The sequence below is a fragment of the Burkholderia sp. IMCC1007 genome (assembly GCF_027257875.1).
Lineage (GTDB): Bacteria > Pseudomonadota > Gammaproteobacteria > Burkholderiales > Burkholderiaceae > Burkholderia.
This window is the reverse complement of sequence record NZ_JAPVQY010000001.1, coordinates 1-56,590: the sequence shown is the minus strand read 5'-3', so window position 1 is coordinate 56,590 and position 56,590 is coordinate 1. Positions and strand designations below refer to the sequence as shown.

The 56,590-nt window shown below is 68.6% G+C and carries 52 protein-coding genes (1 of these 52 cut by a window edge); 23 read left to right on the top strand and 29 right to left on the bottom strand.

Annotated features, from left to right (window positions below; all coding sequences use genetic code 11):
- Together nirB and O1Q03_RS00255 are read right to left on the bottom strand one after the other, a co-directional pair.
- On the bottom strand, nt 1–1,801 hold the 5' portion of the coding sequence (gene nirB, locus O1Q03_RS00260; protein WP_269500995.1) for a nitrite reductase large subunit NirB. 797 nt of this gene lie to the left of the window's left edge; the window shows 1,801 of its 2,598 coding nt (coding positions 1–1,801); its start codon is at nt 1,799–1,801; the stop codon falls past the left edge of the window.
- Between the two features lie 21 nt (nt 1,802–1,822).
- Complete coding sequence (locus O1Q03_RS00255) at nt 1,823–3,148, bottom strand: MFS transporter (protein WP_269500993.1); 1,326 nt, start codon at nt 3,146–3,148, stop codon at nt 1,823–1,825.
- Nucleotides 3,149–3,831: 683 nt separating this feature from the next.
- Here O1Q03_RS00255 and cobA point away from each other — a divergent pair.
- From cobA to O1Q03_RS00225, 6 genes are all read left to right on the top strand, one after another.
- Nucleotides 3,832–4,608: a uroporphyrinogen-III C-methyltransferase gene (cobA, locus tag O1Q03_RS00250; RefSeq protein ID WP_269500992.1), complete on the top strand. Its 777-nt coding sequence runs from the start codon at nt 3,832–3,834 to the stop codon at nt 4,606–4,608.
- A 169-nt stretch (nt 4,609–4,777) separates the two neighbouring features.
- Nucleotides 4,778–5,371: an ANTAR domain-containing response regulator gene (locus O1Q03_RS00245; protein WP_269500991.1), complete on the top strand. Its 594-nt coding sequence runs from the start codon at nt 4,778–4,780 to the stop codon at nt 5,369–5,371.
- A 5-nt stretch (nt 5,372–5,376) separates the two neighbouring features.
- Nucleotides 5,377–6,420, top strand: a complete 1,044-nt coding sequence (locus tag O1Q03_RS00240) for a CmpA/NrtA family ABC transporter substrate-binding protein (protein ID WP_269500990.1) — start codon at nt 5,377–5,379, stop codon at nt 6,418–6,420.
- 279 nt (nt 6,421–6,699) lie between these two features.
- Complete coding sequence (locus O1Q03_RS00235) at nt 6,700–7,299, top strand: uracil-DNA glycosylase family protein (protein WP_269500989.1); 600 nt, start codon at nt 6,700–6,702, stop codon at nt 7,297–7,299.
- A 229-nt stretch (nt 7,300–7,528) separates the two neighbouring features.
- Nucleotides 7,529–8,470 (top strand): helix-turn-helix transcriptional regulator, encoded by a 942-nt coding sequence (locus O1Q03_RS00230; RefSeq protein WP_269500986.1) that lies wholly within the window; start codon nt 7,529–7,531, stop codon nt 8,468–8,470.
- A gap of 129 nt (nt 8,471–8,599) precedes the next feature.
- Complete coding sequence (locus tag O1Q03_RS00225) at nt 8,600–9,298, top strand: fumarylacetoacetate hydrolase family protein (RefSeq protein WP_269500985.1); 699 nt, start codon at nt 8,600–8,602, stop codon at nt 9,296–9,298.
- Between the two features lie 332 nt (nt 9,299–9,630).
- Here O1Q03_RS00225 and O1Q03_RS00220 read toward each other — a convergent pair whose 3' ends face one another.
- Together O1Q03_RS00220 and O1Q03_RS00215 are read right to left on the bottom strand one after the other, a co-directional pair.
- Nucleotides 9,631–11,346, bottom strand: coding sequence for a trypsin-like peptidase domain-containing protein (locus O1Q03_RS00220; protein ID WP_269500984.1), 1,716 nt, complete (start codon nt 11,344–11,346; stop codon nt 9,631–9,633).
- Between the two features lie 297 nt (nt 11,347–11,643).
- Nucleotides 11,644–12,519, bottom strand: a complete 876-nt coding sequence (locus tag O1Q03_RS00215; protein ID WP_269500983.1) for a LysR family transcriptional regulator — start codon at nt 12,517–12,519, stop codon at nt 11,644–11,646.
- A 139-nt stretch (nt 12,520–12,658) separates the two neighbouring features.
- Here O1Q03_RS00215 and O1Q03_RS00210 point away from each other — a divergent pair, with 139 nt between their 5' ends.
- The gene (locus tag O1Q03_RS00210; protein ID WP_269500982.1) at nt 12,659–13,912 is read left to right on the top strand and encodes an MFS transporter; all 1,254 of its coding nucleotides are present in this window, start codon (nt 12,659–12,661) and stop codon (nt 13,910–13,912) included.
- 60 nt (nt 13,913–13,972) lie between these two features.
- Here the strand turns inward: O1Q03_RS00210 and O1Q03_RS00205 are convergent, their stop codons facing one another.
- From O1Q03_RS00205 to O1Q03_RS00180, 6 genes are all read right to left on the bottom strand, one after another.
- Nucleotides 13,973–14,257, bottom strand: coding sequence for a hypothetical protein (locus O1Q03_RS00205; RefSeq protein ID WP_269500981.1), 285 nt, complete (start codon nt 14,255–14,257; stop codon nt 13,973–13,975).
- 104 nt (nt 14,258–14,361) lie between these two features.
- Nucleotides 14,362–15,168, bottom strand: coding sequence for an alpha/beta fold hydrolase (locus O1Q03_RS00200; protein WP_269500980.1), 807 nt, complete (start codon nt 15,166–15,168; stop codon nt 14,362–14,364).
- An 88-nt stretch (nt 15,169–15,256) separates the two neighbouring features.
- Nucleotides 15,257–16,474: a pyridoxal phosphate-dependent aminotransferase gene (locus tag O1Q03_RS00195; RefSeq protein WP_269500979.1), complete on the bottom strand. Its 1,218-nt coding sequence runs from the start codon at nt 16,472–16,474 to the stop codon at nt 15,257–15,259.
- The gene (locus tag O1Q03_RS00190; RefSeq protein ID WP_269500978.1) at nt 16,471–17,115 is read right to left on the bottom strand and encodes an RraA family protein; all 645 of its coding nucleotides are present in this window, start codon (nt 17,113–17,115) and stop codon (nt 16,471–16,473) included. Before O1Q03_RS00190 ends, O1Q03_RS00195 begins: the two co-directional genes overlap by 4 nt.
- A gap of 3 nt (nt 17,116–17,118) precedes the next feature.
- Nucleotides 17,119–17,799: an RraA family protein gene (locus O1Q03_RS00185; RefSeq protein WP_269500977.1), complete on the bottom strand. Its 681-nt coding sequence runs from the start codon at nt 17,797–17,799 to the stop codon at nt 17,119–17,121.
- 29 nt (nt 17,800–17,828) lie between these two features.
- On the bottom strand, nt 17,829–18,488 hold the full coding sequence (locus O1Q03_RS00180; RefSeq protein ID WP_269500976.1) for an RraA family protein: 660 nt from the start codon (nt 18,486–18,488) through the stop codon (nt 17,829–17,831).
- Nucleotides 18,489–18,684: 196 nt separating this feature from the next.
- Between O1Q03_RS00180 and O1Q03_RS00175 the strand changes: the two genes are divergently transcribed.
- Entirely contained in the window at nt 18,685–19,581 is an 897-nt protein-coding gene (locus O1Q03_RS00175; protein WP_269500975.1) for a LysR substrate-binding domain-containing protein, read from the top strand.
- Between the two features lie 33 nt (nt 19,582–19,614).
- Here O1Q03_RS00175 and pdxR read toward each other — a convergent pair whose 3' ends face one another.
- A complete protein-coding gene (gene pdxR / locus O1Q03_RS00170; RefSeq protein WP_269500974.1) occupies nt 19,615–21,087 on the bottom strand; it encodes a MocR-like pyridoxine biosynthesis transcription factor PdxR in 1,473 nt (490 codons plus the stop codon).
- 183 nt (nt 21,088–21,270) lie between these two features.
- Here pdxR and O1Q03_RS00165 point away from each other — a divergent pair, with 183 nt between their 5' ends.
- Nucleotides 21,271–22,470 (top strand): GNAT family N-acetyltransferase, encoded by a 1,200-nt coding sequence (locus O1Q03_RS00165; protein WP_269500972.1) that lies wholly within the window; start codon nt 21,271–21,273, stop codon nt 22,468–22,470.
- A gap of 76 nt (nt 22,471–22,546) precedes the next feature.
- Here the strand turns inward: O1Q03_RS00165 and O1Q03_RS00160 are convergent, their stop codons facing one another.
- Nucleotides 22,547–23,050, bottom strand: a complete 504-nt coding sequence (locus O1Q03_RS00160; protein ID WP_269500971.1) for a DUF3331 domain-containing protein — start codon at nt 23,048–23,050, stop codon at nt 22,547–22,549.
- 663 nt (nt 23,051–23,713) lie between these two features.
- Between O1Q03_RS00160 and O1Q03_RS00155 the strand changes: the two genes are divergently transcribed.
- The 3 genes from O1Q03_RS00155 to O1Q03_RS00145 all read left to right on the top strand — a co-directional run bounded on the left by O1Q03_RS00155 (nt 23,714) and on the right by O1Q03_RS00145 (nt 26,604).
- Nucleotides 23,714–24,778: a 2,3-butanediol dehydrogenase gene (locus O1Q03_RS00155; RefSeq protein ID WP_269501518.1), complete on the top strand. Its 1,065-nt coding sequence runs from the start codon at nt 23,714–23,716 to the stop codon at nt 24,776–24,778.
- A gap of 201 nt (nt 24,779–24,979) precedes the next feature.
- The gene (locus tag O1Q03_RS00150; protein ID WP_269500970.1) at nt 24,980–25,636 is read left to right on the top strand and encodes a VC0807 family protein; all 657 of its coding nucleotides are present in this window, start codon (nt 24,980–24,982) and stop codon (nt 25,634–25,636) included.
- Nucleotides 25,637–25,737: 101 nt separating this feature from the next.
- Entirely contained in the window at nt 25,738–26,604 is an 867-nt protein-coding gene (locus O1Q03_RS00145) for a CPBP family intramembrane glutamic endopeptidase (protein WP_269500969.1), read from the top strand.
- A gap of 33 nt (nt 26,605–26,637) precedes the next feature.
- Here O1Q03_RS00145 and O1Q03_RS00140 read toward each other — a convergent pair whose 3' ends face one another.
- The 5 genes from O1Q03_RS00140 to O1Q03_RS00120 all read right to left on the bottom strand — a co-directional run bounded on the left by O1Q03_RS00140 (nt 26,638) and on the right by O1Q03_RS00120 (nt 32,628).
- Nucleotides 26,638–27,618: an aldo/keto reductase gene (locus O1Q03_RS00140; protein ID WP_269500968.1), complete on the bottom strand. Its 981-nt coding sequence runs from the start codon at nt 27,616–27,618 to the stop codon at nt 26,638–26,640.
- Between the two features lie 391 nt (nt 27,619–28,009).
- Nucleotides 28,010–28,684: a MarC family protein gene (locus O1Q03_RS00135; protein WP_269500967.1), complete on the bottom strand. Its 675-nt coding sequence runs from the start codon at nt 28,682–28,684 to the stop codon at nt 28,010–28,012.
- 164 nt (nt 28,685–28,848) lie between these two features.
- Nucleotides 28,849–29,649 carry an enoyl-CoA hydratase-related protein gene (locus O1Q03_RS00130; protein ID WP_269500966.1) on the bottom strand — a complete coding sequence of 267 codons (801 nt, stop codon included), beginning with the start codon at nt 29,647–29,649 and terminating at the stop codon, nt 28,849–28,851.
- 40 nt (nt 29,650–29,689) lie between these two features.
- Entirely contained in the window at nt 29,690–31,012 is a 1,323-nt protein-coding gene (gene paaK, locus O1Q03_RS00125; RefSeq protein ID WP_269500965.1) for a phenylacetate--CoA ligase PaaK, read from the bottom strand.
- A gap of 59 nt (nt 31,013–31,071) precedes the next feature.
- Nucleotides 31,072–32,628 carry a 3-hydroxyacyl-CoA dehydrogenase gene (locus O1Q03_RS00120; protein WP_269500963.1) on the bottom strand — a complete coding sequence of 519 codons (1,557 nt, stop codon included), beginning with the start codon at nt 32,626–32,628 and terminating at the stop codon, nt 31,072–31,074.
- Between the two features lie 536 nt (nt 32,629–33,164).
- Here O1Q03_RS00120 and O1Q03_RS00115 point away from each other — a divergent pair.
- Nucleotides 33,165–34,253, top strand: a complete 1,089-nt coding sequence (locus O1Q03_RS00115; protein ID WP_269500962.1) for a calcium:proton antiporter — start codon at nt 33,165–33,167, stop codon at nt 34,251–34,253.
- A gap of 352 nt (nt 34,254–34,605) precedes the next feature.
- On the opposite strand, the gene O1Q03_RS00110 is transcribed toward O1Q03_RS00115, so the two are convergent.
- The 7 genes from O1Q03_RS00110 to O1Q03_RS00080 form a co-directional block, all read right to left on the bottom strand.
- Nucleotides 34,606–35,460: an amidohydrolase family protein gene (locus tag O1Q03_RS00110; protein WP_269501517.1), complete on the bottom strand. Its 855-nt coding sequence runs from the start codon at nt 35,458–35,460 to the stop codon at nt 34,606–34,608.
- Nucleotides 35,460–36,482 carry an NAD(P)-dependent oxidoreductase gene (locus tag O1Q03_RS00105; RefSeq protein WP_269500961.1) on the bottom strand — a complete coding sequence of 341 codons (1,023 nt, stop codon included), beginning with the start codon at nt 36,480–36,482 and terminating at the stop codon, nt 35,460–35,462. Before O1Q03_RS00105 ends, O1Q03_RS00110 begins: the two co-directional genes overlap by 1 nt.
- A complete protein-coding gene (locus tag O1Q03_RS00100) occupies nt 36,479–37,561 on the bottom strand; it encodes a LacI family DNA-binding transcriptional regulator (protein WP_269500960.1) in 1,083 nt (360 codons plus the stop codon). The genes O1Q03_RS00105 and O1Q03_RS00100 overlap by 4 nt, the downstream gene beginning before the upstream one ends.
- Before the next feature lie 8 nt (nt 37,562–37,569).
- Nucleotides 37,570–39,456 carry a TRAP transporter large permease gene (locus tag O1Q03_RS00095; protein WP_269500959.1) on the bottom strand — a complete coding sequence of 629 codons (1,887 nt, stop codon included), beginning with the start codon at nt 39,454–39,456 and terminating at the stop codon, nt 37,570–37,572.
- 3 nt (nt 39,457–39,459) lie between these two features.
- Nucleotides 39,460–40,491, bottom strand: coding sequence for a TRAP transporter substrate-binding protein (locus O1Q03_RS00090; protein WP_269500958.1), 1,032 nt, complete (start codon nt 40,489–40,491; stop codon nt 39,460–39,462).
- A 258-nt stretch (nt 40,492–40,749) separates the two neighbouring features.
- Entirely contained in the window at nt 40,750–41,658 is a 909-nt protein-coding gene (locus O1Q03_RS00085; RefSeq protein WP_269500957.1) for a LysR substrate-binding domain-containing protein, read from the bottom strand.
- On the bottom strand, nt 41,651–41,773 hold the full coding sequence (locus O1Q03_RS00080; protein WP_269500956.1) for a hypothetical protein: 123 nt from the start codon (nt 41,771–41,773) through the stop codon (nt 41,651–41,653). The genes O1Q03_RS00085 and O1Q03_RS00080 overlap by 8 nt, the downstream gene beginning before the upstream one ends.
- Here O1Q03_RS00080 and O1Q03_RS00075 point away from each other — a divergent pair.
- Both O1Q03_RS00075 and O1Q03_RS00070 read left to right on the top strand, forming a co-directional pair.
- Nucleotides 41,772–42,710, top strand: coding sequence for a 2-hydroxyacid dehydrogenase (locus O1Q03_RS00075; RefSeq protein WP_269500955.1), 939 nt, complete (start codon nt 41,772–41,774; stop codon nt 42,708–42,710). The two genes, O1Q03_RS00080 and O1Q03_RS00075, sit on opposite strands and share 2 nt — an antisense overlap.
- 75 nt (nt 42,711–42,785) lie before the next feature.
- Nucleotides 42,786–44,162 (top strand): MFS transporter, encoded by a 1,377-nt coding sequence (locus O1Q03_RS00070; protein WP_269500954.1) that lies wholly within the window; start codon nt 42,786–42,788, stop codon nt 44,160–44,162.
- 60 nt (nt 44,163–44,222) lie between these two features.
- Here the strand turns inward: O1Q03_RS00070 and O1Q03_RS00065 are convergent, their stop codons facing one another.
- On the bottom strand, nt 44,223–45,191 hold the full coding sequence (locus O1Q03_RS00065) for a LysR family transcriptional regulator (protein WP_269500953.1): 969 nt from the start codon (nt 45,189–45,191) through the stop codon (nt 44,223–44,225).
- A gap of 366 nt (nt 45,192–45,557) precedes the next feature.
- On the opposite strand from O1Q03_RS00065, the gene O1Q03_RS00060 reads away from it, so the two are divergent.
- From O1Q03_RS00060 to O1Q03_RS00050, 3 genes are all read left to right on the top strand, one after another.
- Nucleotides 45,558–46,733 (top strand): HPP family protein, encoded by a 1,176-nt coding sequence (locus O1Q03_RS00060; protein WP_269500952.1) that lies wholly within the window; start codon nt 45,558–45,560, stop codon nt 46,731–46,733.
- Between the two features lie 104 nt (nt 46,734–46,837).
- Nucleotides 46,838–47,251 carry a MarR family winged helix-turn-helix transcriptional regulator gene (locus tag O1Q03_RS00055; RefSeq protein WP_269500951.1) on the top strand — a complete coding sequence of 138 codons (414 nt, stop codon included), beginning with the start codon at nt 46,838–46,840 and terminating at the stop codon, nt 47,249–47,251.
- A 29-nt stretch (nt 47,252–47,280) separates the two neighbouring features.
- Nucleotides 47,281–49,068: a chloride channel protein gene (locus O1Q03_RS00050; protein WP_269500950.1), complete on the top strand. Its 1,788-nt coding sequence runs from the start codon at nt 47,281–47,283 to the stop codon at nt 49,066–49,068.
- A 195-nt stretch (nt 49,069–49,263) separates the two neighbouring features.
- Here the strand turns inward: O1Q03_RS00050 and O1Q03_RS00045 are convergent, their stop codons facing one another.
- Entirely contained in the window at nt 49,264–49,470 is a 207-nt protein-coding gene (locus tag O1Q03_RS00045) for a hypothetical protein (RefSeq protein WP_269500949.1), read from the bottom strand.
- 105 nt (nt 49,471–49,575) lie between these two features.
- Between O1Q03_RS00045 and O1Q03_RS00040 the strand changes: the two genes are divergently transcribed.
- Nucleotides 49,576–49,908, top strand: a complete 333-nt coding sequence (locus tag O1Q03_RS00040) for a hypothetical protein (RefSeq protein ID WP_269500948.1) — start codon at nt 49,576–49,578, stop codon at nt 49,906–49,908.
- A 132-nt stretch (nt 49,909–50,040) separates the two neighbouring features.
- On the opposite strand, the gene ppnP is transcribed toward O1Q03_RS00040, so the two are convergent.
- Together ppnP and O1Q03_RS00030 are read right to left on the bottom strand one after the other, a co-directional pair.
- Nucleotides 50,041–50,361: a pyrimidine/purine nucleoside phosphorylase gene (ppnP, locus tag O1Q03_RS00035; RefSeq protein ID WP_012366195.1), complete on the bottom strand. Its 321-nt coding sequence runs from the start codon at nt 50,359–50,361 to the stop codon at nt 50,041–50,043.
- A gap of 193 nt (nt 50,362–50,554) precedes the next feature.
- Complete coding sequence (locus O1Q03_RS00030; RefSeq protein WP_269500945.1) at nt 50,555–51,457, bottom strand: LysR substrate-binding domain-containing protein; 903 nt, start codon at nt 51,455–51,457, stop codon at nt 50,555–50,557.
- Between the two features lie 181 nt (nt 51,458–51,638).
- Here O1Q03_RS00030 and O1Q03_RS00025 point away from each other — a divergent pair, with 181 nt between their 5' ends.
- From O1Q03_RS00025 to O1Q03_RS00010, 4 genes are all read left to right on the top strand, one after another.
- On the top strand, nt 51,639–52,823 hold the full coding sequence (locus tag O1Q03_RS00025) for a M20 aminoacylase family protein (protein WP_269500944.1): 1,185 nt from the start codon (nt 51,639–51,641) through the stop codon (nt 52,821–52,823).
- Between the two features lie 55 nt (nt 52,824–52,878).
- Entirely contained in the window at nt 52,879–54,198 is a 1,320-nt protein-coding gene (locus O1Q03_RS00020; protein ID WP_269500943.1) for an MFS transporter, read from the top strand.
- Nucleotides 54,199–54,431: 233 nt separating this feature from the next.
- A complete protein-coding gene (locus O1Q03_RS00015) occupies nt 54,432–54,974 on the top strand; it encodes a cysteine hydrolase family protein (protein WP_269500942.1) in 543 nt (180 codons plus the stop codon).
- A gap of 305 nt (nt 54,975–55,279) precedes the next feature.
- On the top strand, nt 55,280–56,170 hold the full coding sequence (locus tag O1Q03_RS00010; protein ID WP_269500941.1) for a type VI secretion system baseplate subunit TssF: 891 nt from the start codon (nt 55,280–55,282) through the stop codon (nt 56,168–56,170).
- On the opposite strand, the gene O1Q03_RS00005 is transcribed toward O1Q03_RS00010, so the two are convergent.
- A partial coding sequence (locus O1Q03_RS00005; protein ID WP_269500940.1) for an IS30 family transposase occupies nt 56,164–56,590 on the bottom strand: 427 nt, incomplete at its 5' end. The two genes, O1Q03_RS00010 and O1Q03_RS00005, sit on opposite strands and share 7 nt — an antisense overlap.

Here is a 56,590-nt window from a genome sequence, read left to right as displayed (position 1 = left end):
TGATCTTCGTGTACAGGCCGTATTTTTTCGCGACCTGCCCGACCGCGATCAGCCCTTCCGGCGTCACCTCGCCGCCCGCCATGCGCGGCACGACCGAGTACGTGCCGTCGCGCTGGATGTTCGCGAGGTAGTAGTCGTTCGAATCCTGCAGCCCCGCGTGCTCCTTCTTCAGCACGAACTCGTTGAAGCACGATGCAAGGATGCCCGCGACGGCCGGCTTGCACACGTCGCAGCCGAGACCGTGGCCGTGCTTCGCCAGCAGTTCGTCGAACGTCGTGATGCGCTCCACGCGGATCAGGTGGAACAGCTCCTGCCGCGAATAGGCAAAGTGCTCGCACAGATGGTTGTTGACCGCGAGGCCCTGCTTCTTCATCTCGGCCTTCATGATCTGCGTGACGAGCGGCACGCAGCCGCCGCACGACGTGCCGGCGCCCGTGCATGACTTCAGCGCGCCGAGGCTCGTCGCACCGCCGGCCACCGCCGAGCAGATCTGCGACTTCGACACGTTGTTGCACGAGCAGATCTGTGCACCTTCCGGCAATGCGTCGACGCCGATCGCGGGCTTCGCCGCGCCGTCCGACGACGGCAGGATCAGGAATTCAGGCTGCTCGGGCAGCTCGATGCGGTTCAGCATCATCTGCAGCAGCGTGCCGTATTCGGCCGCGTCGCCGATCATCACCGCGCCGTGCAGGAACTTGCCGCAGTCCGACACCACCAGCTTCTTGTAGATCTGGCGGCGCTCGTCCGCGTACTGATACGTGCGGCTGCCGGCCGTCGCGCCGTGCGCGTCGCCGATGCTCGCGACGTCGACGCCCATCAGCTTCAGCTTCGTGCTCATGTCGGCGCCGGCGAATGTCGCGGTCGCTGCTTCGTCGGCGTCGCCCGCTAGCTGCTTCGCAACCACGCGCGCCATGTCGTAGCCCGGTGCGACGAGGCCGTACACCATCCCGTTCCACGCCGCGCATTCGCCGATCGCGTAGATGTCGGCGTCGCTCGTGCGGCACGCGTCGTCGATCGCGACGCCGCCGCGCGCGCCGATGTCGAGCCCGCACGCGCGGGCCAGTTCGTCGCGCGCGCGGATGCCGGCCGAGAACACGATCATGTCGGTGTCGAGATGCGAGCCGTCGGCGAACGCCATCCGGTGCACGCCTTCTTCACCGTCGACGATCTCGAGCGTGTTCTTGCCCGTATGCACGGTCACGCCGAGCGCCTCGATCTTCGCGCGCAGCATCCGGCCGCCGCCGTCGTCGACCTGCACGGCCATCAGGCGCGGCGCGAATTCGACGACATGCGTGTCGAGCCCCATGTCGCGCAGCGCCTTCGCGCATTCGAGGCCGAGCAGCCCGCCGCCGACCACCACGCCGCGCTTCGCGCGTGCGCCCGCCGCCTGCATCGCTTCGAGATCCTCGATCGTGCGGTACACGAAGCAGCCATCGCGATCGTGGCCGGGCACCGGCGGCACGAACGGGCGCGAACCCGTCGCGAGCACCAGCTTGTCGTACGCGAGCGTTTCGCCGGAGGCAAGCGTGACCGTGTGCGCGTCGCGATCGATCGACGCGACTTGCGCGTTCAGGCGCAGGTCGAACTGCGGATGACGGTCGAAGAAACCGGGCTCGACGAGCGACAGGTCGTCCGCCGACTTGCCCGCGAAGAATTCCGACAGGTGCACGCGGTCGTAAGCCGGGCGCGGCTCCTCGCCGAGCACTGTGACCTGCAGCGCGGCCGCCGTACCCGCGTTCGCAGCGATGCATTCGAGCAGCTTGTGGCCGACCATCCCGTGGCCGATGACGATGAGTTTCATGATCAGGATTCCTTCGGTCGATCAGTTCGCGACGCTGGCGGCGGCCAGCGCGCGATCGCGCAGCTCGGCCTCGCGTGCCTTGTGCTCTTCGCTGAAGCGCACGGCCATTGCGCACAGCGCGGTCGCCGTGACGGCGAGGCCGAGCATGCTGAGCGTCTGCTGCACGTCGCCGACGCCCTTCAGCAGGAACGCCGCGGCCACCGCGCCGACGTTGCCGCCCGCGCCGACGATCCCCGCGACGCCGCCGAGCGCCTTGCGGTCGATGAACGGCACGAGCGCATAGGTCGCGCCGCACGCCATGTGCGTGAAGAGGCCGAAGGTCAGCATCGCGACGACCGCCATGCCGATGCCTTGCGCATGCGAGAACCAGATCAGCCCGAGCCCTTCGCCGATGATCAGCGCGCACAGCAGCGCCGCGCGCACGTCGAGGCTGCGGCGCGCAGCGATCTTGTCGGACAGCCAGCCGCCGAGCGCGCGGGCGAACAGCGCGAGCAGCCCGAACATCCCGACCGCGAAACCGGCGTCCTTCAGCGACAGCTTGAAGTGATCGACGTAGTACAGCGCGGCGATGTTGTGGATGAACACCTCGACGCCGAAACACGCGCCGTACGTGACGAACAGCATCCATACGCGATAGTTGCCGCATGCCGCGAAGAAGCTCGCCCAGCCGCCCTTCTTGCCGCTGTCGACGATCACGCCCTGCTTGCGCAGCGCGACGAAGTCGCCTTGCGGGCAGTCCTGCGTGAAGCGCCAGTACGCCCACGCCATCGCGAGCATCGCGACGCCCGGCACGATGAGCGCGACGCGCCACGACGTGTGGTCGCCGAAGCCGAGCATCAGGCCGGCCGCGACGAGCAGCGGCATCATCGCCTGCGTCGCGCCCGCGCCGGCGTTGCCCCAGCCGGCCGTCGTCGCGTTCGCGGTGCCGACCACGTTCGGCGCGAACATCACCGACGTGTGGTACTGCGTGATCACGAAGCCCGCGCCGATCGCGCCGATGCCGAGCCGGCAGATCAGGAACGACAGGTAGTCGTGCGTGAACGAAACGGCAAACACCGGGATCGCGCCGAGCACCAGCAGGCCCACGTACACGCGGCGCGGGCCGAAGCGATCGCACAGCGGGCCGACCAGCAGCCGCACGGCGATCGTCGCGGCCACCGCGGCGATGTTGATGTTCGCGACCTGCGCCGCGGTGAAATGGAATTCGCGCGCGATCAGCGGCATCAGCGGCGCGCACGCGAACCACGCGAAGAAGCACACGAAGAACGCCATCCACGTGAGATGGAACGCGCGCATCGGCGCGGTGCGGAGGCTGAAGAGATCGATACGGGTAGCTTTGTCGGTCATGTCGTCCGCCCAAACGAAAAACGGCGTCCTGCGCACCGGTCTCGTCGAGAGACCCGATGCGTAGGACGCCGTTGCCCATGAAGCCCGTTGCCGGGCGCGTCAGTAATCGGTACTGCGGACGAATCGCCATTGATTCGCCCGAACCAGCTAACGCAAACGCCGTGCCATGTTGGCGAGAATCGCGCGCAACGCCCCGCCGCACAAGGCGCGCACGCTGTCGGACGCGTCACTGCGGTGTGCCGCGCGCGATGCATCGGCATGCACGGAGGCACAGATCTGGTGCGCTGCAGCACTGTCGCCGTGCGACATCGCGGTGCGCGCGGGCGCGGCGCGATGCACATCGATGCGGCATCGCGCGCGCTATAGCCGCGCGGCTGCATGCTTGTTCGCGGCCGATGCGGCGCGGCGCGCGCCGCAGGTCGTCACGCCAGCCGTCACGTGGCCCGCTGTGCACGCCGCCGGGTTCGCGCAAGTTGGCCCGGATATTGCTGAACCCTTACACACACCGGCAACGGCGCCGGTGGGCAGTCCCCGCAAGCAGGCCCGCCGTCGCAGGCGGGCGCAGCAGACCAGGACAACGACGTCCCCCGTGCACGGCACGGCCGGATGCCGTGGTCGCTTCGACCGCCCGCCGCCGCCGCGCAACACGCAATCGACCGCCGCACGCGGCATTGGAATACGACATGACGACAGGCAAAGTCACGCTGCTGGGCGCCGGCCCCGGCGATCCCGATCTCCTCACGCTGAAGGCCGCGAAGGCGCTGGCGGCTGCCGACGTGCTGCTGCTCGACGACCTCGTCGCGCCCGGCATCGTCGAACTCGCACCGAACGCGCGGGTGATCCGCGTCGGCAAGCGCGGCGGCTGCCGCTCCACGCCGCAGGCGTTCATCGAGCGGCTGATGCGCCGCTACGCGCTGCGCGGCGCGCACGTCGTGCGCGTCAAGGGCGGCGATGCGCTGCTGTTCGGCCGCGCCGGCGAAGAACTCGCGACGCTGCGCGCCGCCGCGATTCCGGTCGACATCGTCAACGGCATCTCGTCGGGCTTCGCGGCCGCCGCGAGCCTCGGCATCTCGCTCACGCACCGCGAGCACTGTCAGGGTGTCACGCTCGTCACCGCGCATCGGCAGGACCATGGCGAACCCGACTGGCGCGCGCTCGCCGCGACCGGCACCACGCTCGCGATCTATATGGGGATGAGCCGCGTCGACCGCATCGCGGCCGGCCTGCTCGACGCGTTGCCCGCGTCGACGCCGGCCGCCGCCGTCCAATGGGCCGGCACGCCGCACGAACGCCGCTGGACCGGCACGCTGGGCAGCCTCGCGCACGGCGTGGCCGCCGCCGGGCTCGGCAGCCCGGCCGTGATCCTCGTCGGCGCGGCGATCGGCGAAGCGTTCGTGCAGGGCACGGACGCCGCGGGTGCCGCCGCCACCGACGACGCGTCGTTGCCCCGGGCCGCGTAATGCGTCGCATCGCGCGGCGCTGTCCGCACGCCCTTTCCCTTTACCGCAGCCGCGTTCGCGCCGGCTGCCGGGGACGCGAACGCGAGGTCACGAATCCGTCGTCATCCGTGCGCGCCCCGCAACCGCCGTTCGCCGCTTGCACCGCAACCTGTCCGCCCCCGTTCGCGTCATGAGTTCGTCCGCCCCGCCCGCACGCCTGCGCGTGCTGCTCGTCACCGATACCGACAAACCGATCGGCGAACTCGGCGACGCGCTCGCGCGCCTCGGCTACGAAATGCTGAACGACGTCGCGACGCCCGCGCGCCTGCCCGCCGCCGTCGAGGAGCAGCGCCCCGACGTCGTGATCATCGATACCGATTCGCCGTCGCGCGACACGCTCGAACAACTCGCAGTCATGCATGCGACCGCGCCGCGCCCGGTCGTGATGTTCAGCCACGACGCCGACCAGGCGCTGATTCATGCGGCGGTCGGCGCGGGCGTCAGCGCGTATCTCGTCGAAGGGCTGTCGGCCGAGCGTCTCGCGCCGATTCTCGAAGTCGCGCTCGCGCGCTTCTCGCACGACGACGCGCTGCGCCGCCGGCTCGCCGACGTCGAACGCGAACTCGCCGAACGCAAGCTGATCGACCGCGCGAAGCGCCAACTGATGGATCAGCGCAGGCTGTCCGAGCACGACGCGTATGCGCTGCTGCGCAAGCGCGCGATGGATCAGGGGCTGCGCATCGTCGACGTCGCGCGGCAACTGCTCGACGCGCCACCTCATTGACCGCCATGAACACTTCATCTCCCGCCGCGCCGGAACGCGCGCATCTTCGTCTCGGGTTCGTCGCGCTGAGCGACGCGGCCCCGCTGATCGTCGCGCAACGGCTCCGGCTCGGCGCGCGCCACGGCCTCACGCTCGAACTGAGCCGCCAGCCGTCGTGGGCCGCCGTACGCGACAAGCTGCTGACCGGCGAGCTCGACGCTGCGCACGCGCTGTACGGGCTCGTGTGCGGGCTGCAGCTGGGCATCGGCGGCCCGCAGGCCGACATGGCCGCGCTGATGGTACTGAACCGCAACGGCCAGGCGATCACGTTCGCGCGCGGTCTCGCCGATGCATACCGCGCCAGCGGCGACGTGCGCGCGGCATTCGCGACGCTCGGCCGCAAGCCGCTGCTCGCGCAGACTTTCCCGACCGGCACGCACGCGATGTGGCTGAACCACTGGCTCGCGTCGCACGGCGTCGATCCGTTGCGCGACGTGCGCAGCGTCGTGATCCCGCCGCCCGAGATGGTCGCGGCGCTCGCCGGCGGCGAGCTCGACGGCTTCTGCGCGGGCGAGCCGTGGCACGCGGTCGCGGAAGCATGCGGCGCGGGCCGCACCGTCGCCGTCACCAGCGAAGTCTGGCCCGATCATCCGGAGAAGGTGCTCGCGGCCCGGCGCGAGTTCGTCGCGCTGTATCCGGCCACCGCGCGCGCGCTGATCCGCACGCTCGTCGATGCGTGCGCATGGCTCGACGACCCCGCGCACCGCCGCGACGCGGCCGGCTGGCTTGCGTCGCCCGATGCGCTCGGCGTGCCCGCCGCGCTGATCGCGCCGCGCCTGCTCGGCGACTACGGCGCGGGGCCGTTCGCGCACCCGCCGCTGCCGATCCGCTTCCACGATGGCGGCACCGTGAACCGGCCCGATCCGCACGACGGCCAGTGGTTCCTGTCGCAATACCGGCGCTGGGGCATGCTCGACGGCACGCATGACGACGCGGGCATCGCCGCGGCGATCGCGCAAACCGCGTTGTATGATGCTGCGGTCGCCGAAGGCGGTGCTGCGGGCATGTGACGCCCGGTACGGGGCCGCCGCGGCGTCGCGCAGCGCTGTTCGGAGTGCCCGAAGCGATGCACCGCTCCGGCACGCCGCCCGGACACCCGAAATGATGCGCCGCCCCGGCGCATCGCCCGGACGCCCGAAACGATGCACCGTCCGCGGCGCGCCGTCCGGACGCCCGAAACGATGCACCGTCCGCGGCGCGCCGTCCGGACGCCCGAAGCGTTGCACCGCTCCGGCGCGCCGCCCGAACGCTCCGCATCCGAGCCGCCACTCCGTCCCCATTCCGCATCGATGCCGAAACAAACGCGCACGCCGCTCGACGTGCTGCTCACCGAAATCCGCGCGTGCCGCGTGTGCGAAGCCGAACTGCCGCTCGGCCCGCGCCCCGTCGTGCGCGCCCATCGCGACGCCCGCATCCTGATCGTCGGGCAGGCGCCCGGCGCACGCGTCCATGCGAGCGGCATTCCGTGGGACGACGCGAGCGGCAAGCGCCTGCGCGACTGGCTCGGCGTCGAAGCCGACACGTTCTGCGACGAATCGCGCTTCGCGATCATCCCGATGGGCTTCTGCTACCCGGGCCGCGGCGCGAGCGGCGACAACCCGCCGCGCCCCGAATGCGCGCGGCTATGGATCGACCGGCTGCTCGCCGAACTGCCGTCGATCCGGCTCACGCTGCTGGTCGGCCAGTACGCGCAGCGGCATTTCCTGCGCGACACGCGCAAGGCCACGCTGACCGGCACCGTCGAAGCGTGGCGCGACTACGGCCCCGACGTATTGCCGCTGCCGCATCCGTCGCCGCGCAACCAGGCGTGGTTCAAGCACCATCCGTGGTTCGACGCCGAGGTCGTGCCCGAGCTGCGCCGGCGTGTCGCACCGCTGCTCGACCGATGAGCGAAACCAGCACGGCTTTCACGCACTCCGCGATTTTCCACTGCCGTCGGCGCGCTTCGGGCGCCGGGCCATCGGCCCCGGTGCCGGCCCGCCGCGGGGCGCGCTTGCGGCCTCCGCCGTCGCCCCGCTTTCGCCACCGCTTTCAGCCCCGCTTCCGGCCAGCGCCTGACGCAAACCGATTTCGCTGTACCATCGCGGCTCAACCGCGCCACGAACAGCAGAATCCTTCATGCCCTCCACCGCCCCGCCGCGCCTGTACGGGATGCCCGAACGCAGCGACCGGCTCGACTTCTACATCCGCGACCAGACGTCGCGCCAGGCGATCACCGAGCCGCACCGGCACGCGTATTTCCAGATCCAGTTCAACCTCGGCGGCGACACCGAGCAGCGGATCGGCGGCGTCACGCGCCCGTTTCCGCGCGGCGCGCTCGCGTTCGTGCTGCCGCACCGCGAGCACCTGATTCCGCATCCGGAAGGCGCGCACTTCGTCGTGATCAACTTCAGCCAGGCATTCCTGCGCGCCGATCTCGACGTCGATCCGCTCGATCTCGAGGACGTCCCGGCGCACCGCTTTCCCGAGCTGACGCCGTTCCGCTTCCAGGAGCATCTCGACTTCATCCTGACCGGCGATGCGTTCGACGAGGCGCGCCGCCTCGCGCTGTGCATGCTCGACACCGACCGCGTGCGCACGTTTGGCTCGACCACGCTGCTGCGCGGCTACCTGCTGCAATTGATCGGGCTCGTCTGCACGCAGTACGCGGGCGCGCTCGACAAGCTCGCGCAGCGCGGCGCGCAGCGGGCCGGCCGGCGCGACGCACTCGCGCGCGTGCTGCGGCACGTGCGCGCGAACCTGACCCGCGAGGACCTGACGCTCGCCGCGACCGCCGAGGCCGCGTTCCTGTCGCCGAACTACCTCGCGCATCTGGTGCGCAAGGAAACCGGCAGCACCTTCACCGATCTCGTGACCGAGCGCCGGATCGCGCTCGCACAATCGTTGCTCGCGCATACGAGCCGGCGCATCGCGGACATCGCGCGCTCGGTCGGCTTCCGCGACGAAGGGTATTTCGCGCGGCGCTTTCGCGCGCGGGTCGGCGTGTCGCCGAAGGCGTACCGGGACGCGAATGCCGCGCTGCCGGCCGCCGACGACACGCCCGCGGCCGGCGACGCGTAGTTTTGTCCGGTTAAAACGCAGTTGCGTCGCATCCGGGTGCGCGCGCGTCGGGTATCGTTTCCTGCATGCCGGCCCGTGCCGCGTGGCGCGGGCGTCGGCATCCGTCTATCCATCGAACGAGGCCATCCGATGTCCGCATACGTCATCGACGCTGCCGAGCGTCCTTCCGTCGAAGTCGAACAGTCGTCCGCGCGCTTTCCGGTGCGCCGCGTGTTCTGCGTCGGCCGCAACTACGCCGACCACGCACGCGAAATGGGTGCCGATCCCGATCGCGAACCGCCGTTCTTCTTCACGAAGCCGGCCGACGCGATCGTCCCGGCCAGCGGCACCGTCCCGTATCCGCCGCTGACGAACGATCTCCACCACGAAATCGAGCTGGTCGTCGCGATCGGCAAGGACGGCCGGTCGATCGACCCGGGCGACGCGCTGTCGCACGTGTGGGGCTACGGCGTCGGCGTCGACCTCACGCGCCGCGACCTGCAGGCCGAAGCGAAGAAGCTGAGCCGTCCGTGGGACTGGGCGAAGGGCTTCGACGCGTCGGGCCCCGTGACCGCGCTGCGCCCGGCCACCGCGACCGGCTACCCGGCGAGCGGACGGATCTGGCTCGACGTCAACGGCGCAACGCGCCAGGAAGGCGATCTCGCGGACATGATCTGGGCCGTGCCCGACGTGATCGCATACGTGTCGCGCTCGGTCGAGCTGAAGGCCGGCGACCTGATCTTCACCGGCACGCCGGCCGGCGTCGGCGCGCTGCAACCGGGCGACCGCGTGACGGGCGGCGTCGATGGCGTGGCGTCGTTCGAGTTCGTGGTCGGCGCGAAGCCGTAACGCGTCCGCACCGGATCGCCGTGCGAGCGGATAAGCGCGCGCACGCCGCGCGGCGGGGAAGCTGCCGCACACGAACCGTGCCGTGACGGCGCCCATGCACGCGCCGCATGGCCGTGCGCAACGCAAAAGAAGCCCCCGAAACCAGTCGGGGGCGCATGGGTGCCGGCGCGGTGCCGCTACCTTACCCCGCGCCTGTGTACTACTACGATGAAGCTTGCCGCTTTCATGCCCGTATTCATGCCGGTTTTCATGCCGGATGGCTGCTGAACGCCCAAATCGCGGGCAGCGATGCCGAACGATGGCAGGCGCTCGACACAGCCCGCGTCAACGCCCTATCTCGCCCGCACCGACACGAACTTGCGTGCGTTGTCGCGCTGGATCAGCACCGCGATCACGCTGCCGCCGTTCGCCTCGAGTGTCTGCACGTCCTCCTGCGTTTCGAGCAGCGTGTCGTTGAGTTCGAGCACGACATCTCCCGGCCGGATCCCCGCACTTGCCGCCGGGCCGCGTACCGCGTCGACCATCATCCCGAGCGGAAGCCCCGTCGAGCGCCGTTCGTCGTCGCTCAGCGGGTGCATCGTCAGTCCGAGGCGATCTCCGCCGTCGGCCGGCCGCGCGGCGGCGGCTGCCACGCCGGCGACACGCGCGGCACCGGCCGCACCCGCGGCACCGGTAGCGCCAGCCGCACCGGCAGCACCGGCAGCACCAGCCACACCAGCCGCATCGGCGGCACCAGCAGCACCGGCCGCACCAGCGCTGCCCGCCGTGGCCGCGTTACCGATCGCTTCGTCCGTCCCCGTGACCGTCAGCACCATCGGCACGCGCTTGCGGACGATCCGCAGCCGCGCCTTCCCGCCCGCCGGCAATGCGGCCGCGAGGTCGTTCAGCTCGGCCGACCGGCCGATCTGCTTGTCGCCGAACTGCACGATCACGTCGCCGGGCTTCACGCCGGCCGCGGCGGCCGGCGAGCCGGGATCGACCCCGTTGACGAGCGCGCCCGCCGGACGCGGCAGTCCGAACGCGGCGGCCAGCCCGATGCCGACGTCCTGCACGTCGACGCCCAGCGGATTGCCGCCCAGCGGATTGCCGCCCAGCGGATTGCCGCCCAGCGAATTGCCGGACGACGCACGCTGCGCCTGCGCATTGGCGCGCATCTGTGCCTGGACCTGCGCACGCACCTTCGTCGCGAGCGCGATCGGAATCGCGAACGTCATGCTCGCGTAGCGGTTCGCGCCGGCATACACCTGCACCGCGATGCCGATCACGTCGCCCGCGCGGTTGAACACGGGGCCGCCGGAATTGTCGGGATTCACCGCGATGTCGGTCTCGAAGAACGGAAACACGCCGCCGTCCGGCAACGCATGCGACGTCGCGCTGACGATGCCGGCCGTCACCGTGTTGCCCGCGCCGTCCGGCGCGCCGATCGTCATCACCGGTTCGCCCGCGCGTACCCGCGCCGAATCGCCGATCCGCACGAACGGCAGCTTCGTCGCGTCGGCGTGCAGCACCGCGACGTCGCTCTGCGGATCGACGGCCAGCACCGTCGCCTTGAGCTCGCGGCGGTCGGTGAGCCGCACCGTCACGTCGCTCGCATCGCCGACGACGTGCGCGGACGTCAGGATCAGCCCGTCGGGGCTGACGATGAAGCCCGAGCCGGTGCCGGACATCGCACGCGGCGCCGTATCCGGCGCCGGCGCCTGCGGCCCCTGCACCGACGGCGGCGGTGCGCCGCGCCGGAAGAATGCGGCGAGCGGATCGTCGGGATCGAGGATCGTGAACGACGGGCCGGCGGCCTGCTGGTCGGGCGCGGCGGCCATGACGGTCACGACTGCCGGGCCGTAGCGGTCGACGATCGCGGGGAAGTCGACCTGCACCGAGTAAGGCGGTGCGGCCCGGCGCTCCTTCGCGACGGGTGGTGAGACGGGTGGTGCGGCAGGCGACCCGACGGTCGCGGCGACCGTCGGCGGCAGGAACGAGAAAAAGCAGGCGAATACGCCTCCGATCAACGCGGTGCGAAGCACGGCGCGAGCAAGCGTCTGGCGAACCAAGGTGACCTCCCCCGGGGCAGTCGCGCGGCGCCCGGCGCGAGACGCGCGGACGCCCGACAAGCACCGGCACACACTCGATTTATAGTCCACGTCGCATCGCGGAAGATACGCCGCGAAACCCGCATAGCGGGCGGCCGCGCGACCGCGCAGCCGCGACAGCAGTGGTTCCGGACAAAGTCGGCGATTCGTCAATCCGAACATTCACCGCGGATCGCATCCTGCCCCTCGATCAACCGGCCAGGCTGCGACCGGACCCATTCGGGGTTCACGCGAACCGACGGAGATCGCCGCGCCGCCCTACCACGCCAGCGCCAGAAAATTGCGCACCACCGCCGACGGCTCATCGCGCCGCGACGCAATCGCAAGCCGCGCGCGCAGGCCATTGCCCGCGACCGGCCGATACACGACGCCCGCGACCTGCACCTGCGTGATCGCCTTCGGCACGATCGACACGCCGAGCCCGGCCGCGACGAGCGTCACCGCCGACGCGATCTGCGGCGCCGGCTGCGCCATGCGCGGCTGGAAGCCGGCGGCGTTGCATGCGGCGACGATGTCGTCGTAGAGCGCGCTGCCCGCTTCGCGCGGCACCTGGACGAACGCCTCGTCGGCGAGCGCCGCCAGATCGATCCGGCGCCGCTGCGCCAGCCGATGCGCGACGGGCAGCGCGACGAACATCGGCTCCTCGTCCCAGTCCGCCGCGAGCAACGTGTCGGCGATGCGACGCTCCGGACGCACGATCGCGACGTCGAGCCGGCCGGCTTCCAGCGCCTCCAGCAACACGCCGGAGGTCGCTTCTTGCAACGTCAGTTCCGTGTCCGGAAACGCTTCGCGAAAGCGGCGAATCAGGTCAGCCACTTTCGAATTGAACGCCGCCGTGCCGGTGAAGCCGACCCGCAGTTGCCCGATTTCGCCGCGTGCAGCGCGCCGGGCCGCGCGCGCCGCGCGCTCGGCATCGTCGAGCACGCGGCGTGCCTCTTCCGCGAACACCTCTCCCGCGACGGTCAGCTCGGCGCCGCGCGCGGTCCGCGTGAACAACTCGACGCCCAGCTCGCTCTCGAGTGCCTTGATCTGCTGGCTCAGCGGCGGCTGCCCCATGCCGAGCGCTTCCGCGGCCTTGGTGAAGTTCGACGTGGCGGCCACGGCCAGAAAATATCGGAGATGCCGGAGTTCCATGCGCTAGGTGATCCCGGGGTAAATGGAAGCGGCTTCGCAGCCAGATCTAAAACGTATCGCTGCGGTTTCTTTCATATATTGGACATATGTGTGCCCGTGCGCAAGAATCCGGGTATTCCCTGGCACACCGGTGCATACCATGTCTTCTCCTGCGATTTCGCGTGCCGCCGCACGTGTCCCGAACGCCGCGGCCGATGCGCTGCCTGCCGGCGTGTCGCCGCGCTCGGCCGCTTACAAGCGCATCGCGCTGGCGCTGTTCCTTGCCGGCTTCTCCACCTTCTCGCTGCTGTACTGCGTCCAGCCGCTGCTGCCCGCATTCGCGCGCGAATTCCACATCGGCGCGGCGTCGAGTTCGCTGTCCCTGTCACTGTCGACCGGGCTGCTGGCGCTATCGATCCTGTGCGCCGGCGCACTGTCCGAACGCGTCGGGCGACGCGGGCTGATGTTCGCGTCGATGACGCTCGCCGCGCTGTTCAACCTGCTCGCGGCGATTTCGCCGAGCTGGAACCTGCTGCTGGTCTGGCGCGCGCTCGAAGGCTTCGCGCTCGGCGGCGTGCCGGCGGTCGCGATGGCCTATCTCGCGGAAGAAATCGCGTCCGAAGGGCTGGGCCTGTCGATGGGGCTGTATGTCGGCGGGACCGCATTCGGCGGCATGGTCGGGCGAATCGGGATGAGCGCGCTCGAAGAGTATTTCTCGTGGCGTACCGCGATGCTGACGATCGGCGTCATCGATCTGCTCGCCGCGATCGCCTTCGTGATGCTGCTGCCGCAGTCGCGGCGCTTCGTGAAGCGTACCGACCTCACGCTGCGTCATCACTTGCGGCTGTGGCATGCGCAACTGCACCACGCGCGGCTGCCGTTCGTGTTCGCGATCGGCTTCCTCGTGATGGGCGCGTTCGTGACCGTCTACAACTACGCGGGGTTCCGGCTCACGGCCGCGCCGTTCAATCTGAGCGCAACGGCATGCGGGCTGATCTTCGGCGCGTACCTGTTCGGAATGGTGTCGTCGTCGAGCGCGGGCGCACTCGCCGATCGCCTCGGGCGCGCACCCGTGCTCGTGAGCGGCATTCTCGTGTTCGCGGCCGGTCTCGCGCTGACGCTGTCGCATTCGCTCGTCGCGATCATCGTCGGGATCGTGCTGATCACGATCGGCTTCTTCGTCGCCCATGCGGTCGCGAGCGGCTGGGTCGGGCATCTTGCCGGTTCCGCGAAGGGGCACGCCGCGTCGCTCTACCTGCTCGCGTATTACCTCGGGTCGAGCGTGCTCGGCTCGATCGGCGGCACGTTCTGGCAACACGGTGCGTGGAACGCCGTCGTCGCGTTCGTCGCCGTGCTGCTCGTGCTGAGCCTCGCGGCCGCGCATCGGATCATTCGGGCGGAACGGGTGCGGTGAACTTGGTCACTGCCCGTTGACATGATCGCTTCTCCGTGAAGCTGCGTGATCCTGGTCCGGTCAGTCGCGGAGATAGCCGAATTCTTTCGGATCGCGCATCGAGATCGCGGCGATTGCTGCCAACGCGCATATCGCTGAAACGTACCAGTAGAACGCCGAATACGGATCGCTCATCGTCCGGAGCGACCCCAGCACCGGCACCGTGCCGAGCGTAGCCAGCACACCGAACACGACCAGGAAGCGCTTTCGCCCGATGCGATCCGACAGCGCGCCGAACACGGGCTGGATGCACATGAAGACGATCAACGCGGCCGTCATCATCGCCGACGCGCTCTTCGCGTTCATCCCGGCCGAATTCACCGTCAATCGCCGCGCGTTTCGAGCACGCTCTGCGTCAATGCGACTGAAGGAATCGTCGGCGTGAGCGTCGGGCTCGATCCGCGCACATGTCAGTTGCGTCGCGCATGAAACGCCGCGATCGCCTTCCACATCGGCACCGGATTCGAGTACATCGGGAAGTGACCGCAATCGGGAATCTCCGACAGCACAACCCCCGCTGCCTCGATCGCGCGCAAGTACGACAGCGACGCGTTCTGTTCGCCATACATGAACATCCGCGGGAACGGCAGACCGAGGAATTTGCGCATCAGGTCGCCGTTGTCGGAGAGGTCGACCATCGAGCGGAATATCCCGCCGACCGCTTCGGCCCGTACCTTGTGACGCAGGCTGGCCGAGTACAGCGCACTCGCGTACGCCGGTGCGTGGCGGGTCCGGTCGATGAAATCGTCGAAGAAGCGCTCGGCGCTGTCGCGCGGATGATCGACGATCTGTCGGCTCAGGAAGCAATCCTCGGGCGCGATGTTCCCTTCGATGTCGACGAAGCTCAGCACGCGCTCCGGATGCCGATGCGCGAGCATCAGCGCCGTCAGCCCGCCCATCGAATGTCCGACGAGGTGGAAGCGTGCGAAGCCGATCCGGTCGATCACCTGCAACGCGGTGTCGACGAGGAACGGAATCGAAATCTTCGACAGGTCCGCGCACTGCGTTTCCCCGCAACCGGGCGCGTCGTACACGACGAAAGGCCGGCCGTCGAATTCGCGATGACGCACGATGTCCGCGTAATCCTCCTTCGTCGAGCCGAAGCCGTGAAGGAACACGACGGGCGCGCCGTCGCCGTCGCGATGAATGGCCGAAACGTCCAGCGCGGTGCCGCGTACGGCGAACGAGAACCGCGACTGGGAAAACTCATCACGCATCTGATCGAATCCCGAGTAAAGATGACGTATGCCGGCCTCGGCACGACACGCGCGACCGCGGCCGGACGCAGATACCGGACAACGGCGCTCAGCCCGCCAGCGTCCGGCAGAAATCCTGGACCGCGGCGCACGCGCGCAGCAACGACTTGTCGTCCAGCGCGTAGGCAATCCTGATATACGGGTCCAACCCGAAGGCGCTGCCATGCACGGTCGCCACGCCTGCTTCGTCGAGCAACGCGTTCACCACGTCCTCGTCGCTGTCGAGACGCGTACCCGCCCGCGTCGTCTTGCCGATCAACGCCTCGCACGACGCGAACGCATAGAACGCGCCCTGCGGGATGTCGCATCGCAGGCCCGGCGCCCGATTGAGTTGCTCGACGACCAGATCGCGGCGACGCTCGAACGCGACGCGCGAATGCGCGATGAAATCCTGCGGCCCCGTCAACGCTGCCAGCGCGGCGTACTGCGAGATCGTCGACGCACCGGACGTTTGTTGTCCCTGCAACTTTTCCATCGCATCGATCAGCCATCGCGGCCCGGTGCCGAAACCGATACGCCAGCCCGTCATCGCATACGCCTTCGACACGCCGTTCATCGTCAGCACGCGTTCGCGCAATCGCGGTTCGACCTGCGCGATCGTGAAGAACGCCATGCCGTCGAAAATCAGGTGCTCGTAGATGTCGTCGGACAGCACCAGCACATGCGGATGCGCGAGCAGCACGTCGGCGAGCGCCTGCAGTTCCGCACGGCTGTACACGGCGCCGGTCGGATTGGACGGCGAGTTGAGAATCAGCCACCGCGTGCGCGGGGTGATCGCCGCATGCAACGCATCCGGCGTGAGCTTGAAGCCGCATTCCGCGCCGCATGCGACGGTGACGGACCGGCCGCCGCACACCTGCACGATCTCCGGATAGCTGACCCAGTACGGCGCCGGGACGATCACTTCGTCGCCCTCGTTCAACGTCGCCGCGAGCGCGTTGAAGATCACCTGCTTGCCGCCGCTGCATACGAGCGTGTCGCGCCAGTCCACCTGCAGCCCGTTCTCGCGGCGGAACTTGTCGGCAATCGCCTCGCGCAGCGCGCGCAGCCCGGCCACCTGCGTGTAGCGCGTGTGGCCCGCGCGGATGGCGGCGATCCCGGCTTCACGCACGTGCTCGGGCGTGTCGAAATCCGGCTCGCCGGCGCTCAGCGAAATCACCGCGGCGCCGCTCGCGCGCCGGGCGGCCACGCGATCCATCACCTTGTAGGTCGCCGACGGGCGAGCGGCGGCGAGAAAGCGGTTCAGCGTGTCGATCGGCGCGCTCATTGCCCGTTCCTCCCGCGCGTCAGCCCCATCAGCTCGAGCGTGCTGCGCCCTTCGCGTAACGCGTCCATCATCTTCGCTTCCTTGTCGGCGCGCGCCTGCCCCTCAGTCAGCGTCGCGTCGACGTGTGCGGCCGGAATCACGAGCACGCCGTCGTCGTCGGCCACGACCAGATCGCCGGCCGCCACCGGCGTTCCCGCGAAGCTGATCGGTTGCCCCACCGACGGCGCGCTCGCCTTGATCGTGCCGCGCATCGACACGCCACGCGTGAACACGGGGAAACGGCGGGCCACCAGCGCCGCGATATCGCGCACGCCGCCGTCGATGATCAGGCCGGCCACGCCTGCCGCTTCCGCGGCCACCGTCAAGACTTCGCCCCAGTACCCGGCAACGAAGCCGCCGGTCGAAATGACGAGCACACTGCCGCGCGGCACCTGCTCCATCGCGATATGAATCGCGAGGTTGTCGCCGGGCGAGCACTCGAGCGGATACGCGGGGCCAGCGACCGACGCGCCCGGCCACACCGTGCGGATGATCGGATCGACGGCGCTGGTCGCCAGGCCCGAGGCCTCGAACAGCGTGGAGGTTCCAAGCGTGCGCGCCCGCTCCAGTAGCGCCGCGTCGTATGTATGAGTCGCGTTCATCGTTCAGGCCTTGCTTTGCAGAGTGTGATAGCCGAGCGCCGCACGCGCATCGCCCAGGGTCTTGCCCTGCGCGATCTGTTCGCGAATGCGCGATTCGACTTCTTCGATCTGGCGTGCGACCTGCGCCACTTCCCGCGCACGGCCGCGCGGCACGATCACGACGCCATTCGCATCCGCGACGACGATGTCGCGCGCCGTCACGCGCACGGTGCCGATCGCGACCGTCGCGTTCACCGCTTCGACCTGCACGCGGTCCTTGCCGGTCCGCATGAAGCGGCCTGCGGTGAACAGCGGATAGTGGTCGCCGAGCGCCTTGTTCACGTCGCGGCACACGCCGTCGATCACCGTGCCCGCGATGCCGCGCAGCCCCGCGTACTGGGTCATGATGTCGCCCCACACCGTGCAGTCGGTGCGGCCGTCGTTGTCGATCACGACGACATCGCCTGGCGCGACGTCGTCGATGAAGTCGCCGACGGTGCCGGGCGGCACGCTGGCCGGCACGTACTTGACCGTGAATGCGGGGCCGACGACGACCTTCGTGTAATCGGCCAGCGGCATGATGCCGAGCGCCTGTCCGTGCAGCCCGAGCTTGTCCATCGCGTCCGACACGCCGGGCGTATCGAGCCCTTCGAACAGCGCGATCGGTTCCTGGTCGTCGGCCGTGGCCTTGCGTGAATTCGTCATATCAAATACTCCGGGATCAGGATCGGCGTTCAGCGCACCGCAATGGCTTCGAATTCCGTGTCGTGCATCACGTCCGCGACCGAGCGGCCGGCGCGCACGGCGGCGACCATGCCGGCCTGCCGCGTCGCGATACGCTCGCCGAGATCGAGCACGTCGTCGATGCGATCGGCCGGCACGAAGACCGTGCCGCAGCGGTCGGCAATCACGTAGTCATCCTGATTCACCGTCACGCCTCCCATCTGCACCCGCGTGCCGGAAGCGATCTGCACCACGCGGTTGCGCGCGCTGATCATCGTGACGCCGCGCCCGTACACCGGATAGCCGAGCGCTTCGCTGCCCTCGATGTCGCGGCTCAAGCCGTCGATCACCGAGCCGCGGATCCGCTTCGCGCTCGCCGCATTGGCCAGGATGTCGCCCCAGCACGAAATGCCATCGGCGCCGCCGGCAATCACCAGCACGCGATCGTCCGTCGTGACGGCATCGACCACCGGCGAGATGAGGTGCACGGTCGGCTTGGCATCGGTCTTCGGACCGAGCTGAATGGTGCTGGCACGCCCGACGACCTTCGGGCAGTTCCACAGTGGACGCAGGCCGACCGTCGCCCCGGGCAGGCCGAGAAAGTCGAGTGCGTCGGATACGGTGTTCGTGTCGAGCGATGCAAGGCGCTCGAGAATGGAAGGCTGGTTCATCACGCTGATCCCGGTTGACAAGTGCCGCAATCGTCGCCTCGGCAGCGTGGTATGTAAATTTCGTATTTCGTATCTGCGTGATACGCTTTCAGGATCACGGAAAGCGTGGCCTCGTGGCATGGCCGGCCCCATAATGGCGCGCCGTAGCCCGTGCGCCGCCGCCGCGTGCGCGCAATCTCATCCCGGGTGCCCCGCCATGAACAATACGATCGACTACCGGCTGATTCGGCAGCTGTGGATGTTTCTCGCCGTCGCCGAGGAGCAGCATTTCGGGCGGGCGGCGAAGCGGCTGAACATGTCGCAGCCGCCGCTGACCGAGCAGATCAAGGTGCTCGAGCAATCGCTGAAGATCCAGTTGTTCTACCGCTCGCGCCAGGGAACGCAACTGAGCCCGGCGGGCGCCGCGATCCTGCCGGCCGTCCGGCAATTTGCCGCTCAGGCCGAACGGCTGCAACGCGTCGTGCGCGAAGTCGCGGCCGGACAGTCCGGCGTGCTGCACGTCGGCGCGATCACGTCCGCGATGCTCGACACCGTTCCGCCGCTACTGGACTCACTCAAGCGCGCGCATCCGAACCTGACCGTGTTCGTCAACGAGATCGACAGCGTCGACGCGATTCCGGCATTGGAAGCCGGTGAGCTCGATCTGGCGTTCGCGCGCGTTGACGGCGAGGTCGCGAACGGCATCGCGACGATGCCGCTGGCCGAGGATCGGCTGGCCGTCGCGCTGCCGAGGGAACATCCGCTGGCGGCCATGTCGACGGTGCGGCTGCGCGCACTGATGGATGAGCCGCTGATCATGTCGTCGCGGCAAGTGAGCCCCGTCTACTTCGACATGCTGACGTCCGTCTGCCGCACGCACGGACTGACGCCGCGCGTGATTCACGAAGTGCGTTCGGTGACGTCGCAGGTTGCTTACGTCGGCTGCGGCCAGGGCGTCGCGCTCGTGCCGGCGTCGGTGCGCAAGCTTGCGCCGGAGAACGTCGTCGTCCGGCCGTTGAAGGAAAAGGTGACGGTCGTGACGGCGGCCGCGGTATGGAACACGAACCGACATCACCCGATGGTCGACGAAGTGCTCGAGATGCTGAGGAAATAGCGCGTCGCCGGAATCGACGCGCGCCGCGCCAGCTCAATCTCCGGCGACCCGATGCGCGATCGCCGACAACGTCCGCAGCATCGGCGCGAACGCATCGGCCGACGTATTGCCGAACCCGAGCACGAGCCCGTTGGCCGCCGATGTCGGATGGATCGAAAACCCCGACAGCGGGAACGGCCCGATGCCGTGCGTACGCGCCGCCTCGACGATCGCACGGTCACGATAGCGCGCCGGCAGCCGCAGCGCCAGATGGAGACCGCACGGCCCGCCCTCGACCTGATGCGGCACGCTGAATGCTTCGTCGAGCGCCGCGAGCAGCGAGCGCCGCCGGTCGCGATACAGCCGGCGCATCCGCCCGAGATGCCGCCCGTATTCCCCCGTCTCGATGAAATCGGCGAGCGCGAGCTGCACGTGCCGCGTGCCGCCGCGCAGCATCTCCGGCAGCGCCGGCCGCACCGCGGCCAGCAATGCGTCGGGCAGCACCAGGAAACCGATTCGCAGCGCCGGGAACATCGTCTTGCTGAACGAGCCGAGATAGACGACCGGCGAATCGGCGGCGAGCCCGTGCAGCGCGCCGATCGGCTCGCCGGTGTGGCGGAACTCGCTGTCGTAATCGTCCTCGATGATCCATGCGCGATGCCGGCGCGCGGCGTCGATCAGCGCAAGCCGGCGCGAGATCGACAGCACCGCGCCGGTCGGGAACTGGTTCGACGGCGTCGTATAGACGAGCCGCGGCGTCCGTTCGCGCCAGTCCGCGTCTTCCGCGCGCAGCCCCTCCGCGTCGACCGGCATCGGCACGACGTCGAGGTCGGCCGCCTGCATCGCGCTGCGCGCGCCGCGATAGCCGGGCTCCTCGACCCAGACGGTGTCGCCGGGGTTCGTCAGCAACTGCGCGCACAGCGCGATCGCGCCCTGCGCGCCTTCCGTCATCACGATCTGCTCGGGATCGCAGCGCACGCCGCGCGTCACGGCCAAATGGCGCGCGATCGATTCGCGCAGCGCGCGCTCGCCGAGCGGATCGCCGTACGCGAGCAGGTCGCGGCCCTCGCGACGCAGCGCGCGGTCGATCGCGTGCCGCCACGCGTCCACCGGGAAATGCGACAGCGCGGGCACGCCCGGCCGGAACCCCTCCGACTCGCCGCTGCCGATCAGGCTCGGACGGATCCGCCCGAGCCGCTCCGCGACGGCCGGCGGCGCGGCCCGGCGACGCGGCGCGGCCGGCCGCGACAGCCCGACCACCCGCGTGCCGCGACGGTCCGATTGCAGGAAGCCTTCGGCGACGAGCTGCTCGTAGACGGCCGCCGTCGTGTTGCGCGACACGCCGAGCGTCTCGGCCAACGCGCGCGTGCCGGGCAGCCGCGTGCCGGCCGGCATCGCGCCGCCGAGAATCGCGTCGCGCACGCGGCGCAGCAACTGACGCTGCAGCGAAGGCGCGCCGGCCGTGCGCGCGAGCGGCGCGTCGAGCGGCAACAGCGGCGCGTCGCCGGAAGGAAGGGCAGTCGTCATCGGGATCGCGGCGTGGAAGTGTCGGGGATCGCACCATCGGGGCGGCGCCGTCGTGGCACCTTCGTGCCATCCTCGTGGCACCATAAATTCAGCGTAGTCTGGCGCTTCTCATGGTACCTCGCCGCGACTACGATCGTCTGCATGCCGGCATGTCGCCGGCCGCCAACCGAAGCGAGATCGACCTTGTCCACGCTCACCAACGCCTTCCAGCAGCCCATCGGCCAACCCGTTCCGGGCTGGTCCGCCCGCCCGCGCCCCGAGCGCATCGTGATCGAAGGCCGCTACTGCCGGCTCGAGCCGCTCGACGCCGATCGCCACGCGGCCGACCTGTACGCCGCCTACGCGCAGGCGCCCGACGGCAGCGACTGGACCTATCTCGCGCACGGCCCGTACGCCGACGAGTCGGGCTACCGCGACTACGCGCGCGGCGCGGCGGCGAGCGCCGATCCGCTGCACTACACGGTGATCGACCGCGCGACGAACCGCGCGGTCGGCACGCTCGCGCTGATGCGCATCGATCCGGCCAACGGCGTGATCGAGGTTGGGTCCGTCACGTTCTCGCCGCTGCTCAAGCGCACGCCGATCTCGACCGAAGCGCAGTACCTGCTGATGAAATACGCGTTCGACACGCTCGGCTACCGGCGCTACGAATGGAAGTGCGACGACCTCAACGAGCCGTCGCGCAAGGCGGCCGCGCGGCTCGGTTTCCGTTACGAAGGCACGTTCCGGCAGGCGCTCGTCTACAAGGGCCGCAATCGCGACACCGCGTGGTTCTCGATCATCGACGGCGAATGGCCGGCCGTGCGGGCCGCGTTCGAAGCGTGGCTCGCGCCGGAGAACTTCGACGCGCAAGGCGCGCAGCGCGAATCGCTGATCGCGATCCGCCACGCGCAGGCGCGGGCTCGCGACGCGGCCGGCCGCGCGAACGATGCGACGCGCGTCACGGTGCGCCCGCTCGTCGCCGCCGACGAAGCCGCATGGCGGCCGCTGTGGCAGGGTTATCAGAAGTTCTACGAGACCGCGCTGAGCGACGCGGTGGTCGCGACCACGTGGGCGCGGCTGATGGATCCCGACGAGCCGATGTTCGTGCTCGGCGCATTCGATGCGTCGGGTGCGCTGGTCGGGATCGTGCACGCGATCTACCACCGCTCGTGCTGGACCGAAGGGCCGTACTGCTACCTGCAGGATCTGTACACGGCGGCCGACGCACGCGGACAAGGCGCGGGCGGCGCGCTGATCGAGGCCGTGTACGAACGCGCCCGCGAAGCCGGCGCGAGCCGCGTGTATTGGCTCACGCACGAAACCAATACGACCGCCCGCGCGCTGTACGACAGGCTCGCGAACAACGCGGGGTTCATCCAGTACCGGAAGGATCTCAAGTAACGCGCAACCGCGGCCGGCCGGCGTTCAGCCTGCGATGTCGAGCGCGTGGCCGTCCATCGATACGGCGGCGATTGCGTCAAGCAGGCGGCGCTCGGCAGCGGCCGGCCGGATCCGTCGCGTCGTGGCCCGGCTCCGGCACGCCGGCCCGCGCCGCGCCGTCCATGCCCGGCACCGACGCCGGACAGATCATCTCGTCGCCGTTCGCCGGCACCGGCCGCCGCACCGGCCGGAACACGGGCTCGCCCGGCTCGATCGGCTGTCCGGAGATCGCGCAGCGGCCGGCCATCAGCGCCACGCGCAAGCGCCACCGCTGCTCGCCGTAGTGGCAGCGCCCGCTGTCGACCCAGCGCACCAGCAGGGCGTCGTCCCCCGCCTCCAGCACCGTGACGAACAGTTGCGGCCGCAACGGCGACCGTGCCGCCGCGGCGTGTTTCGGCGCGGACGTACGGTCGAAGGCCTCGCAGGCCGCCGAAGGTCCGAGATCATCTCCGGGCAGCGGTATCGTGTCGTGCGCGCGGGATGTCGACACAACGCATGGCAGATCTTCTTCGCAGGTCAGGCTATCCAGGGTGTCAGGCATGCTTGGCGAGTGGTTTCATGTGAATGGCGCGGCGCGGGGCGTCCTTATGGCAGTTCGTGCAGCAGCGCGGAGCCGAGTGGGCAACCGAACGCGTCGACGATCACGCCGATCCGCTTCCAGACGTTCAACGCTGGCGCGACGCTCGCGACGGCGGCTCGACCAACCCGGGGGCAGCCGACGAGCCAGTCACGCTGCGCTCCGTTGCCAATCCGCCGCGCACGGAACCCAATCGCATCACCGCAAATGATACAAATTGAAGTTAACTTCAAGTAAAGGGGAAGCTTGCGCAACGATGCGTTTCGCCGATCGCGGCAATCGGTCGGGATGCCCGTGCACGCGTCTCACGCGGGGTGTCTCGGAATTCGTCTCATATCGGTGAGACGAATGTCCCGCCGTCTCACTGAAGCCGAATTTCGCAAGTGCAGCAAATTCGGCGCGCAATTTCGCCTCGATCTTCATCCATCGCCGTCAATCGACTTGCTGCGCCGCACATCAAACACCTTATCTCATCGCCGCCGAGCCGCCCATTCACGGTGGCCCCGTTCCTGCATATCGGTCGCTCGCGCAATCGCGCGACGGACGCGGTGGCCCTTGCCCCGCGCCCGACGACAACCTGACGGAGACACGAACGTGAGCACACCGGCACCGAACACCGCACCGAGCATGAAGGCCGCCGTCTGGCGCGGCCGCCGCGACATCCGCGTCGAAGAGGTTCCCGTTCCGGCCCACCCGCCGGCCGGCTGGGTCCAGATCCGCGTGCACTGGTGCGGGATCTGCGGCTCGGATCTGCACGAATACGTCGCAGGGCCGGTGTTCATTCCCGTCGACGCCCCGCATCCGCTGACGGGCCTGAAGGGCCAGTGCATCCTCGGCCACGAATTCAGCGGCGAAATCGCGGCGCTGGGCGCGGGCGTGACGGGCTTCGCGCTCGGCGACCGCGTGACGGCCGACGCGTGCCAGCATTGCGGCAAGTGCTGGTACTGCACGCACGGGCTGTACAACATCTGCGAGAACCTCGCGTTCACCGGCCTGATGAACAACGGCGCATTCGCCGAATACGTGAACGTGCCGGCCGAACTGCTGTACCGGCTGCCCGAGAACTTCCCGACGGAAGCCGGCGCGCTGATCGAACCGCTCGCGGTCGGGCTGCACGCGGTGAAGAAGGCCGGCAACATCGTCGGGCAGACGGTCGTCGTGGTCGGCGCCGGCACGATCGGCCTCTGCACGATCATGTGCGCGAAGGCCGCGGGCGCCGGCCGCGTGATCGCGCTGGAAATGTCGGCCGCGCGCAAGCAGAAGGCGCTCGAAGTCGGCGCAACGGTCGTGATCGACCCGAAGTCGTCCGACGCGATCGCGGAGGTCAAGGCGCTGACGGGTGGCTACGGCGCCGACGTGTCGTTCGAGTGCATCGGGCACACGGCCACCGCGAAGCTCGCGATCGACGTGATCCGCAAGGCCGGCAAGTCGGTGATGGTCGGCATCTTCGAGGAGCCGACGTCGTTCAACTTCTTCGACATCGTGTCGACCGAGAAGGAAGTGATCGGCTCGCTCGCGTACAACGGCGAATTCGCGGACGTGATCCGTTTCATCGCGGACGGCCGCATCGACGTGCAGCCGCTGATCACCGGGCGCATCGCGCTCGGCGACATCGTCACGCACGGCTTCGAGGAACTGGTCAACCACAAGGACCGGAACGTGAAGATCATCGTCCAGCCGGCAACCGCATGACACGTGCATGATGCCTGCATGACGAGCACGCCGGCCGCGAACCGGGCCGCGCGCCGCCGGCGTCGCGCATCCGCCCGGCCGGCGTGCGTTCGCGCCCGTTTTTGATGCGTATGTAACGAGCGACGTCCGCCACACGGGGTCCGACTTCGATATACTCGAAACCACATTACCGCTAAGCGCGCTACCCGCGCGCCCGCTCCCGTGAAACCACGAGCCGGCCTGATTCTCGAACTCGTCGTCAATCTGCTGCTGCCTTGGGTCGCATACCGGGTCGCGCATCCGTACTTTGGGGAAACCGGCGCACTGTACGCGTCGGCGGTCCCGCCAATCATCTGGTCGATCGTCGAATTCATCCGCTCGCGCCGCGTCGACGCGGTGGCGGCCATCGTGCTGTTCGGCATCGCGCTGTCGATCATCGGGATGGCGTTCGGCGGCAGTCCGCGCACGCTGCTGATGCGCGAATCGCTCGGGTCCGGCGCGATCGGCGTCGTATTTCTGCTGTCGCTGTTCCGCGAACGCCCGCTGATTTTCTATCTCGCCCGCGCCACCGTGGCCCGCGAGATGGACGGCGGCGCCGCGCACTTCGAAGCCGTCTGGGACGCGCAGCCGCGGCTGCGGCAGATGCTGCGGCTGATGACGTTCGTGTGGGGCGGCTTCATGACGGCGGAGATGCTGGTGCGCTGGTGGATGGTCGTCAGCTGGCCCGTCGAGCGCGTGCTGGTCGTGTCGCCGGTCATGGGCTACACGGTATTCAGCTGCCTGCTGCTGTGGACGTTCTGGTACCGGCGGCGGATGCGCGTGCGCAACAGCGTCGACATCCCGCGCCGCGGCGGCGTCACCGAAAGCGCCGGCGGCTGATACCCGACGGGCAGCCTGTCCGGCCGCCGCCGTTCGGGTGGCGTGACACGGCACCTGCTGTATGATGCGCGGCGTCCCGCCCGCCCATCCCTTTTCCCGTCATGTCCCTTTCGCTCCTTCCGTGTGCCACGATCTGGCTCGCCCTGTTCGCGGCCGCCGCATTCGCGTGGCATCGCCCGCTGCACGGCCTGAGCATCGGCGTCGCCGCGCTCGGCTATGCGGGCGCACTGGCGTTCGGCCAGCTCGCGCCGATCACGCTGGCGCCGTTCGCGCTGCTGATCGCGGCCGCCTGGGGCGTGTTGCCCGGGCGTCCGCTCGCCGTGCGCATCGCCGCGCACGCGCTCTTTGCCGCGCTCGCGATCGCGCTGAGCCTGCACCTGCTCCCCGGCTTCCACAATCCGCGCGTGATCGAGCCGACGCGGTTCACGCCGGATGCCGTGCCGTTCACGATGTACCTGAATTTCGACAAGCCGCTCGCCGGCCTGTGGCTGCTGTGGGTGCTGCCGTGGGTCGCGCCCGACGTCCCGCTGTCGCGCGCGCTGCGCACCGGCGCCGTGGCGGCCGTCGCGACCGCGGCGGCCTGCCTGGCCGGCGCGCGTCTGTTCGGGATGGTCGGCTGGGCGCCGAAATGGCCGGCGTCGGGCGGCATGTGGCTCGTCAACAATGTGCTGCTCGTGACGCTCGCCGAAGAAGCGCTGTTCCGCGGCTACGTGCAAGGCGGGCTGACGCGCATGCTCGGCCGCTTCGCGTGGGGGCCGTGGGCAGCGCTGGCGATCGGCGCGGTGCTGTTCGGCGCCGCGCACGCGGCCGGCGGCTGGCCGTGGATCGTGCTCGGCACGGTGGCCGGCGTCGGTTACGGCCTCGCGTGGCAGCGCGGCGGACTGCTCGCGGCCGCGCTCGCGCATGCGGGGCTGAACGTCATCCACTTCGGGCTGTTCACCTACCCGATGCTCGCCGCCGCGCGCTGAACGCCGCGCAGCGACCTCGCCCGCCGGCGTCGCTCAGTTGAACCCGGCCACCGCGTGCGGCACGTACGGGCGTTCGAGCGTCGCGATTTCATCGTCCGTCAGCTTCAACTGAAGTGCGCCGAGCGCGTCGTCCAGATGGTGCGGCTTCGAGATGCCGACGATCGGCGCGGTCACGCCGCGCTTGTGCGCGACCCACGCGAGCGCGACCTGCGCACGCGGCACGTTGCGCGCGGCGGCGATCGCCGCGACCGCCTCGACGATCGCCCGGTCCGCATTGGCCGTCGCGTCGTACAGCCGCTGGCCGACGTCGTCGAGCTGCTGCCGGCCGGTCGATTCGTCCCAGTTGCGCGTGAGCCGGCCGCGCGCGAGCGGGCTCCACGGAATCACCGCGATGCCCTCGGCTTCGCACAGCGGCAGCATTTCGCGTTCCTCCTCGCGATACAGCAGGTTCAGGTGATTCTGCATGCTGACGAAGCGGGTCCAGCCGTTCTGCTTGGACGTGTACAGCGCCTTCGCGAACTGCCACGCGAACATCGACGACGCGCCGATATAGCGCGCCTTGCCGGCTTTCACGACGTCGTGCAACGCTTCGAGCGTCTCCTCGATCGGTGTGCCGTAGTCCCAGCGGTGAATCTGGTACAGGTCGACGTAGTCGGTGCCGAGCCGCTTCAGGCTCTGGTCGATGTCGGTCATGATCGCCTTGCGCGACAGCCCCGCGCCGTTCGGCCCCGGGCGCATCCGGTAGAACACCTTGGTCGCGATCACCACCTCGTCGCGCTTCGCGAAGTCGCGCAGCGCGCGGCCGACGATCTCCTCGGACGTGCCGTCCGAATACATGTTCGCGGTGTCGAAGAAGTTGATGCCGGCCTCTACCGCGCGCTGGATGATCGGGCGGCTTTCCGCTTCCGGCAGCGTCCACGGATGCGTACCGCGCGTCGGCTCGCCGAACGTCATGCAACCCAGCACCAGCTTCGACACGTCCATCCCGGTCGACCCGAATTTTACGTATTCCATTGCACGCCTCGTCATTGAAGTGGGGATTGCGGCCGGATGCGCGCCGCCGCGGTTCAGTGCACCGGGCACGAACGGTGCGGCGCGCATCCGCCAGACGTCGCATGGTATCCCGCAGCGCGCAAACGCGTATCGCTGCGCCCGGTGCATGCCTCGCGCATCGGGGGCATCTGGCGCTGCGGGCGCGTCGGGCGCTCCGGGAGCTTCGGGACGGCTGGGCCGACGTGTCGCGCGGCGCGGATTATCCGGACGCGTAGTGGCGCCCGCCGGGCCATGCGTCAAAGGACGAACCGGTTACTTGATCTGGTCGGCGAGCGGCTGCAGGAATTCGGAGAAGCCGGTCATCCGGACGCGTAGTGGCGCCCGCCAGGCCACGCGTCGAAGGACGAATCGGTTACTTGATCTGTTCGGCGAGCGGCTGCAGGAATTCGGAGAAGCCGGTCAGCATGATCTGCACGCCGATGCACAGCAGCAGGAACGCCGACACGCGCTTCGCGACCTTCGTGCCTTCGGAGCCGAGATAGCGCGCGAGCAGCGCGGCGCGGCTGTAGGTCAGCCAGATCACGACCGCGACGAGCGCGGAAACCGCGATCGACACGATGCTCGACAGCATGAACTCCGACAGCTTGTGCGTGCGGTTCGCGTTCAGCGCGATCGCGGTGGCGATCGAGCCGGGGCCGACCGTCAGCGGCACGGTCAGCGGGAAGAACGCACGGGTCATGATCGCGCCCGCATCGATCGGCTTGACGGGCGTATCGCCGCCGCCGCCCGGGCCGTCGGGCTCGTTCAGCATCTGCCAGCCCGCCACCGCGACCGCGAAGCCGCCGCCGATCCGCAGCGCTTCCATCGAGATCCCGAAGAAATGCAGCACCGGCGTGCCGGCGAAGAACGCGACCAGCAGCACGATGAACCCGTTGAACGCCACCTTCTTCGCGAGCAGGTTCCGCTCGTGCTCGGTCAGCGCCTCCGTGCGTTCGAGAAACAGGAACGCAATGCCGATCGGGTTGATGATGCCGATCAGGCCGGTGAAGCCGAACAGGATCTCGGAGATAAGGCGGTTGACGATCATCGGAGCGAAGAAGCAGTCGGGGCTGGGCCGGCGGTGCGCCGGAGGTCACGCATTGTAGAGCAAGCGCCGGCGCCCGAGACGCAAATCTCGGCCCGTGCGCACGATGCCCGCCACACCCTCGCAACGCCCCGCAAGGCCCCTCGCCGCAGACCGCTGCCGCACCGCTACTCGGCGCCCGGCTCCCATGCCGGCGGCCGCTTCGCGAAAAATGCGGCGAAGCCCTCCTTCGCCTCCGGCGTCGCCCGCACGCGGGAGATCGTCTGCGCGGTGAAGGCCGCGCGCTCGTCCGACGGCGGGTACTCGCCGATCGCGTCGAAAAAGCGCTTGATCTCCATCAGCGCGTGCGGGCCGTTGCGGCTCAGCTCGGCGAGCGTCTTGTCGAGCGCTTCGTCGAGTGCATCGAGCGGCACCGCCTGATGAATCAGCCCGATCGCGACGGCTTCGCCGGCCGCGAGCTGAGTCGCGGTCAGCGCGAGCCGGCGCGCCTGGCGCTGGCCGACCGCTTCGACCAGATACGGGCCGATCACCGACGGCAGGATCCCGAAACGCGCCTCGCTCACCGAAAAGCGCGCGTGATCGCTCGCGATCACGATGTCGCAGGCCGCGCACAGGCCAACGCCGCCGCCGAACGCGTGGCCCTGCACACGCGCGACCGTCGGCTTCGGACACTGTCGGATCGCGCGCATCATCGCGGCAAACCGCTCCGCGTCGCGCAGGTTCGCGGCCGCATCGTTCGCGCTCGCGCGCTGCATCCACTGCAGGTCGGCGCCCGCGCAGAATGCGCGGCCGTCCGAGCGCAGCACGATCGCGCGCACGTCGTCGCGCCGGCCGAGCGTCGTGAACGCGTCGGTCAGCTCGGCGATCATCGTCTCGTCGAATGCGTTGAGCACGTCGCCGCGCTGCAGCGCGACGGTCGCCGTGCCGCGCGCATCGACGGCGACGGCCAGGGTCTTCAATCCATCCATCGAACAGGTTTCCTCGGGGTAGAACAGGGAACGGACACGCTCAGGCCGCATGCCGGCGATCGATCACGCGGCGCGCCTTGCCCGTCGCGCTGGCCGGAATGCCGCCCGCGGCGAGCACCGTCACGCCGGCCGACACGCCGATCATCGTCTTGATCCGGTGCTGCACCTCGCGCGCGATCGCCGCACGCTCGCCGTCGGTCACGCTCGCGACGGCCTCGGAACGCAGTTCGACCGCGAGATCGAGGCGGTCCATGTGGCCGTCGCGCGAGATCGTGACCTGGAACTGCCCCGACAGCTTCGGCTGCGCGACCACGATCTCCTCGATCTGGCTCGGGAACACGTTCACGCCGCGCACGATCAGCATGTCGTCGGAGCGGCCCGTGATCTTCGCGAGCCGGCGCATCGCGCGCGCGGTCGGCGGCAGCAGCGCGGTGAGGTCGCGCGTGCGATAGCGGATCACCGGCATCGCTTCCTTCGTCAGCGACGTGAACACCAGCTCGCCTTCGCTGCCGTCGGGCAGCACTTCGCCGGTCACGGGGTCGATGATTTCCGGATAGAAGTGGTCTTCCCAGATCACCGGGCCATCCTTCGTCTCGACGCATTCGCACGCGACGCCCGGGCCCATCACTTCCGACAGCCCGTAGATGTCGAGCGCGTCGATGCCCACGCGCGTCTCCACCTCGTCGCGCAGCGCCTGCGTCCAAGGCTCCGCGCCGAAGATGCCGATCTTCAGCGACGACTCGGCCGGGTCCATCCCCTGCCGCACCATCTCGTCGATCAGGTTCAGCATGTACGACGGCGTGACGAGGATGATCTTCGGCTCGAAATCGCGGATCAGCTGCACCTGCTTCTCGGTCTGCCCGCCCGACATCGGCACGACCATGCAGCCGAGCCGTTCGGCGCCGTAGTGAATCCCGAGGCCGCCCGTGAAGAGCCCGTAGCCGAATGCGTTGTGCAGCGTGTCGCCCGGGCGGCCGCCGGCCGCGCGGATCGAACGCGCGGTCACGTTCGCCCACGTGTCGATGTCGCGCGCGGTGTAGCCGACCACCGTCGGCTTGCCGGTCGTGCCGCTCGACGCGTGCACGCGCACGACCTGCTCGCGCGGCACCGCGAAGAGCCCGAACGGGTAGTTGTCGCGCAGGTCGTTCTTGGTCGAGAACGGGAATTTCGCGAGATCGGCGAGCGACTTCAGGTCGTCGGGGTGCACGCCCGCCGCGTCGAACGTCCGGCGATAGTGCGCAACGTTGTCGTACGCGTGGCGCAGCGACCATTTGAGGCGGTCGAGCTGCAGCGCGTGCAGTTCGTCGCGGCTGGCGGTCTCGATCGGCTCGAGCGCGGCGGCAGGATGCGTCGGGTGGGTCATCGGGGTGCTCCTCCAGTGGAGTGATGTCGTTGTCGGATTCGAAGTAACGGGGCCGGCGGCTACGACCGGAACGTGCGGCCGGCCGCGTGCAGCGCGGCGATGCGCGGCGACACGCGATAGCGGTCCTCGCCGTAGCTCGCCGCCAGGTTCGACAGCACGCGATGCACGCGGCCGATGCCGATCGCATCGGCCCACGCGAGCGGGCCGCGCGGGTAGTTCACGCCCTTCTCCATCGCGAGATCGAGATCGGCGGGCGAGCACACGCCCTGGTTGACCGTGTCGGCCGCCTCGTTCGCGAGCATCGCGACGGTGCGCATCGCGACCATGCCCGGCACGTCGGCGATGCCGACGACACGGAAACCCGCTTGCTGGAACAGGCCGACCGCATCCGCATACGCCGCGTCGCTGCACTGCAGTGCGCGCGTGAGCGCGACGAGCCCGGCCTGTGCGTAATCGCGCGCGAGATCGACGAGCACGAGATCGGCCACGCCGGTTTGCGCGGCGCGCACCGTCGCGGTGCGACCGTCGGTCAGCGCGATCGATGCGCGGCCGGCCACGGCGAGCAGTTCGTCGGCGTGCGCGCCGTTCTGCCGCGCGCCGGCGCTGCGCTCGGCAAGGCGCGCCAGCAGCGCGGCAGCCGGGCCTTCCTGCGCGAACAGCGCGACGTCGGCCGGCGCGTCGCGCGGCGGTTCGAGATCGGGCGCGGGCGGGCTCGCGCCGTCCGCATACGAATAAAAGCCGCGCCCGGACTTGCGCCCGAGGAAACCGGCGTTCACGAGCTCCTGCTGGATCAGCGACGGCGTGTAGCGCGGGTCGTTGAAGTACGCGCGGAACACCGATTCGGTCACCGCGAAGTTCACGTCGTGGCCGATCAGGTCCATCAGCTCGAACGGCCCCATCCGGAAGCCGCCGGCGTCGCGCATCACCGCGTCGATCGACGCCGGCGTGCCGCCCTGTTCGTTCAGCACGCGCAGCGCCTCCGCGTAATACGGGCGCGCGACGCGGTTCACGATGAAGCCCGGCGTCGATTTCGCCATCACCGGCTGCTTGCCCCACGCGGCCGCGGTGTCGTACAGCGCCTGCGCGACCTCGGGCGCCGTGGCGAGCCCGCTCACCACCTCGACGAGCGCCATCAGCGGCGCCGGATTGAAGAAATGCAGACCGGCCACGCGCTGCGGCGCGCGCAGCCCGGCCGCGATCGACGTGATCGAGATCGACGACGTGTTGGTCGTCAGCACGCAGGTATCGTCGACGTGGCGTTCGAGCGTCGCGAAGATCTCGCGCTTCACGTCGAGCCGCTCGGCCGCCGCCTCGACGATCAGCGCGGCGCCCGCGAAATCGGCCAGCGCGCGCACCGCGCGAATCCGGCTGCCCGCCGCGTCGGCCTGCGCGGGCGCCATCCGGCCTTTCTCCGCGAGCCGCGCGAACTGTGCGCGGATCCCGGCGAGCGCCTTGTCGCACGCGGCTTCGTTCAGGTCGTACAGCAGCACCGTATGGCCGGCGGCCGCCGCGACCTGTGCGATGCCCGCGCCCATCGCGCCCGCGCCGATCACGCCGACGACCGCCGACTGCGCCAGCGCGCCCGTATTCACCGAATGTGCAGAAGAAACAGCCATCGCTTGCGATCCGTCATGAAGTGAAAGTGCGAGCGATTATAAACCGACCGGTCGGTAGATTTATGTCAGGGCGAGCCCGAATTTGTCGTGCAATAGACCGTTACGGAAACTGCAAAGCAAAAAAATCGAACGGTCAGGGCACTTTTTGCAAACCGAAAGGTCAATGAAAGCGATCTAATGTGAGATAGTAGCCCCCGAACGCCTGATAAAATTCGACAAACCGCCGGATTTCACGGGGAAACTGCATGTCACGCCACTGCTGCCCGCGATCGCCCATCATCCATCCGGGGTCGCATCGCGGGTTTGCAGCTCGTCACGTGCCGGCACCGCGCGATCGGCGGCCGCCCGCATCGGGCCGTTTCAGTTTCACCCAGCGACGGGCTTCGGCCCGCCCGCGCCCCTCGCCGCGTCATCGCGGCGAACCCACGCAGCACCCGCTCATCCGTTTCATCGTCCTCGTTCGGCGGATCATCCGGCCGGGCTTCGTCAACCCGTGACGGCGCGTCGCGCGCCGCCACTCGCATAGGAAACCGTCCATGCCGCTCTCGTCCAACCAGCTCCCGCGCTGGACCCTCTGGGCCCCGCTTGCCGCATGGCTGGTACTCGCGCTGTCGCGCGTCGTGCCGGCCGAAGGCCTCGTCATCGCGCTGTTCGCCGCCGCCCTCGCCGGCGCCGTGTTCGCCGCCGTCCATCACGCCGAAGTCGTCGCGCACCGCGTCGGCGAGCCGTTCGGCACGCTCGTGCTCGCGGTCGCCGTGACCATCATCGAAGTCGCGCTGATCGTGTCGGTCATGCTCGGCGCCGGCCCCGAGAAGTCGGGCCTCGCGCGCGATACCGTGTTCGCCGCGGTGATGATCATCTGCAACGGGATCGTCGGCATCTGCCTGCTGGTCGGTGCGTGGAAGCACGGCGAACAGGATTTCCAGGGGCGCGGCGCGAGCAAGGCGCTCGCGGTGCTCGCGTCGCTGTCGGTGCTGTCGCTCGTGATGCCGAACTATCTGAGCGCCGCGCCGGGCCCGTTCTTTTCGAAATCGCAGCTCGCGTTCGCGGGCGTCGCATCGCTCGTGCTGTACGGCGCCTTCGTGTTCGTGCAGACCGTGCGCCATCGCGACTATTTCCTTGCCGCGCACGACAGCGCGAACGAAACGGTGCACGCGGCGGCACCGAGCAACCGCACCGCGGTCGTCAGCATGGTGCTGCTGTTCGCGAGCCTCGTCGCGGTCGTGCTGCTCGCGAAGCTGCTCTCGCCGGCCGTCGAGCATGCGGTGCTGAAGCTGGGGGCGCCCGAAGCCGCGGTCGGCATCGTGATCGCCGCGCTCGTGCTGCTGCCCGAAGGGCTGGCTGCCGTCACGGCCGCACGCGCGAACCGCCTGCAGACCAGCATGAATCTCGCGCTCGGTTCGGCGCTCGCGAGCATCGGGCTCACGATCCCGACCGTCGCGGCCGTGTTCATCTGGGTCGGCCAGCCGCTCACGCTCGGCATCGGCGCGATGGAAACCGTGCTGCTGGCCCTCACGCTACTGGTCAGTACGCTCACCCTCAGTCAGGGGCGCACGACGGTGCTGCACGGCGTCGTGCACCTGGCGCTGTTCGCGGCCTATCTGTTCCTGTCGATCACGCACTGATCCACAACGCGCGGGGGCCCGGCGGATACGCTCCGCCGGGCCCCCGCGTCGCTTCACCTTCCGCTGCGTTGCCTGCCGGGCTTCGCACGCACACCGCGGCTCGCGGACCGGAATCAACCGATGCTGGCCGGCCACGATCAGGTTCGCGCGCATCGCTTCACCTTCCGCTGCGTTGCCTGCCCCGCTCCACACTCACACCGCGGCTAGCAAACCGGAATCAGCCGATGCTGGCCGGCCGCGATCAGGTTCGCGTTCAGAACAATAAGGATGTGACCACTAGCGCGATTCGCCGCGCTCGGTCAGGATCGCTCGCCTGCGATCGAAACGGCCCGCGCGGCCGGCCAACCGCGCGTTACGTCGCGGGCCCGCTCGCGGCGCCCGTATCGAATCCGTACAGCACCGCCGGATTGTCGACGAGAATTGCGCGGGCCGCCGCATCGTCCGCCGTACATGCGTGCAGCCAGCCGAGCAGGTGCGCATCGTCCGGCAGCGGCGACGCGTTCGGGTGCGGCCAGTTGCTGCCCCACACGCAGCGCGCCGTATGCTCGCGCGAGAGCACGGTCGCGAGGCGTGCAACGTCGTCATAACCCGGCGCACCGGATCGCGACGTTTCGTAAGGCGCGGACAGCTTCACCCACACGTGGCCGCGATCGAGCAGCCGCCGCAGCGCGACGAATGCGGGCGCGTCGGGTGCGACCGGTGTCAGGAACTTGCCCGTGTGATCGATCACGATGCGCGCGGGCAGCGACGCCAGGGCCGGCTCGACGTCCGGCAGCGTGCGGCCGTCGAGCTGCAGGTCGATGTGCCAGCCGAGCGGCGCGATCCGCGCGGCCAGCCGGTCCAGTTCGTCCCATCGCGACGTGCCGCCCGACAACGTCATGAACCGCGCACCGCGGATACCCGCCGCGTGCAGCCGCTCGAGTTCGGCATCCGGCACGTCGGCCGGCACCGTCGCCACGCCCCGCGCCTGCGGGCCGAGCGCGGCCAGCGCCGCGAGCGTGCAGCGGTTGTCGAAGCCATAGCCGGTCGGCTGCACCACGACGACGCGCGCAACACCCAGCGCCTGTTGCACGCGCCGATACGCATCCACCGGCGCGTGCGGCGGACGAAACGTCGCTGTCGGCGCGAGCGGATATGCATCGTCGTAGATGTGGATATGGCAATCGCACGCGTGCGAGGTCTGCATGCCGCCGTCGTCGCGCGTCATCATGCGCCGCCCCGCACGGCGGACGTGTCCGCCGAACGCCAGCGTTCGAGTCGCGTCGCATGTGCGGCGTTGACCGCGCCATTCGGCACGCGCCCGGCGTGCAGCGCGGCGAGTTGCTCGACCGTCTCCAGCGCCTGATGCTCGACCGCCGGCCGCGTGAGCCCGCCGATATGCGGTGTGGCGATCACGCGCGGATGCGCGGCGAGCGCGGGCGTCGGCATCTGGTCCGCCGCACGGCCGACATCGAGCGCGCAACCGGCCAGCCGGCCGCCGTCGAGCGCATCGGCAAGCGCCTGCTCGTCGACGAGCTCGCCGCGCGACGCATTGACGAAACACGCACCGGGCTTCATCGCGGCGAACGCGCGCGCATCGAACAGGTTCGCGGTCGCCGGCGTCGCCGGCGCGAGGCATACGACGTAATCGGCGTCGCGCAGCAAGGTCGCCCAATCGACCTGTTCGAGCGGCGGTGCGTCGACCCGCACGTATGGGTCGCTCACCAGCACGCGCATCCCGAGCGCGGTCGCGACCGGCGCGAGACGGCGCGCGATCTGCCCATAGCCGACCACACCGAGCGTGCTGCCGCGCAATTCGCGGCCCATCAGCGGCACCGGCGGTGCGCCACGGTGGTACGCGTTCGCATAGCCGCCGATGCCGCGCGCGAGGTCGATCATCGCGCCGATCACCCATTCGGCGACGGCCGGCCCGAAGCCGGGGCTCGCCTGCGTGACCAGCACGCCGGATGCGCTCGCCGCGGCGACGTCGACGGTCCGGATGTCGACGGCGCAGCGCAGGAACGCGGCGAGCGCGGGCAACCCGTCGAACAACGCACGCGGCGCCGGCGTCTGCCGGTACGCGATGATCGCGTCACATTCGTGCGCGGCGGCGATCAGCTCGTCCGTGCCGAGTTCGCGGTCCAGCGGATTGCACGTGACGTCCGCGATCGCCCGCAGCGCGCGCAGCGCCTTCGCGCCAAAGTAGTGATCGAGCATCCCGGACGGATGCGTGACGTAGACGCGCGTCATGCCCGACCTCCGTCAGCGCCGACCGCATGCGCATGCGGCGGCGGCGCAACCGACGCGCGTTCCACGAGCGTGACGCCCGCAAACACGCACTGCCCGGGCCCCGCCGACGCATCGCCGTCGTGCCGCATCACGCGGCGCACCATCTCCGCGGCCATGTCGGGGACGGGCAACTGCACCGTGGTCAGTGCCGGCGACGAGATCGCCGACAGGAAATGACCGTCCATCCCCACGACCGACACATCGTCGGGCACCCGCAAGCCGCCGTCGCGCAGCCCGGCCATCAGGCCGAGCGCGAACAGGTCGTTGACCGCGACGATGCCGGTCGGCCGCGCCGGGTCGGCCGCGAGCGCGGCGCCGAGCGCGCGACCGACGTCGACGATCACCGCGTCGCCGTATTCGTTCGCCGGACCGCCGTCGAGCACGCGCGCGTCGACGCCCGCATCGCGCGCCACCGACAGAAAGCCGCGAATCTTGTCGCTGCGACTCACGGTGATGCCGGCCACCGTCGCGAACGCGAGCCGCGTATGGCCGGCGGCCACGAGGCAGCCGGTCGCGAGCCGCGCGGCCGCCTCGTTGTCGGCCGTCACGTGATCGACCCGCGATTGCTCGCCGGGCGTCGCGCGGCGGTCGTAGCTGACCACCGTCATCCCGCGTTCGGCCGCGCGCTCGAGGTGGCTTTCGTCGGCGAGCGACGAAATCACGATCACGCGCCGCACGCCGTGCGCGAACAGGTCGTCGAAGAACGACGCCTCCTTGCCGGCATCGCGATACGTGTTGCCGATCAGCACGCGATGACCGTACTGCTCCTGCGCACACGCTTCGATCTCGCGCGCGATGTAGCCGTACATCGGATTGGCCATCGACGGCACCAGCAGCCCGACGAGCGGCGTCTGCCCCGTCTTGAGCTGGCGTGCGAGCGTGCTCGGCCGGTATTGCAGCGCGTCCATCGACGCCTTCACGCGTTCGAGCGTCTCCGGCTTCATCTGATCGGTGCGGCCGTTGAGCACGTTCGAAACCGTGCTGACCGAAACGGCCGCATGACGGGCCACGTCCTGAATCGTACTCATGTCGTCTTGCATTGAACGGGCTACAGGCCGAAATGGGCCGGCAGCCACAACGAAAACGCCGGTGCGAAGATCAGCGCCACCAGGGCGGCGAACAGCACCAGCAGGTATTTCACCATCGGCCGCGCAACGCGCCCGAGCTCGGTGCCCGTGATCGCGCAGGTCGTGAACAGGCCGAGCCCGACGGGCGGCGCGAACAATCCAAGCCCCATCGCCACCACCACGACCGTGCCGAAGTGCAGCGGGTTGATGCCGAGCTGCAGCGCGATCGGCGCGAGCAGCGGCCCGAAGATGATCAGCGCGGGCGCGCCTTCGAGTACCGCGCCGAACACGATCATCAGCAGCGCCGCCAGCAGCAGGAATGCCGTCGAGCCGTACTGATGGGCGAACGCGGTCATTGTGCCCGAGACGCGCGCCGGAATCTGCTCGATGGACAGCGCGAACGACACGCTCGACGCCGCCGCGACGATGAACAGGATACCGCTCGCCATCGACGCCGCACGCACGAACACGCGGCCGACCGAGCGCCACGACAATTCGCGGAACGCCGCCCAGCCGACCACCAGCGCATAGACCACCGCGAACGCGGACACTTCCGTCGACGTCGCGATGCCCGACGTCACGCCCTTGCCGATCATCGCGACCATGATCAGCGCGACGAGCGCGCCGCCCGCGAGCGGCAGCCATGCGCGACGCTCGGCAAACACCGCGTCGATGTCGATCCGGCGTCCGCAGATCACGGTCACGACGGCCAGCGACGCGGCCAGCACGGCCGCCGGCACGATCCCCGCGAGGAACAGCCCCGCGATCGAGATGTTCGCGACGAAACCCATGATGATCATGTTCACGCACGGCGGAATCGTCTCGGCCATCACCGCGCTGCACGCGAGCAGCGCCGCGGTTTCGTCCGGGTCCTGGCGTGCGCGGCGCACGGCCGGCATCACGACGCCGCCGACTGCCGCGATGTCGGCCAGCTTCGAACCCGATACGCCGGAAAAGCACGCCGTCGCGAAGATCACGATCAGCCCGAGGCCGCCGCGCACGCGTCCGAACATCCGCAGCAGCAATTCGACGAGCCGTGCCGACATCCCGTTCGACTCCATCAGCAAGCCGGCGAGCACGAAGAACGGCACCGCGAGCAGCACGAAGTGATCGGCGCCGGCCATCACCTGCTGCGAGTAGACGAGCAGCGGCAGCGTCGGATCGGCGAGGAAATACAGCAGCGCGGAGAACGCGAGCACGAAGCCGATCGGCACGCCCAGCACGAGCCCGCCGACGAAGCCGGCGATCAGCAGCGCGCCCGGTGCGATCGGATGCTCCGGCTGCAGCGCATTCCAGCCGTACACGGCGCCCGCGAGCATCGCGCAGCACGCGAGCGTGCCGATCACGCGGCGGCGCGGCGCGTTCAATGCGTTCGCCAGCGCGAACACGCTCATGAACAGTGCGCCGAACATCATCGGATACACGTTGATCCAGCCCGGCAGGCCGCCGGTGGTCAGCTGGCCGTACGAATCGCCGAGCAGTTGCCACGACGACACCAGCAGGTTCAGCGACACCGCCGCGACGATCCAGTGCCCGATCTGCACGAGCGCGCGCTGCCAGTTTGCCGGCAGCCGGCGGCGGAACAGGTCGATGCCGACGTGCTGGCTGCGTCCCAGCACCGTCGCCGCGCCGAAGAACACCAGCACGATCATCAGCGCGCTCGCGACCTCCTCAGCCCAGTCGACCGGATCGTGCAGGAAATAGCGAAAGACGACCGACACGAACACGACCAGCACGTCGGCGGCCAGCACCGCCGCCGACACGTATTCGATCCAGCGCATCGCCGTGTCCAGCGTGCGCGACGCGATGCGGGCCGGACGGCTTGCGCCGGCCGCCGGCATGGCGCTCGAGACGGAACCGGTATCCATCGCTCAACCCCGCGCGGCGGCGATCGCCGGAAACAGCGACGCGGTCGCCGGATACTGCTTCGCGAACGGCACGTAGAGCCGGTCGTGCATCGCCTGCCGCAGCGCCGTGCGCTCGGCGTCCGCGATCGGATGGAACGTCATCCCGTGCTGCTTCAACGCCTGCTCGGCCTGCGCGGCCTTCTGCGTCGCAATCGCGCGCTGCTGCACGGTCGCATCGGCCACCGCGCGATCGAACGCCGGGCGCAGGTTCGCGGGGATCCGGTCGAGCGCGCGCCGCCCCATCACCACCGTCATCGCCGCGAACACGTGGTGCGATTGCCAGCACGACTTGACGATCTCGTCGAAGCGGCTCGCGAGCACGGTGGCCGGATCGTGCTCGAGCCCGTCGACGACGCCCGTCTGCACGGCCATGTACAGCTCGCCGAACGGAATCGGCGTCGGCACCGCGCCCATCACCTTGAAGGTGTCCATGAACGCCGGCGTCGGCAGCACGCGCAGCTTCGTGCCCTTCACGCCCTGCAGCGCCGTGACGGGCTGCTTGGTGAATACGCAGCGCCCGCCGAAGTGCGAGCCCCACGTCAGCACCGAACAGCCCGAGCGCTTTTGCAGCAGCGCGTTCAGGCTGGTGCCGACCGGACCGTCGAGCGCCTTCGCGACGTGCGCATAGCTGTCGAACAGGTAGCCGAGATCGAGCATGCCGAGCTCCGGCGCGACCGTCGCCCAGATCGACGACCCGGCGATCATCATGTCGATCGACCCGATCTTCACCTGCTGCGCGACGTCGCTCTCCTTGCCGAGCTGGCTGTTCGGAAAGTAGTCGACCCGGATCGCGTCACCGACGCTCGCCTTCAGGTTCGCGGCGAGGCGCTCGTACCACACGTAATGCGCGGCGTTCTGGTCGGCCGGCATCGACGACGAGCAGCGCAGCGTCACGCTCGGCTGCGCCGCGCGGGCGAGCTCCGGCAAACCGCCCGCGACCGCGAGCGTGGCCGCGGATGCCGTTTGCAGAAAGCGCCGCCGGGTGAAGGTAGTCATGGACGTCTCCTTTGCGATTGCGCCTTCAGGCGCACTGTATCGATTTAGTGTATCGATACAGTAATACGATGACCGATGAGATCAAATGAGGGTTTCCCCGGTTTTCGGGTGAAAAAATCGACGGACGTGTCGCTGTTTTCGGCGCGAATCCAAGGTACAACGTGGATTTCGGGGGCGCCGGCGGGCCGTCGGCGCGGCTTGAGGCCCGGCTGCCGCCCCTATCATCAGACAACTGACTTTCAGGGCGAGACTCGGGCGTTACACGACTCCGCCGTCCGCCCCTTCTGTCAGAAACCGCTCGACCATCGCGTTGAACACGGGCAGCGCCGGATTGTCGTTATCGGCGCGCCACGCGAGATACAGCTCGGCCGCCACGTCGACGCCGGCGAGCGGCCGGAACACCACGCCGTCGACATGCAGCTCGCGCGCCGATGCAGGCACCAGCGCCGCACCGAGCCCGGCGCGCACGAGGCCGAGGATCGTATGCGTCTGCCCGACGTAATGCAGATAGTTCGGCAGGCGCCCGGCGCCGGCGAACATCCCCGAGATCATGTCGTGGAAGTACTTCCCCTCGTTCGGCGAATATGCGATGAACGGCTGCCGGTCGAGTTCGTCGGGGCCGATCCGCTCGTACGCGGCGAGCGGCGCGCCCTGCGCGACGGCGACGAGCATCGGCTCGCGCTGCACGAGCCGGTATTCGAGCGGGTGTCGCGCGGCACGCTGGCGCACGAAGCCCGCATCGAGCATGCGCGACGCGAGCGCGTCGATCTGCACGGTCGACACCATCTCGCGCAGTTCGACATCGACGTCCGGCAACGCGTGCGCCGCGTGCGCGAGCAGCACCGGAATCATCCGGTATGCGCTGACGGCCGTGAAGCCGAGCGTGATGCGCCCGGCGCCGCCATGCGCGACGCGCTGCGCGGCCTGCTCCGCCCGCGCGGAAAATTCGAGGATGTGCCGCGCATCGCGCAGGAAGCGCTCGCCGGCCGCGGTCAGCCTGACCTGCCGGCTGCTGCGTTCGAGCAACGCGATGCCGAGCGCATGTTCGAGCAACTGGATCTGCCGGCTGAGCGGCGGCTGCGTCATGAAAAGCCGCCTGGCCGCGCGGCCGAAGTGCAGTTCCTCGGCGACGGCGACGAAACAGCGAAGCTGGTTCAGTTCAATCATTCAATTCTTGAATCAATCGATAGTCTTTTGATGTTAGACCGATATCGATGTGGTTTCTATACTCGGTTGCACCTGATGCGCGGCCCGCGCCGCGCACGACGACCGAGACCTTCATGACCATCGATATCCTGCTCACCCAGCCGCTTCCCGACATCATCGACGCCGAACTGTCCGCCCGTTACGCGGTGCATCGCCTGTATGCGGCCGACCAGCCGGACGCGCTGCTCGATCGCGTCGCGCCGCGTATCCGCGGCGTCGTGACGGGCGGCGCGAACGGGTTGTCGGCCGCGTTGATGGACCGGCTGAGCGCACTCGAGATCATCGCGATCAGCGGCATCGGCACCGACGCCGTCGATCTCGAGCGCGCCCGCGCACGGGGCGTCCACGTGACGACGACGCCCGACGTGCTGACCGACGACGTCGCCGACATGGCGATGGGGCTGATCCTGATGACGCTGCGCCAGCTTGGCGCCGGCGAGCGGATCGTGCGCGCCCGCCGCTGGGGCAAGACCGCGCAGCCGCTCGCGACGCAGGTGACGGGCAAGCGGCTCGGCATCGTCGGCCTCGGCCGCGTCGGGCGCGCGATCGCGCAACGCGCGCAGGCGTTCCGGATGCCCGTCGGCTATTTCGGCCCGCGCGAGCATCGCGACAGCGGCTATCGCTACGAGCCCGACCTGATCGCACTCGCGCGGGACAGCGACGTGCTGGTGCTCGCGGCCTCCGCCGATCACGGCAACGTGCTGATAACGGCCGACGTGCTCGCCGCGCTGGGCAGCAAAGGATTCCTGATCAATGTCGCGCGCGGCAAGCTCGTCGACGAAGCCGCGCTCGTGCGCGCCCTCGCCGACGGCACGATCGCCGGCGCCGGCCTCGACGTGTTCGCCGACGAACCGCACGTGCCGGCCGCGCTGCTCGAACTCGAGCGCGTCGTCGTGCAGCCGCACCGCGCGAGCGCCACGCACGAGACGCGCGAAGCGATGGGCCGCATCGTGCTCGCGAATCTCGCCGCCTGCTTCGCCGGCCAGCGGCCGCCGACCAGCGTCACGACCTGACCGCGGCACGCGCCGCCCACCCGCACCACAACACGAAACCAGACGCCCCCGCACGACGGAGGCCAGGAGACACGCATGTCTAACCAATCCAGCGGGAGCGCAACCGCCACCGCCTCGCCCGCCTCACCCGCCGCATCGCGCGCGATCGGCCGCGTCCGCTATACGGTGCTCGCGCTGATCTTCGCGGTCACCGTCGTCAACTATGCGGACCGCGCGACGATGTCGATCGCCGGCACCGGCGTCGCGCACGATCTCGGGCTGACGCCCGTGCAGCTCGGCATCGTCTTCTCGGCATTCGCATGGGCCTATGCGATCGGCCAGATCCCGGGCGGCTGGCTGCTCGACCGCTTCGGCGCGCGCCGCGTGTACGGCCTGAGCCTGCTGCTGTGGTCGGTCTTCACGATGCTGCAGGGCATGGTCGGCGGGTTCGCCGTGCAGGGCGCGGCGGCGACGCTCGCGCTGTTCGCGATGCGCTTCATGCTTGGCCTCGTCGAATCGCCGGCGTTCCCGGCCAATTCGCGCATCGTCGCGTGCTGGTTCCCGACGGCCGAGCGCGGCACCGCGTCGGCCCTGTTCAATTCCGCGCAATACATGGCCGTCGTGCTGTTCACGCCCGCGATGGCGTGGCTCACGCACACGCTCGGCTGGGAGCACGTGTTTCTGTGGATGGGGCTGCTCGGTATCGCGCTCGCGGTGCTGTGGTTCGCGTGGTATCGCGAGCCGCACGGCCATCCGCGCGTGAGCGATGCGGAGCGCGACTACCTGCGCGCCCACGGTGCGCTCGTCGACCTGGAGGCGAACCGCGTCCGCCACCGCGCACGCGTCTCGTGGCGCGATGCGTCGCAACTGTTCCGCCACCGCAACCTGTGGGCGATCTATATCGGTCAGTACTGCATCACGGCGCTCACCTACTTCTTCATCACGTGGTTCCCGATCTATCTGATCAAGGGGCGCGGGATGACGATCATGGAAGCGGGCTGGGTCGCCGCGCTGCCGGCGCTGTGCGGGTTCACCGGCGGCGTGCTTGGCGGCGTGTTGTCGGACTGGCTGATCCGGCGCGGCGTGCATCCGTCGAAGGCGCGCAAGACGCCGTTCGTCGTGGGGATGGCGATGGCCACGCTGCTCGTGCTCGCGAACGGCGCGTCGTCGAACGCCGTCGTGATCGCGCTGATGACGATCGCGTTCTTCGGCAAGGGGCTTGCGGCGGTCGGCTGGGCGGTGCTCGCCGATACCGCGCCGGAAGGCATGGTCGGCCTGAGCGGCGGCGTGTTCAACGGCCTCGGCAACATCGCGGGGATCGTCACGCCGCTCGTGATCGGCTACTTCGTCGCGCACACCGGCTCGTTCGCGGGCGCACTGTGGTTCGTCGCCGCGCACGGGCTGATCGGCATCGCCGCGTACGCGTGGCTCGCGGGCCGCTTCGAGCGGATTCGCGTGACGCCGCACGCATGAGCGCCGGCACGCCGCGCGATCGCGATCGCGGTCGCGCTCGCGCGGCGGTCGCGCGCCGTGTTACGCGCGGTGAGGTATGGCCGGCATCTCGTCGACCGCGAGCCGGTCGAGTTCGCGCAGATCGTTTTCCAGCGCCGGCGTGAGCGTCGTGCGCAGGTGGTCGAGGAACGTGCGGATCTTCGCGTCGAGATAGCGGCGCGTCGCATAGACGGCATATACGCTCACCGTCTGCAGCCGGTATTCGGGCAGCACGCGAATCAGCCGCCCTTCGCGGATGTCGTCGAGCACGGTGTACAGCGCAACGCACGCGATGCCGCGGCCAGCCCGCACCGCGACGCACAGCGCGTCCGGCACGTTGACCTGGAACGGCGCCGGCTGCAGTTCATACACCGCCTCTTCGCCATCGTTGCGCTCGAGCCGCCACTCGCTCGCCGGCGATGCGGGCGTATCGAGGCGCAGGCATACGTGGTTCGGCAGGTCGTCCGGCGTCTTCGGCGTGCCGTGGCGCGCCAGATAGTCGTGCGATGCGACCAGCACGCTGCAGCTCGTGCCGCAGGTCTGCGCGACGTAGCCCGAATCGGGCAGTTGCGACGCGGTCACGATCGACACGTCGTAGCCTTCCTCGACGAGATTCGGCATCCGTTGCGCGAGCGTCAGCTCGACCGACACGTCCGGGTTGTCTTCCTGGTAACGCACGATCGACGACACGACATGACTCTGCCCGAGTCCCGTCATCGCATGGATGCGCATCTTGCCGCTCGGCCTGAGCAGCGCATTGCGCGCCTCCGCATTCGCGTAGTCGATTTCCGCGAGAATCGACTTCGCACGCTCGAAATAGCGTTCGCCGCTTTCGGTCAGACCGAGATGGCGCGTCGTGCGATGCAGCAGGCGCGTCTGTACGTGCGCCTCGAGATTCGATACCGCGCGCGACACCTGTGCGGTGGTCGCGTCGATTTCCTTGGCGACTGCGGTAAAACTGCCGGCTTCGACAACGCGCACGAACAGGCGCATGTTTTCGAGCATGTCCATTGAATTGGCTTGGGGAGTGTCGGTGGAGAAAAGGCGGCGGCGTTCGCGTCAGAGCGGAAACGGGACGCGCGCGCGAACCACGCAAAAGCGATCACCGTGCCGGGGAACAGGCGTGAGAGCGGGCATCGCGGACGTGGTTCTGACATATCGGGGGATTCGGTGGGCCGAATTGTACGCCGCTGCAGACAAATGTGCGCATTCACGCGGCCCACACGTTTTCACCCGATGAAAGGCTTTTGCAAGATACGTGCGTCGCGCGCATGCGACGTGTTGATGCGGCGCGGCAATTTGTATCACGACGCGATATAATTCGGCCCTCGCCCGCGATGCGTCAGCTCGCGCCGTCATTCCTACTGCTTACCGTCCATGTCGTCAGGCACCTCCTCGTCGCGCCGCACGTTCCGGCAGTGGCTGCACAGCTTCATTCCCCACCCGATGACGCTCGGCTGGCGCGAACGCATGCGTTCGTGCATGGGGGCGCTCGTCGGCATCGCGACCGTCGGCATCACGATGCGGCTGCTGCCCGGCGTGCCGGGCCTCGTGCCACTGCTCGTCGCGCCGATGGGCGCGTCGGCCGTGCTGCTGTTCGCGGTGCCCGCGAGTCCGCTCGCGCAGCCGTGGTCGATCATCGGCGGCAATCTCGTCGCGGCGACGGTCGGTGTTGCATGTGCGCAATGGATCGCGGATCCGATCACGGCCGCCGCGGTCGCGGTCGCACTCGCGATCGGCGGCATGTTCGCGCTGCGCTGCGTGCACCCGCCGTCGGGCGCGGTTGCGCTGACGGCCGTGCTCGGCGGCCCGGCGATTCACGCGCTCGGCTTCGGCTTCGTGGTCGAGCCGATCGCGTTGCAGTCCGCGATCCTGTTGTCGGCCGCACTTCTGTACCACGCACTGACGGGCCACCGCTACCCGCACGGCGGCGTGCGTCCCGACGCGAAACCGCAGGCAGGCACGACCGCGCCGGCACGCGGCGGCTTCACGCGCGGCGACCTCGACGCGGTGCTCAAGCGCCGCAGCGAGTGGCTCGACGTCGATCCGGACGACCTCGAAATGCTGCTGCGCGAAACCGAGATGCAGGCGTATACGCGCACGTTCGGCCAGCTCACGTGTGCGGACCTGATGACGAAGAACGCGATCGAAGTCGCGCCGTCGACCCCGGTGCCGGCCGCGCTCACGCTGCTCGACCGCCATCGCGTGAAGGCGCTGCCGGTCGTCGATGGCGACGATCGTCTGATCGGCATCGTCACGCGCGCCGACCTCACGCGTCAGTTGCGTCGCCCGACCCCGCTGTGGCAGCGGCTGGCCGCGCGGCTGCCGCAGTCGTTCGGCGGCCAGCCCGCCAGCGTCGCGACCGTGATGACGCGCGACGTCGCGTCCGTCCCGCAGACGATGCCGATCACCGCGCTGGTGCCGCTGTTCACGCATTCGGGCCACCACCACATCCCGGTCGTCGACGCATCGCGCCGGCTCGTCGGGATCATTACGCAGACGGATCTCGTCACCGGCCTGTACCAGCAGACGCAGATGCTCGAGGCCGCGTAACACCGGCGCACCGCGGAATGCAGTTCATTCCGCCAACATCCGGCCATTTATATCATGTTGTGATATATTTCGCGCTACCGAAACTGCCTGCCCGACCGACTGCAATGACCGACACCCGACGCGTACTGACCAAAGGCGATTTTCAGCAACTGTCCGAGTTCCGCTATCAGATGCGCCGTTTCGAGCGCTTCTCCGAACGCGCCGCGCAAAGCGAAGGCGTGACGCCGCTACAATACCTGCTGCTGTTGCACATCAAGGGCTACCCGCACCGCGAATGGGCAACCATCGGGGAACTCGCGGAACGCCTGCAGGCGCAGCATCACGGCGTCGTCGCGCTGGTCACGCGCTGCGAGGCGCTCGGCCTCGTGAAGCGCAAGACGAGCGAAGCGGACCGCCGGCAGGTCGAGGTTCATCTCGAGCCGGCCGGCGAGACGCTGCTGGCCCGCCTCGCGGCGATGCATCGCGCCGAGCTGACATCGCTGAAGGGCGCATTCCAGGTCCCGCAGATCGATTACTGACCCACGCGTTACCAACCTTCTCGACTCCGATGAACGCACCACACAAACGCGATTTCTCGACCAACGAACGCCTGCCCAGGATCGCGTTGCTCGCTGCCGGGATCGGCTTGCTCAGCACGCTGGCGGCGTTCGTGCTGTTGAGCCTGATTCACCTGTTCACGAACCTGTTCTTCTTCCAGCAGTTTTCGTTCGCCGATCATTCGCCCGCCAACAACACGCTCGGCGCGTGGGTGATCGTCGTGCCGGTGATCGGCGGGCTGATCGTCGGCCTGATGGCGCGCTTCGGCTCGGAGAAGATCCGCGGCCACGGCATTCCGGAAGCGATCGAAGCGATCCTGTTCGGCAAGAGCCGCATGTCGCCGAAGGTCGCCGTGCTCAAGCCGCTGTCGTCCGGCGTCGTGATCGGCAGCGGCGGGCCGTTCGGTGCCGAAGGGCCGATCATCATGACGGGCGGCGCGCTGGGTTCGCTGATCGCGCAATGCGTGCACGTGACCGCCGCCGAGCGCAAGACGCTGCTCGTCGCCGGCGCGGCCGCCGGCATGACGGCCGTGTTCGGCACGCCGGTCGCCGCCGTGCTGCTCGCGGTCGAGCTGCTGCTGTTCGAATGGCGGCCGCGCAGTTTCCTGCCGGTCGCGCTCGCGTGTGCGGTGGCCGGTTTTGCGCGCGCCGTGTTCTTCGGCGCCGGCCCGCTGTTTCCGCTGACCACTTCCGCGCCGACGCCCGTCGCGCTGCTGTCGTGCATCGTCGCGGGCCTGCTGTCGGGCATGCTCGCATGCGGCCTGTCGGCTGCGCTGTACCGTGTCGAAGATAGCTTCGCGAAACTGCCGGTGCACTGGATGTGGTGGCCGGCGATCGGCGCGGTCGTGATCGGCATCGGCGGCTGGCTCGAGCCGCGCGCGCTCGGCGTCGGCTATGAGGTGATCGGCGACCTGCTGCACCAGCACATCGCGCTGAAGATCGCGCTTGCGCTGCTGATCGTGAAGGCCGTGATGTGGGTGATCGCGCTCGGCTCCGGCACGTCGGGCGGTGTGCTCGCCCCGCTGCTGATGCTCGGCGCGGGCCTCGGTACCGTGCTGTCGCCGGTGCTGCCCGGCGGCGATCCTGCGCTGTGGCCGCTCGTCTGCATGGCAGCGACGCTCGGCGCCACGCTCGGCGCGCCGCTCACCGCGATCGTGTTCGCGTTCGGCCTCACGCACGATGCGAATGCGCTGCTGCCGCTGCTCGCGGCGACGCTCGTCGCGCACGGCTTCGCGACCATCGTGATGAAGCGCTCGATCATGACCGAGAAGATCGCGCGCCGCGGTTATCACATCTACCGCGAATACGGCGTCGACCCGCTCGAGCGGCATGACGTGGGCGAAGTGATGACGTCCGCCGATGCGCTCGTCGCGATCGACGGCGCAACGACGCTCGACGTGGTCGAGTCGCAGTACTTCGGCGCGACGCAGACGCACCGTGCGTATCCGGTGGTGCAGAACGGCCGCCTGCTCGGCCTCGTCGATCGTGCGACGCTCGATGCGCAGCGCGCACAAGCCGGTGCCGGCGCGACGCTCGCGAGCGCGTTCGCCGATCGCGCACCCGCGGTCGCGCTCGCGCACGAAACGTGCCGTGTCGTCGCGTCGCGACTCGCGATGCTCGGCCTCGAGCGCCTGCCCGTCGTCGACGATCCGCAGTCGCTGCGCATCACCGGCATCGTGTCGCGCAGCGACCTCATCAAGCCCGCGCTCCAGCACTTCGACGACGAGCAGAAGCGCGAACGCTTCCGCCCGGTCGTGCCGGCCAACCTGCGCGACATCGGCGCTCGCAAGACCGGCTGACGCCGCCAGCGCGCGCGGCGCGGCGCCATGCACCGCGCGCCTCCTGCTTCACTCCGCCTCACGAATCGGCGCGCACCGCGCGCCGTTTTTGCGTTCCGCGTGCCCTCGTCTAAACTTCGTTGACAATTCAACTGACGAAAGTTTGTCATCATGGAATGCATGCGACGGGGCCAACCATTCAGCCATTCCACATCGTCAGCCAATAACAAGCGTCGCGGCGCAACATGCGAAGACATGCAGCACGCCGCGCTCATCATTCGCCACATCACCGGGCAGCGAGCAGACCACACGGCGCATGACGTCGTCGTCGCGCCCCCGGCTCGTTCGGGTCGCGCGCGACGCATGTCGCATCGCGGCAAAGCGCACCGCATTCGGATTGTCGTCCGGCAAGCGCATTAACATCTTGTTTCCGATTCACCGGAACCGCGTTCGCTCGATGCACTCTCACAGGCACGCAGTTTTGCTGCGCATCCCACTCAATCAATCACGACTCGAGGGAGATAAAACGTGAACGTGAAATACTTACCGCTCATCGCATTGACCGTGGCAATTTCTGCTCATGCGGCGGATTCGGCCGTGCAGAATGTGGGACAAAGCCAGAAAGATGCGACTGACGTCTCGGCGTGCATCGCCAAGACCTGGGCCGACAAGTCGCAGCAACAGGTGGTCTCGCAGAACGTGCTCGCCAACGGCCTCGCGACCGATGTCTACGCACCGGGCCAGCAACCGCCGAACGGCGCCGCCGCGATGATCCGTCCGGCGTCGAAGCCGGGCGCGAAGACGTGGGTCGGCGTTCGCGGCGACGCCGCTTCCGCGGGCGACATCAGCGCCTGCCTGTAAGCGCCGTGCCGGGCGGCATCGCGCCGCCCGCATGCGACAAGCCCCGCTTCGGCGGGGCTTGTCGTTTTCTGCGCACCGGCCGCGCGGCCGATGCGTGCGCGTGTCGCGCGCGGTATACCTGCGTGAACGTGCTTACAGGTAGCTGCAGACGTAGTCGAGCGTCTCGAGCACTTCGATGTCGAAGCGGCTCTTGCCCGGCACCGAGAACGATTCGCCGGCGCCGTAGGTTTGCCATTCGCTGCTGCCGTCGAGCTTCACGCGGCACTTGCCGGCCTGCACTTCCATCAATTCAGCCGCGTCCGTGCCGAAGTTGAGCGCGCACGGCAGGATCACGCCGAGCGTCTTGCGCGTGCCGTCCGGGAAGAGCACGGTGTGCGACACGCACTTGCCGTCGAAATAGACGTTCGCGCGCTTGACGACCGATACGTTGTCGAATTGGGTTGCACTGGTCATGTGATGCCTCTGATTGCTGGATGCCGGATGGCGTGTGGTTGAAAGCCGGCCCGGTCGGCGGGCCGGCCGATATGATACCGGCTCGCGGCGCACCTGCCGCAAGCACGCAATCGCGCGCGGGAATCGACGAAGGCACGCGACCGATCATCAGGATCACTACGTTGTGGATGGCTCGTGCCCGCACGCGCTCCGCTCATCGGAGCCCCTTGCGCCGCGCCGAATCGCGCAGGCAGTCGAGCAGCATCGCTGCGGCCGGCGTGAGCGGGCTGTCGCGGCGCGTGACGACCTGCACCGACACGCCCGGCAGCCGCTCGCGGATCGGCAGCACCACGAACTGGTCGCGCGCCCAGTCTCCTTGCAACAGTTGTTCGGGCATCGATGCGATCAGGTCGCAGCTCGTCATCAGGCTGCGCGCGAGCCCGAAGCTCGGGCATTCGACGACCCGCTGCGGCACCGGCAGCCCGTATGCGACGAATGAATTGAACAACACCTGGGTCGAGCTTTCCGGCGACGGATTCATCAGCCAGTCGGCTTCGACGAGATCGGCGAGCGACGTGGCCGATGCGAGCGGATGCCCGTTGCGCGCGACGATCAGCGATCGGCTCGCATAGAGTTCCGCGTGATCGAACTCGGCCGCGAGCAGTTCGGGCACGACGACGGCCACCGCGAAGTCGAGCGAGCCGTCGTGCAGCCGCGGCAGCGCGACGCCCGGAAACCCTTCGATGAGGTTGACGCGCGCGACCGGAAAGCGCCGCCGGAACGCGCGGAATGCGTCGGGCAGGATCGTCACGGCGGCGGCCGGCGTGATCGCCGCCGCGACCGAGCCCGTCATCGCGCCCTGCGCCTGCTCGATGTCATCGCGTGCGCGCTGCATCTCGGCGACGATCAGCCGCGCGCGCACCTGCAACTGCTGGCCGAACGCGGTGAGCTGCACGCCGCGCGCCGTGCGCACGACGAGCGATACGCCGAGCGCGATCTCCAGCTCCTTCACCGCCTTCGTCAATGCCGCCGGCGACACGTTCAGGCGCCGCGCGGCCGCACGGATGCTCCCTTCTTCCGCGACGGTGACGAACGCTTTCAGCTGATGGTATTTCATGACGGCAGGCGTGATTCGTGGAAACCCTGTGTGCCGCGACGCATGGCGGCTCAGGGTATTCCCGAGCGGCAACCAGTGGTGTGCACCAAAGCAATTTAGCAGCTTCTGGTGCGCAAAAGAAATTTATATGCTTGCACGTCATATGCGCGTCAATCGCCCCACCAGCCCCACTGGAGACACCATGCCGCAAGCCGTGAACCCCATCATCCCCGGCATCGCCGCGATCGCCCCCGATCTGATCGACGTGCGCCGCCGCATCCATGCTCATCCGGAACTCGCATTCGAGGAAACGCTGACCAGCGACCTCGTCGCCGAACTGCTTACCGGCTGGGGTTACGAAGTGCATCGCGGGATCGGCAAGACCGGCGTCGTCGGCGTGCTGCGCGAAGGACAAGGCACGCGCACCGTCGGCCTGCGCGCCGACATGGACGCGCTGCCGATCGCGGAAGCCACCGGCCTGCCGTACGCGAGCCGTCACGCGAACAAGATGCATGCATGCGGCCACGACGGCCATACGGCGATGCTGCTGTGCGCGGCGCGCCACCTCGCGGCCACGCGCCGGTTCTCCGGCACGCTGAACCTGATCTTCCAGCCGGCCGAGGAAAACTTCGGCGGTGCGAAGTCGATGATGGACGACGGCCTGTTCGACCGCTTCCCGTGCGATGCGATCTTCGCGATCCATAACATGCCGGGCCGTGCGGCTGGCGACATGGCGTTCCGCACCGGCGCCGCGTTGGCGTCGGCCGACCGCGTGACGATCACGCTGCGCGGCGTCGGCGGGCACGGTGCGATGCCGCACTTCGCGCGCGATCCGATGTCGGCCGCCGGCAGCATCATGGTTGCGCTGCAGACGATCGTCGCGCGCGAGGTCGACGCGCAGCATGCGGCCGTGATCACCGTCGGCAGCGTGCAGGCCGGCGAGACCTTCAACATCATTCCGGAAACCGTCGTGATGAAGCTGTCGGTGCGCGCGTTGAACGCCGACGTGCGCGCGCTGCTCGCACGCCGTATCGACGCGCTCGCGAAAGGTCAGGCGGAAAGCTTCGGCGTCACCGCGGAAGTCGATTACGACTATGGCTACCCGGTGCTCGTCAATCATCCGGAGCCGACCGCGTTCGCGGCCGACATCGCGCGCCAGATGCTCGGCGCCGAGCGCGTCGAGACCGACGCCGCGCCGCTGATGGGCAGCGAAGACTTCGCGTTCATGCTCGAAGCGCGCCCCGGCTGCTATGCGTTCATCGGCAACGGGATCGGCAGCAAGGGCGGCTGCATGGTGCACAACCCCGGCTACGACTTCAACGACGACATTCTCGCGATCGGTGCGAGCTACTGGGTGCGCGTCGCCGAAGCGTGGCTCGCCGCCTGACGATCGTTCCTCACGGCTCTTCATCACGCAGTTCCGCGCTTACCGGGGGAACCCCATGGAAACGTCCGCCCTTCCGTTCGCCGGCTCGCCGGCCGATGCCCGCACCGCCGCGAAGAAACGCCGCCTGATCGCGGCCGCCGCGGTCGGCAACGCGCTCGAGTTCTACGACTTCACGGTCTACAGCTTCTTTGCGATCCTGATCGGCAAGCTGTTCTTTCCCGTGCATTCGTCGTTCGGGCAGTTGATGCTCGCGGTCGCGAGCTTCGGCGTCGGCTTCGTCACGCGTCCGCTCGGCGGGCTCGTGATCGGCATGTATGCCGATCGCGCCGGCCGCAAGAAAGCGATGATCCTCACGCTGCTGCTGATGGCGCTCGGCACCGCGACGATCGCGGTCGCGCCGACCTTCGCGCAGGTCGGCATCGCCGCTCCGCTGCTGCTCGTGCTCGCGCGGCTGCTGCAGGGCTTCGCGTCGGGCGGCGAAGTCGGCGCGTCGACGACACTGCTGCTCGAGCAAGCGCCGCAGCATCGTCGCGGCTTCTATGCATCGTTTCAGTTCTCGAGCCAGGGGCTTGCCGCGCTCGCTGGCGCACTGACCGGCGTCGCGCTGACGTCGACGCTCAACGCCGCGCAGCTCGAAAGCTGGGGCTGGCGTGTGCCGTTCATCATCGGCACGCTGTTCGTGCCGCTCGGCTATTGGCTGCGCCGCACCGTCGAGGAAGTGCCGGCCGCCACGTCCGCCGCCGCGCATGAAGAATCGGTCGCATCGCTGCCGCTCGCCGACGTGCTGCGCCATCACGGCAAGGCCGTGTTCGCGGGGCTCGGCGTGACGATCGGCGGCACGTCGATCCACTACATCATCGTGTTCTACATGGCGATCTACGGCGTGCAGGTGCTGCACCTGCCGACCTGGCTGTCGATGACGGCAGGCTGCATCGCCGGTGCGATCCTGATGCTCGTGACACCGATCGGCGGCCACCTGTCCGACGTCTACGGGCGCAACCGGATCGTGTCGTGGACGCGCATCGTACTGATGCTCGCGATCTATCCCGCGTTCATCGCGCTGAACCGCTGGCCGGGCGCTACCTCGCTGCTGTCGATCATCGCCGCGCTGTCGATCGTGCACGCGATCAACATCGGCGCGACCGGTGCGATGCTCGGCGAGTTGTTTCCGCGTGCCGTGCGTGCGACGGGCGGTGCGCTCGTGTATAGCGTGGGCGTCGCGATCTTCGGTGGTTTCGCGCAGTTCTTCGTCACGTGGCTGATCGCGGCGACCGGCAATCCGAATGCGCCTGCGTGGTATGCGATCGGCTGCGGTGCGATGACGTTGCTTGCCATTCGTTGCATGGATGAGAAGGCGGGGAAAGCGCTCGATTGAACGTCGTTTGATGTGCGCGTAGGTCGTTGACGCTACGCACACACATCGGGCATGATCGTTCCATGCACAACGTTACGGCCACCCTTTCGACGACCACGCGCACGACCGCCTTCGGCGGGCCCGTGCGGCGAGTGCGCGCAAGATCGTAGCGTCACCGATTCCCACAGGCCCCGCCGGTTCCGGACGGGGTCTTTTCGTTTCTCCGTCCGCACCGGTCATTCAGGAGAAACGCAATGTCCGAAGTCCGTTCGCCCAAACGTGCGCTGCTCGTCGTCGACATGCAGGTCGGGTTGTTTCATGGTCCCGATCGTCCGCATGACGGCGAACGCGTGCTGGCCAACATCAACCGGCTGATACGCCGTGCACATGAAGCCGGCGCGCCTGTGTACGCCGTGCGTCACACCGGCCCGGCCGGCTCGCCGATTGCGCCCGACGCACCGCTTGCCGCGCTGTTGCCGGAGCTTGCGATCGATGCGCAACGCGACACCGTGTTCGACAAGACCCGGCCCAACTGCTTCGCCGGCACGCGGCTCGCGGAGTGGCTGCATGCGGCCGGTATCGGCGAGATCGTGATTGCGGGGATGAAAACGCAGTACTGCGTCGATACGACCTGCCGTGCGGCCGGCGATCTCGGCTTTCGCGCGGTGCTCGTCGCGGATGGGCATACCTGCATGGACACGCCGGAGTTGTCGGCGGAGCAGATCGTCGCACATCACAATGCGACGCTTGGCGGGCCGTTCGCGACGCTGACGTTGACTGATGCGTGCGAGTTCTGATGCTCGACGCCAATCGAACTGCTATGCATGAAGACACACTTTGCAATAGTTTCAGCAAAGGCCTTCCGCACGCATTGCTTCGATGCACGATGATGTGTCGCGGACTGAAGCGGCTGTCCTATAGCGACCGAGGAGACGATCGATGCCGAGTTGGCCAAATTACTGGCCGTCTTCGGCACGAAACTCGAAACCAATTGCCCTTGAACAGCAAGCTGTGGAGAACGCTGATGATGAAGAATCGACTACGATGACCGCGGGATAATACGACGCGCGTCTTGAACCGTAGAGACCGCACGACGTTGGATATGCACGACAAGCTACGCGGCTACTACGAACAGGAACTGGCGAGGCTGGAAGATCAGCTCGCGGCCTTTTCCAAAGACTATCCACGAATTGCCGCCCGACTGAGTTTTACGGGCGGCCAGACGGGCGACCCGCATGTCCAGCGGATGATGCAGGCGTTCGCGTTGATTGCGGCCGAAATCCGCATCAACCTGGACGACGGCGCACCGAAATTCACGGAAGCGCTGCTTCAAGTCTTGCACCCGCACTATCTGCGGCCGTTCCCGGCATGCTCGATCGCTCGCCTCGATCCGGCCACGGATATGCCCGACAAGCCGGTCGTCTTGCCGCGTGGCATGGAACTCACATCACGCGGCGGCGAAGTTCGTTTTCGAACCGCCTATGACGTCACGCTTGCGCCGGTCCACATTGCAAGCGCCCGATTCTCACGCAGCACCATTGCGCCGGCACACGTCGCATTGCCGCCGAACACAACTGGCTTCATTTCCATCACGATTGCGTCGACGGTGGCCGCCGCGCCGCTCGGGACGGTTTCGCCCGACACGCTGCGCGCCCACCTCGCCGGCGAACGCAAGACGGTCGCGGCGCTGCTGGATACGGTTCTGCTGCGTGCCCGCAGCGCATTTGTTGAAGCGGACGACAGCGGGCGCTGGATGCCGCTTGCCGGAATACCGGTCACACCGGTCGGGTTCGGCCCGAACGATATGCTGCTGCCGCCGTCCAGAACCTCGCCGCTCGTTCAACCGCTGCTCGAATACGTCGGATATCCGGACAAGTTCGAATTCGTCGATATTCAATTACTCCGATGTCTTCAGCCCGTCCAAACGAACGGGGCGCGGAAGGTAACACTGGGCGGTTTCAAGAGCGAAGTGCAACACCTCGCGGGTTACTGAACAGGGACTCGGTCGGTGGGGTTAGCCAGGACCTGAGCAAGGATTTGCAGAGGCGTGTACCAGTTCAGCGTGGCACGCGGTCGTGTATTGAGCTTGTCAGCAATCTCGTCGAGGTCCTCTTGAGAGTAAATGGACAGATCCGTGCCCTTGGGCAAGTACTGACGCAGCAGGCCGTTGGTGTTTTCGCATGTACCGCGCTGCCAAGGGCTGTGCGGGTCACAGAAGTAGACGCGCACGTTGGTCGCGGCCGTCAGTTCGGCATGTCGGGCCATTTCGCGACCTTGATCGTAGGTCAGGGTTTGACGCAGCGGCTCGACGAGCGATTGCAGTTTGGTCGTGAAGGCGGCGAGCGCCGACGCAGCAGTCGCATCGGGCATCTTGGCCAGCAGCACGGCGCGGCTCATGCGTTCGACGAGCACG

Bases quoted from the DNA above. Each gene is read 5' to 3' on its own strand.
- O1Q03_RS00155 (WP_269501518.1), top strand. From the start codon at position 23,714: ATGAAGGCCGCCGTCTGGCGCGGCCGCCGCGACATCCGCGTCGAAGAG.
- O1Q03_RS00235 (WP_269500989.1), top strand. From the start codon at position 6,700: ATGCCGAAACAAACGCGCACGCCGCTCGACGTGCTGCTCACCGAAATC.
- O1Q03_RS00090 (WP_269500958.1), bottom strand. From the start codon at position 40,491: ATGACTACCTTCACCCGGCGGCGCTTTCTGCAAACGGCATCCGCGGCC.
- O1Q03_RS00055 (WP_269500951.1), top strand. From the start codon at position 46,838: ATGACCGACACCCGACGCGTACTGACCAAAGGCGATTTTCAGCAACTG.
- O1Q03_RS00070 (WP_269500954.1), top strand. From the start codon at position 42,786: ATGTCTAACCAATCCAGCGGGAGCGCAACCGCCACCGCCTCGCCCGCC.
- O1Q03_RS00065 (WP_269500953.1), bottom strand. From the start codon at position 45,191: ATGGACATGCTCGAAAACATGCGCCTGTTCGTGCGCGTTGTCGAAGCC.
- O1Q03_RS00200 (WP_269500980.1), bottom strand. From the start codon at position 15,168: ATGCGTGATGAGTTTTCCCAGTCGCGGTTCTCGTTCGCCGTACGCGGC.
- O1Q03_RS00230 (WP_269500986.1), top strand. From the start codon at position 7,529: ATGCCCTCCACCGCCCCGCCGCGCCTGTACGGGATGCCCGAACGCAGC.
- O1Q03_RS00140 (WP_269500968.1), bottom strand. From the start codon at position 27,618: ATGGAATACGTAAAATTCGGGTCGACCGGGATGGACGTGTCGAAGCTG.
- O1Q03_RS00095 (WP_269500959.1), bottom strand. From the start codon at position 39,456: ATGGATACCGGTTCCGTCTCGAGCGCCATGCCGGCGGCCGGCGCAAGC.
- O1Q03_RS00175 (WP_269500975.1), top strand. From the start codon at position 18,685: ATGAACAATACGATCGACTACCGGCTGATTCGGCAGCTGTGGATGTTT.
- ppnP (WP_012366195.1), bottom strand. From the start codon at position 50,361: ATGACCAGTGCAACCCAATTCGACAACGTATCGGTCGTCAAGCGCGCG.
- O1Q03_RS00160 (WP_269500971.1), bottom strand. From the start codon at position 23,050: ATGCCTGACACCCTGGATAGCCTGACCTGCGAAGAAGATCTGCCATGC.
- O1Q03_RS00075 (WP_269500955.1), top strand. From the start codon at position 41,772: ATGACCATCGATATCCTGCTCACCCAGCCGCTTCCCGACATCATCGAC.
- O1Q03_RS00225 (WP_269500985.1), top strand. From the start codon at position 8,600: ATGTCCGCATACGTCATCGACGCTGCCGAGCGTCCTTCCGTCGAAGTC.
- O1Q03_RS00105 (WP_269500961.1), bottom strand. From the start codon at position 36,482: ATGACGCGCGTCTACGTCACGCATCCGTCCGGGATGCTCGATCACTAC.
- O1Q03_RS00130 (WP_269500966.1), bottom strand. From the start codon at position 29,649: ATGGATGGATTGAAGACCCTGGCCGTCGCCGTCGATGCGCGCGGCACG.
- O1Q03_RS00020 (WP_269500943.1), top strand. From the start codon at position 52,879: ATGGAAACGTCCGCCCTTCCGTTCGCCGGCTCGCCGGCCGATGCCCGC.
- O1Q03_RS00255 (WP_269500993.1), bottom strand. From the start codon at position 3,148: ATGACCGACAAAGCTACCCGTATCGATCTCTTCAGCCTCCGCACCGCG.
- O1Q03_RS00080 (WP_269500956.1), bottom strand. From the start codon at position 41,773: ATGAAGGTCTCGGTCGTCGTGCGCGGCGCGGGCCGCGCATCAGGTGCA.
- O1Q03_RS00085 (WP_269500957.1), bottom strand. From the start codon at position 41,658: ATGATTGAACTGAACCAGCTTCGCTGTTTCGTCGCCGTCGCCGAGGAA.
- O1Q03_RS00015 (WP_269500942.1), top strand. From the start codon at position 54,432: ATGTCCGAAGTCCGTTCGCCCAAACGTGCGCTGCTCGTCGTCGACATG.
- O1Q03_RS00045 (WP_269500949.1), bottom strand. From the start codon at position 49,470: ATGTTAATGCGCTTGCCGGACGACAATCCGAATGCGGTGCGCTTTGCC.
- O1Q03_RS00135 (WP_269500967.1), bottom strand. From the start codon at position 28,684: ATGATCGTCAACCGCCTTATCTCCGAGATCCTGTTCGGCTTCACCGGC.
- cobA (WP_269500992.1), top strand. From the start codon at position 3,832: ATGACGACAGGCAAAGTCACGCTGCTGGGCGCCGGCCCCGGCGATCCC.
- O1Q03_RS00195 (WP_269500979.1), bottom strand. From the start codon at position 16,474: ATGAGCGCGCCGATCGACACGCTGAACCGCTTTCTCGCCGCCGCTCGC.
- O1Q03_RS00110 (WP_269501517.1), bottom strand. From the start codon at position 35,460: ATGACGCGCGACGACGGCGGCATGCAGACCTCGCACGCGTGCGATTGC.
- O1Q03_RS00210 (WP_269500982.1), top strand. From the start codon at position 12,659: ATGTCTTCTCCTGCGATTTCGCGTGCCGCCGCACGTGTCCCGAACGCC.
- O1Q03_RS00050 (WP_269500950.1), top strand. From the start codon at position 47,281: ATGAACGCACCACACAAACGCGATTTCTCGACCAACGAACGCCTGCCC.
- O1Q03_RS00010 (WP_269500941.1), top strand. From the start codon at position 55,280: ATGCACGACAAGCTACGCGGCTACTACGAACAGGAACTGGCGAGGCTG.
- O1Q03_RS00180 (WP_269500976.1), bottom strand. From the start codon at position 18,488: ATGAACCAGCCTTCCATTCTCGAGCGCCTTGCATCGCTCGACACGAAC.
- O1Q03_RS00120 (WP_269500963.1), bottom strand. From the start codon at position 32,628: ATGGCTGTTTCTTCTGCACATTCGGTGAATACGGGCGCGCTGGCGCAG.
- O1Q03_RS00115 (WP_269500962.1), top strand. From the start codon at position 33,165: ATGCCGCTCTCGTCCAACCAGCTCCCGCGCTGGACCCTCTGGGCCCCG.
- pdxR (WP_269500974.1), bottom strand. From the start codon at position 21,087: ATGACGACTGCCCTTCCTTCCGGCGACGCGCCGCTGTTGCCGCTCGAC.
- O1Q03_RS00100 (WP_269500960.1), bottom strand. From the start codon at position 37,561: ATGCAAGACGACATGAGTACGATTCAGGACGTGGCCCGTCATGCGGCC.
- O1Q03_RS00025 (WP_269500944.1), top strand. From the start codon at position 51,639: ATGCCGCAAGCCGTGAACCCCATCATCCCCGGCATCGCCGCGATCGCC.
- O1Q03_RS00205 (WP_269500981.1), bottom strand. From the start codon at position 14,257: ATGAACGCGAAGAGCGCGTCGGCGATGATGACGGCCGCGTTGATCGTC.
- O1Q03_RS00145 (WP_269500969.1), top strand. From the start codon at position 25,738: ATGTCCCTTTCGCTCCTTCCGTGTGCCACGATCTGGCTCGCCCTGTTC.
- O1Q03_RS00060 (WP_269500952.1), top strand. From the start codon at position 45,558: ATGTCGTCAGGCACCTCCTCGTCGCGCCGCACGTTCCGGCAGTGGCTG.
- O1Q03_RS00215 (WP_269500983.1), bottom strand. From the start codon at position 12,519: ATGGAACTCCGGCATCTCCGATATTTTCTGGCCGTGGCCGCCACGTCG.
- O1Q03_RS00240 (WP_269500990.1), top strand. From the start codon at position 5,377: ATGAACACTTCATCTCCCGCCGCGCCGGAACGCGCGCATCTTCGTCTC.
- paaK (WP_269500965.1), bottom strand. From the start codon at position 31,012: ATGACCCACCCGACGCATCCTGCCGCCGCGCTCGAGCCGATCGAGACC.
- O1Q03_RS00185 (WP_269500977.1), bottom strand. From the start codon at position 17,799: ATGACGAATTCACGCAAGGCCACGGCCGACGACCAGGAACCGATCGCG.
- O1Q03_RS00245 (WP_269500991.1), top strand. From the start codon at position 4,778: ATGAGTTCGTCCGCCCCGCCCGCACGCCTGCGCGTGCTGCTCGTCACC.
- O1Q03_RS00190 (WP_269500978.1), bottom strand. From the start codon at position 17,115: ATGAACGCGACTCATACATACGACGCGGCGCTACTGGAGCGGGCGCGC.
- O1Q03_RS00030 (WP_269500945.1), bottom strand. From the start codon at position 51,457: ATGAAATACCATCAGCTGAAAGCGTTCGTCACCGTCGCGGAAGAAGGG.